Source organism: Streptomyces sp. E11-3 (assembly GCF_046540415.1).
Lineage (GTDB): Bacteria > Actinomycetota > Actinomycetes > Streptomycetales > Streptomycetaceae > Streptomyces.
Genome location: NZ_JAZGRL010000002.1, coordinates 864842 through 920310 on the forward strand (window position 1 = coordinate 864842; position 55469 = coordinate 920310).

52 protein-coding genes, 1 tRNA gene and 3 pseudogenes (1 of these 56 cut by a window edge) are annotated in these 55469 nt (G+C 72.0%); 24 read left to right on the forward strand and 32 right to left on the reverse strand.

The features are described from left to right. Window positions 1–49: 49 nt before the first annotated feature. The 4 genes from mshC to U9R90_RS22735 all read right to left on the reverse strand — a co-directional run bounded on the left by mshC (window position 50) and on the right by U9R90_RS22735 (window position 3581). The gene (gene mshC / locus U9R90_RS22720) at window positions 50–1279 is read right to left on the reverse strand and encodes a cysteine--1-D-myo-inosityl 2-amino-2-deoxy-alpha-D-glucopyranoside ligase (protein WP_411058501.1); all 1230 of its coding nucleotides are present in this window, start codon (window positions 1277–1279) and stop codon (window positions 50–52) included. Between the two features lie 116 nt (window positions 1280–1395). Then, the gene (locus U9R90_RS22725; RefSeq protein WP_411058502.1) at window positions 1396–2223 is read right to left on the reverse strand and encodes an SCO1664 family protein; all 828 of its coding nucleotides are present in this window, start codon (window positions 2221–2223) and stop codon (window positions 1396–1398) included. After that, window positions 2187–2777 carry a DUF3090 domain-containing protein gene (locus U9R90_RS22730; RefSeq protein WP_411058503.1) on the reverse strand — a complete coding sequence of 197 codons (591 nt, stop codon included), beginning with the start codon at window positions 2775–2777 and terminating at the stop codon, window positions 2187–2189. Before U9R90_RS22730 ends, U9R90_RS22725 begins: the two co-directional genes overlap by 37 nt. A gap of 108 nt (window positions 2778–2885) precedes the next feature. After that, window positions 2886–3581, reverse strand: coding sequence for a histidine phosphatase family protein (locus tag U9R90_RS22735; RefSeq protein ID WP_411058504.1), 696 nt, complete (start codon window positions 3579–3581; stop codon window positions 2886–2888). 57 nt (window positions 3582–3638) lie between these two features. Between U9R90_RS22735 and corA the strand changes: the two genes are divergently transcribed. After that, entirely contained in the window at window positions 3639–4631 is a 993-nt protein-coding gene (gene corA / locus U9R90_RS22740) for a magnesium/cobalt transporter CorA (protein ID WP_411058505.1), read from the forward strand. A 17-nt stretch (window positions 4632–4648) separates the two neighbouring features. On the opposite strand, the gene U9R90_RS22745 is transcribed toward corA, so the two are convergent. Next, the gene (locus U9R90_RS22745; protein ID WP_411058506.1) at window positions 4649–5437 is read right to left on the reverse strand and encodes a ferritin-like domain-containing protein; all 789 of its coding nucleotides are present in this window, start codon (window positions 5435–5437) and stop codon (window positions 4649–4651) included. 243 nt (window positions 5438–5680) lie between these two features. Continuing rightward, window positions 5681–6736, reverse strand: coding sequence for an LLM class F420-dependent oxidoreductase (locus tag U9R90_RS22750; protein ID WP_411058507.1), 1056 nt, complete (start codon window positions 6734–6736; stop codon window positions 5681–5683). 130 nt (window positions 6737–6866) lie between these two features. Between U9R90_RS22750 and U9R90_RS22755 the strand changes: the two genes are divergently transcribed. Further along, window positions 6867–7850: an aldo/keto reductase gene (locus U9R90_RS22755; RefSeq protein WP_411058508.1), complete on the forward strand. Its 984-nt coding sequence runs from the start codon at window positions 6867–6869 to the stop codon at window positions 7848–7850. Then, window positions 7847–10423 carry a helix-hairpin-helix domain-containing protein gene (locus tag U9R90_RS22760; RefSeq protein ID WP_411058509.1) on the forward strand — a complete coding sequence of 859 codons (2577 nt, stop codon included), beginning with the start codon at window positions 7847–7849 and terminating at the stop codon, window positions 10421–10423. The genes U9R90_RS22755 and U9R90_RS22760 overlap by 4 nt, the downstream gene beginning before the upstream one ends. 260 nt (window positions 10424–10683) lie before the next feature. On the opposite strand, the gene U9R90_RS22765 is transcribed toward U9R90_RS22760, so the two are convergent. The 3 genes from U9R90_RS22765 to U9R90_RS22775 all read right to left on the reverse strand — a co-directional run bounded on the left by U9R90_RS22765 (window position 10684) and on the right by U9R90_RS22775 (window position 13379). Next, entirely contained in the window at window positions 10684–11469 is a 786-nt protein-coding gene (locus U9R90_RS22765) for a chaplin family protein (RefSeq protein ID WP_411058510.1), read from the reverse strand. A gap of 138 nt (window positions 11470–11607) precedes the next feature. Beyond that, on the reverse strand, window positions 11608–11841 hold the full coding sequence (chpH, locus tag U9R90_RS22770; protein WP_411058511.1) for a chaplin ChpH: 234 nt from the start codon (window positions 11839–11841) through the stop codon (window positions 11608–11610). Window positions 11842–12044: 203 nt separating this feature from the next. Further along, on the reverse strand, window positions 12045–13379 hold the full coding sequence (locus U9R90_RS22775; RefSeq protein ID WP_411058512.1) for a M20/M25/M40 family metallo-hydrolase: 1335 nt from the start codon (window positions 13377–13379) through the stop codon (window positions 12045–12047). Between the two features lie 230 nt (window positions 13380–13609). Here U9R90_RS22775 and U9R90_RS22780 point away from each other — a divergent pair. From U9R90_RS22780 to U9R90_RS22790, 3 genes are all read left to right on the forward strand, one after another. Further along, window positions 13610–13694, forward strand: a tRNA-Leu gene (locus tag U9R90_RS22780). Between the two features lie 166 nt (window positions 13695–13860). Continuing rightward, window positions 13861–14355, forward strand: a complete 495-nt coding sequence (locus U9R90_RS22785; protein WP_411058513.1) for a YchJ family protein — start codon at window positions 13861–13863, stop codon at window positions 14353–14355. Between the two features lie 164 nt (window positions 14356–14519). Beyond that, entirely contained in the window at window positions 14520–15023 is a 504-nt protein-coding gene (locus tag U9R90_RS22790; RefSeq protein ID WP_411058514.1) for a gluconokinase, read from the forward strand. Between the two features lie 19 nt (window positions 15024–15042). Here the strand turns inward: U9R90_RS22790 and U9R90_RS22795 are convergent, their stop codons facing one another. From U9R90_RS22795 to U9R90_RS22810, 4 genes are all read right to left on the reverse strand, one after another. After that, window positions 15043–15708: a cytochrome b/b6 domain-containing protein gene (locus tag U9R90_RS22795; protein ID WP_411058515.1), complete on the reverse strand. Its 666-nt coding sequence runs from the start codon at window positions 15706–15708 to the stop codon at window positions 15043–15045. Beyond that, complete coding sequence (locus U9R90_RS22800; RefSeq protein ID WP_411059774.1) at window positions 15650–16303, reverse strand: molybdopterin-dependent oxidoreductase; 654 nt, start codon at window positions 16301–16303, stop codon at window positions 15650–15652. Before U9R90_RS22800 ends, U9R90_RS22795 begins: the two co-directional genes overlap by 59 nt. Before the next feature lie 142 nt (window positions 16304–16445). Continuing rightward, the gene (locus U9R90_RS22805) at window positions 16446–17993 is read right to left on the reverse strand and encodes an APC family permease (protein ID WP_411058516.1); all 1548 of its coding nucleotides are present in this window, start codon (window positions 17991–17993) and stop codon (window positions 16446–16448) included. Between the two features lie 134 nt (window positions 17994–18127). Next, window positions 18128–19114, reverse strand: coding sequence for a hypothetical protein (locus U9R90_RS22810; RefSeq protein ID WP_411058517.1), 987 nt, complete (start codon window positions 19112–19114; stop codon window positions 18128–18130). Window positions 19115–19255: 141 nt separating this feature from the next. On the opposite strand from U9R90_RS22810, the gene U9R90_RS22815 reads away from it, so the two are divergent. The 7 genes from U9R90_RS22815 (at window position 19256) to U9R90_RS22845 (ending at window position 23857) form a co-directional block, all read left to right on the forward strand. Then, window positions 19256–19714, forward strand: coding sequence for an ASCH domain-containing protein (locus U9R90_RS22815; RefSeq protein WP_411058518.1), 459 nt, complete (start codon window positions 19256–19258; stop codon window positions 19712–19714). Next, the gene (locus U9R90_RS22820) at window positions 19695–20231 is read left to right on the forward strand and encodes an NUDIX hydrolase (protein ID WP_411058519.1); all 537 of its coding nucleotides are present in this window, start codon (window positions 19695–19697) and stop codon (window positions 20229–20231) included. The genes U9R90_RS22815 and U9R90_RS22820 overlap by 20 nt, the downstream gene beginning before the upstream one ends. A gap of 42 nt (window positions 20232–20273) precedes the next feature. Continuing rightward, window positions 20274–20666, forward strand: a complete 393-nt coding sequence (locus tag U9R90_RS22825) for a YidH family protein (RefSeq protein ID WP_411058520.1) — start codon at window positions 20274–20276, stop codon at window positions 20664–20666. Next, window positions 20663–21004 carry a DUF202 domain-containing protein gene (locus tag U9R90_RS22830; protein ID WP_411058521.1) on the forward strand — a complete coding sequence of 114 codons (342 nt, stop codon included), beginning with the start codon at window positions 20663–20665 and terminating at the stop codon, window positions 21002–21004. Before U9R90_RS22825 ends, U9R90_RS22830 begins: the two co-directional genes overlap by 4 nt. Before the next feature lie 107 nt (window positions 21005–21111). After that, window positions 21112–21408 (forward strand): hypothetical protein, encoded by a 297-nt coding sequence (locus U9R90_RS22835; protein ID WP_411058522.1) that lies wholly within the window; start codon window positions 21112–21114, stop codon window positions 21406–21408. A 187-nt stretch (window positions 21409–21595) separates the two neighbouring features. Beyond that, entirely contained in the window at window positions 21596–22618 is a 1023-nt protein-coding gene (locus tag U9R90_RS22840) for a phosphotransferase family protein (RefSeq protein WP_411058523.1), read from the forward strand. A gap of 6 nt (window positions 22619–22624) precedes the next feature. Further along, complete coding sequence (locus U9R90_RS22845) at window positions 22625–23857, forward strand: acyl-CoA dehydrogenase family protein (protein ID WP_411058524.1); 1233 nt, start codon at window positions 22625–22627, stop codon at window positions 23855–23857. Window positions 23858–23867: 10 nt separating this feature from the next. Here U9R90_RS22845 and U9R90_RS22850 read toward each other — a convergent pair whose 3' ends face one another. Together U9R90_RS22850 and U9R90_RS22855 are read right to left on the reverse strand one after the other, a co-directional pair. Further along, window positions 23868–24512, reverse strand: coding sequence for a TetR/AcrR family transcriptional regulator (locus U9R90_RS22850; RefSeq protein WP_411058525.1), 645 nt, complete (start codon window positions 24510–24512; stop codon window positions 23868–23870). 87 nt (window positions 24513–24599) lie between these two features. Continuing rightward, the gene (locus U9R90_RS22855; RefSeq protein WP_411058526.1) at window positions 24600–25364 is read right to left on the reverse strand and encodes an SDR family oxidoreductase; all 765 of its coding nucleotides are present in this window, start codon (window positions 25362–25364) and stop codon (window positions 24600–24602) included. A gap of 222 nt (window positions 25365–25586) precedes the next feature. On the opposite strand from U9R90_RS22855, the gene U9R90_RS22860 reads away from it, so the two are divergent. Together U9R90_RS22860 and U9R90_RS22865 are read left to right on the forward strand one after the other, a co-directional pair. After that, window positions 25587–26915 (forward strand): serine-threonine protein kinase, encoded by a 1329-nt coding sequence (locus U9R90_RS22860; RefSeq protein WP_411058527.1) that lies wholly within the window; start codon window positions 25587–25589, stop codon window positions 26913–26915. A gap of 173 nt (window positions 26916–27088) precedes the next feature. Continuing rightward, window positions 27089–27691, forward strand: coding sequence for a hypothetical protein (locus tag U9R90_RS22865; protein ID WP_411058528.1), 603 nt, complete (start codon window positions 27089–27091; stop codon window positions 27689–27691). Window positions 27692–27765: 74 nt separating this feature from the next. Here the strand turns inward: U9R90_RS22865 and U9R90_RS22870 are convergent, their stop codons facing one another. Together U9R90_RS22870 and soxR are read right to left on the reverse strand one after the other, a co-directional pair. Next, on the reverse strand, window positions 27766–28284 hold the full coding sequence (locus tag U9R90_RS22870) for a hypothetical protein (RefSeq protein WP_411058529.1): 519 nt from the start codon (window positions 28282–28284) through the stop codon (window positions 27766–27768). Window positions 28285–28378: 94 nt separating this feature from the next. After that, window positions 28379–28840, reverse strand: coding sequence for a redox-sensitive transcriptional activator SoxR (soxR, locus tag U9R90_RS22875; RefSeq protein WP_411058530.1), 462 nt, complete (start codon window positions 28838–28840; stop codon window positions 28379–28381). A 90-nt stretch (window positions 28841–28930) separates the two neighbouring features. On the opposite strand from soxR, the gene U9R90_RS22880 reads away from it, so the two are divergent. Then, window positions 28931–29395, forward strand: a complete 465-nt coding sequence (locus tag U9R90_RS22880; RefSeq protein WP_411058531.1) for a MaoC family dehydratase — start codon at window positions 28931–28933, stop codon at window positions 29393–29395. 12 nt (window positions 29396–29407) lie between these two features. Here U9R90_RS22880 and U9R90_RS22885 read toward each other — a convergent pair whose 3' ends face one another. From U9R90_RS22885 to U9R90_RS22895, 3 genes are all read right to left on the reverse strand, one after another. Further along, complete coding sequence (locus U9R90_RS22885) at window positions 29408–30028, reverse strand: TetR/AcrR family transcriptional regulator (protein ID WP_411058532.1); 621 nt, start codon at window positions 30026–30028, stop codon at window positions 29408–29410. A gap of 65 nt (window positions 30029–30093) precedes the next feature. Then, window positions 30094–30381, reverse strand: coding sequence for a YiaA/YiaB family inner membrane protein (locus U9R90_RS22890; protein ID WP_411058534.1), 288 nt, complete (start codon window positions 30379–30381; stop codon window positions 30094–30096). 60 nt (window positions 30382–30441) lie between these two features. Next, window positions 30442–31596: an acyl-CoA dehydrogenase family protein gene (locus U9R90_RS22895; RefSeq protein ID WP_411058535.1), complete on the reverse strand. Its 1155-nt coding sequence runs from the start codon at window positions 31594–31596 to the stop codon at window positions 30442–30444. Window positions 31597–31689: 93 nt separating this feature from the next. On the opposite strand from U9R90_RS22895, the gene U9R90_RS22900 reads away from it, so the two are divergent. Together U9R90_RS22900 and U9R90_RS22905 are read left to right on the forward strand one after the other, a co-directional pair. Beyond that, entirely contained in the window at window positions 31690–32325 is a 636-nt protein-coding gene (locus tag U9R90_RS22900; RefSeq protein ID WP_411058536.1) for a TetR/AcrR family transcriptional regulator, read from the forward strand. Between the two features lie 251 nt (window positions 32326–32576). Further along, window positions 32577–33516, forward strand: a pseudogene (locus tag U9R90_RS22905) (DMT family transporter). Here U9R90_RS22905 and U9R90_RS22910 read toward each other — a convergent pair. The 6 genes from U9R90_RS22910 to U9R90_RS22935 form a co-directional block, all read right to left on the reverse strand. Then, complete coding sequence (locus U9R90_RS22910; protein WP_411058537.1) at window positions 33513–34592, reverse strand: Zn-dependent alcohol dehydrogenase; 1080 nt, start codon at window positions 34590–34592, stop codon at window positions 33513–33515. The pseudogene U9R90_RS22905 and the gene U9R90_RS22910 overlap by 4 nt on opposite strands. 101 nt (window positions 34593–34693) lie before the next feature. After that, window positions 34694–36082 carry an aldehyde dehydrogenase family protein gene (locus U9R90_RS22915; protein ID WP_411058538.1) on the reverse strand — a complete coding sequence of 463 codons (1389 nt, stop codon included), beginning with the start codon at window positions 36080–36082 and terminating at the stop codon, window positions 34694–34696. 46 nt (window positions 36083–36128) lie between these two features. Then, a complete protein-coding gene (locus U9R90_RS22920; protein ID WP_411058539.1) occupies window positions 36129–38477 on the reverse strand; it encodes a molybdopterin oxidoreductase family protein in 2349 nt (782 codons plus the stop codon). A 38-nt stretch (window positions 38478–38515) separates the two neighbouring features. Next, window positions 38516–39079 (reverse strand): TetR family transcriptional regulator, encoded by a 564-nt coding sequence (locus tag U9R90_RS22925; RefSeq protein ID WP_411059775.1) that lies wholly within the window; start codon window positions 39077–39079, stop codon window positions 38516–38518. A gap of 167 nt (window positions 39080–39246) precedes the next feature. Then, window positions 39247–40563 (reverse strand): hypothetical protein, encoded by a 1317-nt coding sequence (locus tag U9R90_RS22930; RefSeq protein WP_411058540.1) that lies wholly within the window; start codon window positions 40561–40563, stop codon window positions 39247–39249. Further along, window positions 40560–41378 (reverse strand): cupredoxin domain-containing protein, encoded by an 819-nt coding sequence (locus U9R90_RS22935; protein ID WP_411058541.1) that lies wholly within the window; start codon window positions 41376–41378, stop codon window positions 40560–40562. The genes U9R90_RS22930 and U9R90_RS22935 overlap by 4 nt, the downstream gene beginning before the upstream one ends. A gap of 36 nt (window positions 41379–41414) precedes the next feature. On the opposite strand from U9R90_RS22935, the pseudogene U9R90_RS22940 reads away from it, so the two are divergent. Continuing rightward, window positions 41415–41507: pseudogene (locus U9R90_RS22940) on the forward strand (pentapeptide repeat-containing protein); the annotation flags it as partial. Between the two features lie 433 nt (window positions 41508–41940). Here the strand turns inward: U9R90_RS22940 and U9R90_RS22945 are convergent. Further along, window positions 41941–44103, reverse strand: a pseudogene (locus U9R90_RS22945) (right-handed parallel beta-helix repeat-containing protein); the annotation flags it as partial. 150 nt (window positions 44104–44253) lie between these two features. On the opposite strand from U9R90_RS22945, the gene hmgA reads away from it, so the two are divergent. Both hmgA and U9R90_RS22955 read left to right on the forward strand, forming a co-directional pair. Then, on the forward strand, window positions 44254–45615 hold the full coding sequence (hmgA, locus tag U9R90_RS22950; RefSeq protein ID WP_411058542.1) for a homogentisate 1,2-dioxygenase: 1362 nt from the start codon (window positions 44254–44256) through the stop codon (window positions 45613–45615). A 12-nt stretch (window positions 45616–45627) separates the two neighbouring features. Beyond that, the gene (locus U9R90_RS22955) at window positions 45628–46377 is read left to right on the forward strand and encodes a GntR family transcriptional regulator (protein ID WP_411058543.1); all 750 of its coding nucleotides are present in this window, start codon (window positions 45628–45630) and stop codon (window positions 46375–46377) included. Here the strand turns inward: U9R90_RS22955 and U9R90_RS22960 are convergent. From U9R90_RS22960 to U9R90_RS22970, 3 genes are all read right to left on the reverse strand, one after another. Then, complete coding sequence (locus tag U9R90_RS22960; RefSeq protein WP_411058544.1) at window positions 46352–47218, reverse strand: class I SAM-dependent methyltransferase; 867 nt, start codon at window positions 47216–47218, stop codon at window positions 46352–46354. The genes U9R90_RS22955 and U9R90_RS22960 overlap by 26 nt on opposite strands. A gap of 94 nt (window positions 47219–47312) precedes the next feature. Next, complete coding sequence (locus U9R90_RS22965) at window positions 47313–48185, reverse strand: alpha/beta fold hydrolase (protein ID WP_411058545.1); 873 nt, start codon at window positions 48183–48185, stop codon at window positions 47313–47315. Between the two features lie 182 nt (window positions 48186–48367). Further along, on the reverse strand, window positions 48368–50023 hold the full coding sequence (locus U9R90_RS22970; protein WP_411058546.1) for a LuxR C-terminal-related transcriptional regulator: 1656 nt from the start codon (window positions 50021–50023) through the stop codon (window positions 48368–48370). A 361-nt stretch (window positions 50024–50384) separates the two neighbouring features. On the opposite strand from U9R90_RS22970, the gene U9R90_RS22975 reads away from it, so the two are divergent. Together U9R90_RS22975 and U9R90_RS22980 are read left to right on the forward strand one after the other, a co-directional pair. Continuing rightward, the gene (locus tag U9R90_RS22975) at window positions 50385–51581 is read left to right on the forward strand and encodes a type ISP restriction/modification enzyme (RefSeq protein ID WP_411059776.1); all 1197 of its coding nucleotides are present in this window, start codon (window positions 50385–50387) and stop codon (window positions 51579–51581) included. A gap of 132 nt (window positions 51582–51713) precedes the next feature. Next, window positions 51714–52904, forward strand: coding sequence for a CaiB/BaiF CoA transferase family protein (locus tag U9R90_RS22980; RefSeq protein WP_411058547.1), 1191 nt, complete (start codon window positions 51714–51716; stop codon window positions 52902–52904). Between the two features lie 181 nt (window positions 52905–53085). Here U9R90_RS22980 and U9R90_RS22985 read toward each other — a convergent pair whose 3' ends face one another. Next, complete coding sequence (locus U9R90_RS22985) at window positions 53086–53355, reverse strand: hypothetical protein (RefSeq protein ID WP_411058548.1); 270 nt, start codon at window positions 53353–53355, stop codon at window positions 53086–53088. A gap of 236 nt (window positions 53356–53591) precedes the next feature. Here U9R90_RS22985 and U9R90_RS22990 point away from each other — a divergent pair, with 236 nt between their 5' ends. Further along, window positions 53592–55367, forward strand: coding sequence for a serine/threonine-protein kinase (locus U9R90_RS22990; RefSeq protein WP_411058549.1), 1776 nt, complete (start codon window positions 53592–53594; stop codon window positions 55365–55367). Here U9R90_RS22990 and U9R90_RS22995 read toward each other — a convergent pair. Next, window positions 55351–55469, reverse strand: partial view of an SGNH/GDSL hydrolase family protein gene (locus U9R90_RS22995; RefSeq protein WP_411058550.1) — the 3' portion only. 697 nt of this gene lie beyond the right edge of the window; only the last 119 of its 816 coding nucleotides appear in the window; its start codon lies off the right edge, out of view; its stop codon occupies window positions 55351–55353. The genes U9R90_RS22990 and U9R90_RS22995 overlap by 17 nt on opposite strands.

Below are 55469 nucleotides of genomic sequence, written 5' to 3' on the forward strand. Positions count from 1 at the left end.
GGGGGGGCGGCCCCCCCCCGGCGGCTCCGGCGCCTCCCGTCATGGCGTCCTACAGGGCGACACCCAGCAGGGCGTCGACGGCGCGCGAGACCACACCGGGCGCCCCCTCCTCCGTACCGCCCGCTGATTCCTGCAGACCGGCCCAGCGGTCGACGGCCGCGAGCGCGGCGGGCGAGTCCAGGTCGTTGGCGAGGGCTGTACGGATCTCCTCCACCAGGGCGTCGGCGGACGGGCCGTCCGGCCGGGAGACCGCGGCCCGCCAGCGCCCGAGCCGCTCCACGGCACCGTTGAGCACCTGGTCCGTCCACTCCCAGTCCGCGCGGTAGTGGTGCGCGAGGAGCGCCAGGCGGATGGCGGCCGGGTCGACGCCGGAGCGGCGCACGGTCGAGACGAAGACCAGGTTGCCCTTGGACTTGGACATCTTCGCGCCGTTCAGGGCGACCATGCCCGCGTGCACATACGACCGGGCGAAGGGGTACTCGCCGGTCAGCGCCTGGGCGTGGGACGCGCCCATCTCGTGGTGCGGGAAGGCCAGGTCGGATCCACCGCCCTGGACGTCGAAGCCCATGCCCAGGTACTCCAGGGCGATGGCGACGCACTCGATGTGCCAGCCCGGCCGGCCGCGGCCCAGGCTGCCGCCGTCCCAGCTCGGCTCGCCCTCGCGGGCGGCCATCCACAGCATCGGGTCGAGCGGGTTCTTCTTGCCCGGGCGCTCCGGGTCGCCGCCGCGCTCGGCGGAGAGCAGCTTCATGGCCTCGGCGTCGAGCCCGGAGACCTCGCCGAAGTGGGTGTCCGACTCCACGGAGAAGTAGATGTCGCCCTCGAGCTCGTAGGCGGCGCCGCTGTCCCGCAGGCGCTCGACCAGGGGGACGATCTTGGGTATCGACTCGACGGCACCGACGTACTGCCTCGGGGGCAGCATCCGCAGCGCGGTCATGTCCTCACGGAAGAGCGCCGTCTCGCGCTCCGCGAGCTCGGTCCAGTCCTCACCGTCGCGCTGGGCGCGTTCCAGCAGCGGATCGTCTACGTCGGTCACGTTCTGCACGTAGTGAACCTGCCGCTTGTTGTCGAGCCACACGCGCTGCACGAGGTCGAACGCGTTGTAGGTCGCCGCATGACCCATGTGGGTGGCGTCGTACGGGGTGATGCCGCAGACGTAGAGGCGGGCGACGGGACCGGGCTCAAGCGTGACGAGTTCACCGGTCGCGGTGTCGTGGATCGTGAGGTCGCGGCCCGTGCCGGGCAGGGCGGGGACCTCGGAGGCTGGCCAGGCATGCATGTCTTGAGCCTAACCGGACGGATGTTCCGGATACGAACCGGACGGGTGACCTTAGCCGATTCGGCACCCTTGCGCGACCGGCTGGGACGTGCTGAGACCCTAGAGGGTGTCTCCCCCTAGACGGGTGGCCAGGGGATCGCGGGCCAGTCGCCTGACGGTGCCGGGTGCCGCCCGCTCGCCAGGAGGGCCGCCACCCGGGCGCGGAGGGCGGCCAGTTCGGTCTGGGTGATCAGTTCGGGCAGGCGTGCGGCGAGAGGGCCCTCGTCCAGGTCGGTGGCGAGGCGGCCGAGCACCTCGACGGCCTCGTCGGTCAGCGGCTCCCCCGCCCAGCCCCACAGCAGCGTGCGCAGTTTGTCCTCGGCGTTGAAGGTGACGCCGTGGTCGATGCCGTACAGCTGTCCGTCGGCGGTCGGCAGCAGGTGGCCGCCCTTGCGGTCGGCGTTGTTGATCACCGCGTCCAGGACGGCGAGCCGCCGCAGCCGGGGGTCGTCGGCGTGCACCAGAAGCGCGGTGCGGCCCTGCTCGACCTCGGCGAAGCCGATGGCCTTCCAGCCGTCCGCCGGTTCCTCGCGGTCCACCAGGGCGAGGAGCTCTGGTGCCGAGTCCTCGGGTGCCGCCTCGATCCACAGCTGGCACATGCCCTCGCCGTACGGTCCGTCCCGCAGCACGGTCGGCGGTACGAGGCTCCAGCCCATCGCCTCGGCGACCTCGTACGCGGCCACCTCGCGCTGGGCGAGGGTGCCGTCGGGGAAGTCCCACAGCGGTCGCTCCCCCGCGACCGGCTTGTAGACGCACGAGGCGCGCTCGCCCTCGTACGCGACCGAGCAGAACAGCACCGCGTTGGAGGCCTCGCGGATCTGGCCGCGCACGGAGAGCTCGCCGTGGGTGAGCAGCTCCACGCTGGTCGTCACGCTCCGCGACGGTATCCGTTCTGGCGCGGGCATACGTGTCCTTCCGGGTCGAGCGGCAGGCTGCACAGCGGACACGGCGGACGCCCGGCGTTCACGACGTCCAGGGCGCGTTTGACGAAGGCCCTCGCCTGGGTGCCGGAGAGGCGCACCCGGAGCATCGGGGGGCCGTTCTCGTCGTCCTGGAGCAGCCGCTCCTCGGCCTCGGCCAGGCCCTCCTCGTCGTCCGCGTCCAGCTCGACCAGGGCCTGCGCCTCGACGATCATGCGCTGTTCGTCGCCGTCCCAGGCCAGCGCCATGGTGCCGACCCGGAACTCCTCCTCGACCGGATTGTCCAGTGGCGCGCTGTCCGTGATCTCGGCGGGCGCCACGGCGGGTACCGGAGCGCTGCCCCCACTGCGCCGTACGACCTCGTCGAGCAGTTCGTCCATGCGCTCGGCGAGCGCGGCGACCTGGGTCTTCTCCAGGGCGACGCTGGTGACCCTGCCTCCGGCCGAGGCCTGGAGGAAGAACGTACGGCGCCCGGGGAGCCCGACCGTACCTGCCACGAAGCGTTCCGGTGGGTCATAGAGGAACACCTGACGGGACACGTCCTGGCCTCTCCCTCGGTATCGACTGACTCTGCGACTGACTCTTGGGCTGACTCTTGGGCTGGTGCCGCGACTGGTGCGACTAGTTCACCCTACTGCGGGCGACGATCACGGTGCTCCCGCACCGCCACCTACGGTCGCGTCCGATGTGCCGGTTCCCGGGTCGCTCGCGCGCGGTACCAGCGAGCCGAAGTCCCCGGTGTCGCTGAGGCGCAGGAGGAAGGGGCGCAGCCGGGTGTAGCGGATCGCGGTGATCGAGCTGGGTTCGACCGAGATCCGTTGGAAGAGGTCCAGATGGAGGCCCAGGGCGTCCGCGACCAGGGACTTGATGACGTCGCCGTGCGAGCACATCAGATACACGGCGTCCGGGCCGTGCTCGCGCTCCACGCGCGCGTTCCAGTCGTGGACCGCCTGGGCCGCGCGGTCGCGCATGGCGGGCATCGACTCGCCGCCGGGGAAGGCGGCCGCCGACGGGTGCTGCTGCACGACCTCCATCAGCGGCTCGTCCATCAGCTCGGCGAGCTTGCGCCCGGCCCAGTCGCCGTAGTCGCACTCGTTGATGCGTTCCTCGGTGTGCAGGGCGAGGCCGGGGCGGGCGGCGAGCAGCGGCGCGAGGGTTTCCTGGCAGCGCTGCAGCGGGCTGCTGACGGCCGCGACCAGCGGGACCGCGGCGAGCCGCTCGGGCAGGGCCGCGGCCTGGGCGCCGCCGAGCTCGTCCAGGCCGACGCCTGGCGTCCGGCCGGCGAGCAGGCCCGCGGTGTTGGCGGTCGACCGCCCATGTCGGACGAGGATCAACGTCGGCATGCCGCCACCCTAGGGCCTGGAGTCAGGGACGTGCGGGCGGGCCCGGATCGGGGAAGAATGCGCGCCGTGATCGTGGACTGCGCCATCTACCGCAACGGCCGCCGTACGCCGGGGCCCGAGGACTTCTCGCGGGCCCTTCAGGAGGCGCGTGCCACGGGTGACGCCTTTCTGTGGATCGGGCTGCATGAGCCGACGCCGGCCGAGTTCGACCGGGTCACCGAGGAGTTCGGGCTGCACCCGCTGGCGGTGGAGGACGCGCTCAAGGCGCATCAGCGGCCCAAGCTCGAGGTCTACGACGACTCGCTGTTCGTGGTGCTCAAGCCGATCGCGTACGACGACTCGGTGGACAGGGTGACCTCGGGCGAGTTGATGGTGTTCATCGGCGACTCCTTCGTGGTGACGGTCAGGCACGGGATCGGCGCCCCGCTCGGCGCCGTACGCAAGCGTCTGGAGGACGATCCCGACGTGCTCAGCCACGGGCCGACCGCGGTGCTGTACGCGGTCAGCGACGCCGTGGTCGACCACTACATAGAAGTCGCGGACGAGCTCCATCTGGATCTGGAGGAGCTTGAGGCGCGGGTCTTCGAGCCGGGTGGCGGCGACACCCGGCACATGGCGGCGCGGATCTACGGCTTCAAGCGGCAGGTACTGGAGTTCCGCCGCGCCACCGTCCCGTTGGCGGCGGTGATGACGCGGCTCTCGGGTGCCGGGGTGCCGTTCGTGCACGCGCGGGCGCAGCCGTTCTTCCGCGACGTCAGCGACCATCTGACGCGTGCCAACGAGAGTGTGGAGGGCCTGGACCGGCTGGTCTCCGACATCCTCTCGGCGCATCTCGCGCAGACGGGCGTACGGCAGAACGACGACATGCGCAAGATCTCGGCGTGGGCCGCGATGGCCGCGGTGCCGACGATGATCGCGGGCATCTACGGCATGAACTTCGACCTGATGCCCGAACTGACGTGGGTGTGGGGCTACCCCGGAGTGCTGGTGCTCATGACGGGCCTGGTGTACGGCCTGTACCGGCAGTTCAAGCGCCGCGGCTGGCTGTAGACCCCGCGGCCGCCCCGCTAGGCGAACTCCGCGGCCGAGGTCGCGGGTCCGCCGAGCGCGTCGCGCCGCTCAGGCATCGTCAGGGACACCATCCGCCGCCAGCCCGCGACGCGCTCGTAGGCGTACATGGCGTGGATACCCGCGGCGAGCACCGCGGCCTTGGGTTTCGACCAGCCCAGGATGCGGCCCATCCGGGCCATCACGGCGAGGCTGACGTCACGGTAGATGCGGATCTCGGCGAGGGCGCAGTCGTGCAGGATGCGCTGGATGGTGCGGCCGTGGCCCTCGCGGGCGAACCGCAGGAGTTCCTCGTGGCAGTAGGCGAGGTGGTTGTCCTCGTCGTTCGAGATCATCGTCACGGCCTTGCCGACCTCGGGGTGGTCGGCGAAGTACTTGCGGAGCATCACCATCTGGTCGGCGGCGCGCTGCTCGGTGACGCGGCTGTGCGACAGGTAGGTGATGATGTCGTGCTCGCTGAGCTTCTCGTCGCGGCGCAGCTGCTCGTGCGCGAGCCCGATGCCGTGCTTCTCCAGCAGGAGTGTGTAGTCGGTGTCCTCGGGGACCTCGACGGGGGTGAGGCCGCGTTTCTTCATCAGGGCGTTGAAGATCCGGCCGTGCTTGTCCTCGTCCGCGCCGTGCCGTACGACTTTCGGGGCGAGTGCGCGCTGGCTGTCGGGAATCAGGGCCGCGATGCGCGCGTTCTCCCAGCCGCCCTGGGTCTCCCCGCTCGCAGCGATCGAACAGAACAGCCGATACGACTCGTCGTTGTCGATGATCTCCTGGAACAGACTCCTGGCCGAGAGCATGACCGCCACCTCCTAGCAGGGACCGCAGCACCTACGAGTGAAGTCCGCTGCGGGCTGTTGGGCAACAGGTACGCCAGACAACTCCGCCGATAGGGGGATCTGGGGTTTAGCGGGAGGCAGTCGGGCCATAGGCGGGCGGCGTGTCCCGTAACCGTCCGGTGCGTGGGGCGTTGTACGGGTGACGGCCGTGGCGGGGAAGACCCCCGAGCCCCCACCACGGCCGCAGAACTTACTCCCAGGGCATTACGCCACTCCGGCGCGCTCCAGGGCTTCGGTGCCCGCGCGGAGCGAGGCGATCCGCTCGTCCAGGGTGAACCCGGCGGGGGCCAGGGTGAGGGTGGTGACACCGGCCGCGGCGTAGGCCCGCATTCCGTCGGCGATGCGGTCCACCGAGCCCAGCAGGGTGGTCTGTTCGATCAGCTTCTGCGGTACGGCGGCGGCCGCGCCCTCCTTGTCGCGGTCCAGGTACTTGTCCTGGATCTCGGCGGCTTCCTTCTCGTAGCCCATGCGCTGGGCCAGCTGGTTGTAGAAGTTCTGCTTGCGGCTGCCCATGCCGCCGACGTAGAGCGCGGTGTACGGACGGAACATGTCGGCCAGCGCCGGGACGTCCTTGTCGGCGCCGAGTGCGAGCGGCACCGTCGGGCAGACGTCGAAGCCCTCCATGGTGAGCCCGGCCTTCTCGCGGCCCGCCTTGAGATGCTTGATCGCGGTGTCCTGGAGGTGCTCGGCGGACGGGAAGATCAGCAGGGCGCCCTCGGCGATCTCGCCGGTCTGCTCAAGGTTCTTCGGGCCGATCGCGGCGATGTAGACGGGGATGTGCTCGCGCGCCGGGTGCACGGTGAGCTTGATCGGCTTGCCGGGGCCACCGGGCAGCGGCAGCGTCCAGTGCTCGCCTTCGTACGACAGCCGCTCCCTGGCCATCGCCTTGCGGACGATCTCGACGTACTCGCGGGTGCGGCCGAGTGGCTTGTCGAACTTCACGCCGTACCAGCCCTCGGATACCTGCGGGCCCGAGACGCCGAGCCCGAGGCGGAAGCGGCCTCCGGAGAGCGAGTCGAGGGTGGCCGCGGTCATCGCGGTCATCGCGGGCTGTCGGGCCGGGATCTGCAGGATCGCCGAGCCGACGTCGATACGTTCCGTCTGCGCGGCGACCCAGGACAGCACCGTGGGGGCGTCCGAGCCGTACGCCTCGGCGGCCCAGCAGACCGCGTAGCCGAGTCTGTCGGCCTCCTTGGCGACGGCGAGATTGTCCGCGTCCATCCCGGCACCCCAGTAGCCGAGGTTGATCCCGAGTCGCATGGGCCGATCCCCTTACTCATCAGTAACGTCAGTGTTGCGGGGACTCTAGCGCGCCGGCGCACGATCCGTCAGGGTTCGGTTGTCCACAGGCCCACCACAGGGTGAACTCCGGCCAGTAATCTCAGCGCCCATGGAGCAGAGGCATCTCGGCCGTACCGGCCTGCGTGTGTCCCGGATCGGACTCGGCACGCTCACCTGGGGACGGGACACCGACGAGCACGACGCCGCCGATCTGTTGAAGGTGTTCTGGGAGGCGGGCGGCACGCTCGTCGACACCGCGGATGTGTACGGCGACGGGCAGGCCGAGTACATGCTCGGACAGCTGATCGAGGATCTGGTCCCGCGCCGTGACCTGGTGATCGCGACCAAGGCGGGCAGTGTCCCGGACCCCGACCGGCGCTTCGACGGCTCCCGCGGGCATCTGCTGGCGGCGCTGGACGCGTCACTTGAGCGGCTCGGCACCGACCACGTCGACCTCTGGCAGCTGCACGCCTTCGACCCGTACACGCCGCTGGAGGAGACGCTCCAGGCGCTGGACCTGGCGGTCAGCAGCGGGCGGGCGCGCTATGTGGGCGTGTCCAACCTCTGCGGCTGGCAGCTGGCCAAGGCGGCGACCTGGCAGCTGGCCGCACCGGGCATACGTACGCGGCTGGCCAGTACGCAGCTGGAGTACTCGCTGCTGCAGCGCGGTGTGGAACGCGAGGTGCTGCCCGCGGCGCTCGACCTGGGTGTCGGACTGCTGCCGTCGTCGCCGCTCGGGCGCGGGGTGCTGACCGGAAAGTACCGGCACGGCACGCCCGCGGACTCCCGTGGCGCCTCCGAGCACCTCGCTCCGTTCGTCGCCCCCTACCTCGACGACGCGGCGAGCCGGATCGTGGACGCGGTCACCACCGCGGCGGACGGGCTGGCCACGACACCGCTGCAGGTCGCCCTGGCGTGGGTCAGGGACCGGCCGGGCGTCGCCGCACCGATCATCGGCGCGCGCAACGCGCTGCAGCTCACGGCGGCATTGTCAGTGGAGACCCTTAGTCTTCCTGACGAGATCTGCCAGGCGCTCGACGACGTGTCAGCGCCCGTGCACCGCTACCCCGACCAGTTCTGGAGCACGCTGTGACTACGGAGTCCGCCGCCGCGGAGGAGACCGGGGCGGCCACGCCCGGCGCGGGGGTGCCCGCAGCGCCGGGCGCGCCCGCGCAGGAGCCCACCGCGGACGGCGCCGAGACCGCGCTGCCCGACGCGCCGGGCGTCGAGCACGCCGACGGGAGCGCGTCGCCCCCGGGCGCCGACGGCGAGGCCGATGCGGGCTCCTCTGCCGCGGACGAGGCCGCCGCGGAGGAGCCCGCCTCGGACGAGGCCTTGGACGTCGACGCCGCCGGACCGACCACCGCCGGGGAGGGCTCGGGCGGAGCCGCCGCGGGCGAAGGTGCCGAGGGCGCGGAGGCCAGTGGGCCCTCTGAGGCTGAGCTTGAGTTGGCCGCGCAGCGGGAGTTGCGGGAGCGGATCGAGCACCGGAAGGCCGAGAAGCAGGGGCCCGTGGAGAGTGGGACCAAGTTGAGTGGGCAGGCGGCCGATCTGCTGGCGGCCGTGCGGGCTGTGGAGAGCGGGGCCAAGCCGGTGGCCGCCGTTTTCCGGGAGCCCGCGCCCGCGCCGCGGCCCGCCGCGCCGGAGCCCGCCCGGCCCGCGTCGCCGGACCGGGTGCGGCCCGCGTCGGAGACCGTCGCCTCGGTGGCGGCCGTACTCACCGAGGGCGGCGCGCCCAGCACCCTCGCCGAGCAGGCCGCCGCCGTACTCGGTGACGGCGCCGATGGCCAACTGCGGGACGACCCCTGGCTGCTGCTCCGGATCGCGGGGGTACGCCCCGAGCAGGCCGACGGCTTCGCGAGGGCCCTGCTGGGCGACGCCTGCGGCCCGGACGACGAGCGCAGGGGCCGGGCGGTCGCGGTCTGGCTGCTCGAACAGGCCGCGCTGGCAGGCCACACCGTCCTCGACGCCTCCGCCCTGCAGGCCGCGCTCGGGCAGCGTGGCGTCCCCGACCCGGACGCCGCGGTGCAGAGCGCGATCGCCGAGGGGGACGTACTCGTCTTCCAGGACGCCGTAGAAGACGCTCCCGCGCCCGCCGAAGACGACGAGGAGCGCCCGGTACAAGTTCGCGTCGGACTGGAACGCTGCGCGCTCGCCGAGGAGAGCCTCGCCGACGGGCTGGCCCGGATCGTCAACTCGTCGGCCAAGGACGACGGTTCCGAGCAGGCCCGCTGGGAGTCCGCCGCGACGTCCCGGGGCTCGGCGGCCGAGCTGCTGCGGGCCGCAGCAGGGCATGGGCTGGTGCTGCACACCGGTGGGGAGGCGGCCAGGTCCGAGCCCGCCACCCTGGTCGCCGCCGCGCGCGAGCTCGGCCTGCGCGTGTGTGCCGCCACGCACAGCGCGGACGGGCGGGACCGGTTCGCCCGGCTGCTCACCGCGGTCGGGACAGAGGGCGAACAGAACGGCACGGCTCCGGGCACGGCCCAGCCTGAGGGCGCGCCCGACGGCACGGGAGCGCGCACGGACCGACCGGAGCGCGCGGCCGACGGCACGGAAGCGGGCGGGGACGGACACGGGCACGGCGGTCCGGACGGCACGAGAGCGGGCAGAGACGGGCACGGGCACGGCGGTCCCGACGACACCGGGGCGCACCCGGACAGGCAGGGCGCCCAGCAGCACGGTACTGGGGCGGGCGGCGGGGAGCGGGACTCGGCCGTGGTCACCGTGTCCGGGCTGCTGTCCGGCGCCGAAGGGCCGGGGCGGGACGCGGAAGGTGCGTTGGCCCTCGATCTCCTGGTGGTTCTGGACGCGCCGCAGTTGGACGTGGAGACCGCCGCGATGCTCGTGGAGTCGCTGCCGGACGGCGCCCGACTCGTGCTCAGCGGCGACCCGGCCGTCTTGTGGTCGGCCGGCGCCGGGCGGGTCTTCGCGGATCTGCTGGCCGCCCGCGTCTGCCCGCAGATCGTCTCCCGCACCCCCGACCCGGGCCCGCTCGGCGAGCTGGTCTCGGGCATCGCGATCGGCGAGCTGAACCAGGTGGCCGCGCCCGACAAGGAGGTCGTGATCGTCCCCGTGCGGGACGCGGGCGAGGCGGTGCACCGCACCGTGCAGCTGGTCGCGGACTCGGTGCCCAGGGCCATCGGCATCGCCGCCGAGCACACCCAGGTGATCACTCCGGGCCACGGCGGCGCGGCGGGCACCCGCGCACTGAACGCCGCCCTGAAGGAGCGCCTCAACCCCGGCCCCGGCCGCTTCGGCGGTTTCGACCCCGGGGACCGCGTCGTGCACACCCCGGCACCCGGCCGTGCGGTGCCGGGGCGCGTGGTCCGCGCGGATGCCGAGGGGCTGCACCTGGACTGCGCGGGCACGCCCGTGGTCGTACCGAAGGAGCGGGTGGAGCAGTCTGTGCGGCACGGCTGGGCGCTCACCGCGCATCAGGCCGTGGGCCAGCGCTGGCCCGCCGTGGTCGTCGTCCTGCCCGGAGACGAGGTGCGGGCGCTGACCAGAGCGTGGGTGTACACGGCCTTCGGGCGCGCGGAGCGCCACCTGTCCGTGGTGCACGGCGTAGACCAGGCGCTGGCTCGGGCCGTGGCGGAGGTCCCGGCCAAGGAGCGCACCACCCGACTGCGAGCCCTGCTGTGTGCCCAGGTCCCGTCGGCGGCATAGCGAGATGACGGGACGGGCGGGATAGGGAGATGACGGGATGGCCGGATAGCGAGATGGCGGGCTAGTCGTACACCGCGCGCTTCGGGGTGGGGGGCCCCCCCCCGGGGCCCGGCCCCCCCCCCCCCCCCCCCCGGGGCGCAGGTCAGCGGCGCTCCTGGTACTCGTTCGCGAGCAGCGCGTCCATGGTCCCGCGGAGGTGGCCGATGAAGTCCTCGNCCCCGCGAAGGCGGGGCCCACTCCGTGGTGTGTCGCTCCAGCGGCTAGGCCGCGCGGCGCGCCCTGCGGTACAGCACGGTGCCCGCGAGCAGCAGTCCCGCGCCCGCGGGAACGGCGAGGCCGACCGGCAGGTCGTTACCGGTCCTGGCGAGCTGCGCGGAGCCCTCGGGCGGGGTGACGATCTGTGTCCCCGGCTCGTTGGGCTCGACCGGCTTGTTCTGCCCCACCGGCTCCACCGGCTTGGCCGGGCCCTCGGGCGCTTCCGGCTTCTTCGGCGTGTCGGGGGTTTCCGGCTTCTTCGGCGGCTCGGGGTCGGGGTTGCCCTCGGGGGGCGCCTCACCTGAGTCGTTGACGCAGTCGTTGCCCGTGGTGCCGTTGCCGAGTCCGCCGACGGTGACGGTGTTCCCGCAGGCGTTTACGGGAACGTCGATGGGCGCCTGGATGACGTTGCCCGAGCCGACACCGGGTGAGCCGCTGCCGCTGCCGTCGGCCTCGGCCCCGCCGCCGGACGGCGCGCTCTGATCCGCGCCGCCGTTGTTCGAGCCGGTGTCGGAGCCGCCCGGGGAACCGTCCGTGGAGCCGCCGCCGGAGCTGTTGGCACAGCTGTTGCCCGCCGTCGGATTGAGCAGCCCGATGACGTTCACGGTGTTCCCGCAGACGTTGATCGGGGCGTGCACCGGGGCTTGAACGGTGTTGCCGGACAGCACACCGGGCGAATCCGAAGACGTGCCGTTCGCACCCGAGTCGGCGTGCGCGTAGCCGCCGCTCACGGCGAGTACGCCGCCCGCGGCCGCCACGGTGATCAGGCCTTTGCGCGTGACCTGTCGCATAGCTTCCTTCCCTGCCTTCCACCTTCCGGAGTACGCACGGACCTGCTGACCCGTGCGCCGAATGCCGATCGGCCCCGGAGTGCATGGCTCGCACTCCGGGGCCGATGAGCTCAGACCCTCATGGGGTGAGGCACAACGTCACTGGTTGACGCAGGTGTTGCCGAAGGCGGGGTTCAGCAGCCCGATCACGGAGACCGTGTTGCCGCAGACGTTCACCGGCACGTGGATGGGAGCCTGGACGACGTTGCCCGAGAGAACGCCGGGAGAGTGCACAGCGGCACCCTGAGCACCCGAGTCGGCGACGGCCATGCCCGCGCCAGCGAGCACCAGACCACCAGTGACAGCCGCAGCAGCAGCGACCTTCTTGATCATTATTCCTCCTAGTTGGCAATGCAGTCCCAGCCGCGGACTGCACACCTTGTAACGAGGAGGGAGTAATCAAGCTACGAGCCTATGAGCGCATTCACTCTTCTCAGTCAGGGCGGCACACGCTAGCGATTACGGACGGGTGTCCGCGGCAGACGTCCCGGCAGGTGTCCGCGGCAGGCGTCCCGGCAGACGCCGCAGCGGACGTCTCAGCAGGCGTCGATGAAGCGGTCGAGCACCCGCGCCCCGAACTTCAGCCCGTCCACCGGCACCCGCTCGTCCACACCGTGGAACATGCCCGCGAAGTCCAGCTCCGGCGGCAGCTTCAGCGGCGCGAAGCCGAAGCAGCGGATACCGAGGTCGTCGAAGGACTTGGCATCGGTGCCACCGGAGAGCATGTACGGCACGGCGCGGGCGATCGGGTCCTCCGCCTTGAGCGCCGACTGGATCGCGTCGACGAGCTTGCCGTCGAAGTCCGTTTCCAGCGCCTTGTCGGCGTGTACGTCCTCGCGCTGGACGCGGGGGCCCAGAATCCGGTCCAGGTCGGCCAGGAACTCCTCCTCGTAGCCGGGCAGAAAACGCCCGTCCACATGGGCGGTGGCCTGCCCGGGGATCACGTTCACCTTGTATCCGGCGCCGAGCATGGTGGGCGCCGCGGAGTTGCGCAGGGTGGCCCCGACCATCTTGGCGATGCCGCCGAGCTTGGCGAGCGTCGCCTCCATGTCCTCGGGGTCGAGCTCGGTGCCGAGCGCGTCCGAGAGCTCGTCGAGGAAGGACCGTACGGTCTTGGTGGGCCGCACCGGCCACTGGTGGCGGCCGAGTCGCCCGACCGCCTCGCAGAGCTCGGTGATCGCGTTGTCGCTGTTGGTCATCGAGCCGTGCCCCGCCGTGCCGTCGACGGTGAGGCGCATCCAGTGCATGCCCTTCTGCGCCGTCTCGATCAGGTACAGCCGCAGCTCCTCGTTGACCGTGAAGGAGAAGCCGCCGACCTCGCCGATCCCCTCGGTGACGCCGTCGAAGAGGTCGGGGTGCTTGTCGACCAGGTGCCGCGCGCCGTACGTACCGCCCGCCTCCTCGTCGGCGAGGAAGGCCAGCACGATGTCCCGCGGGGGCTTGCGGCCGCTGCGCAGCCGGTCGCGTACGACCGCGAGGGTCATCGCGTCCATGTCCTTCATGTCGACCGCGCCCCGGCCCCACACGCAGCCGTCCGCGATCTCGCCGGAGAACGGGTGGTGCGTCCAGTCCTGGGCGTTGGCCGGTACGACGTCGGTGTGCCCGTGGATGAGCAGCGCCGGCCTGGAGGGGTCCTCGCCCTCGATCCGCGCCACCGTCGAGGCGCGCCCCGGGTGCGACTCGATGATCTGCGGCTCAAGGCCGACCTCGGCGAGCTTCTCGGCGACGTACTCGGCGGCCTTGCGCTCGCCGGGACCCGAGTGGTCGCCGTAGTTGCTGGTGTCGATCCGGATCAGGTCGCGGCAGAGGTCCACGACCTCGTCCTGGCCGGTGACGGCCTCGACCTTGTTGGCCCTGCTCGACTCGCTCACGCTGCTTCCTCCCGCAGTTGCCGCTGGTGGTCCCTCCCATCCTCCCGCGCGGACCCCGCACACCCAAGGCCGGGACCGAGCCGTCCCCGCCCGCTGGGACGCGTGATCAGGGAGCTCTGAATGTTTGCTATGGTTTTCCACGTCACCGCGGGAGACCGGGGCCGACAGACACCTAGTCCGGGTGGCGGAATGGCAGACGCGCTAGCTTGAGGTGCTAGTGCCCTCACCTAGTCCGGGTGGCGGAATGGCAGACGCGCTAGCTTGAGGTGCTAGTGCCCTTTATCGGGCGTGGGGGTTCAAGTCCCCCCTCGGACACTTGAGGTGCTAGTGCCCTTTATCGGGCGTGGGGGTTCAAGTCCCCCCTCGGACACATATTTAACGCGGGCCGTGACTTCACAGTCACGGCCCGCGTTTTTCTGTGCCGCCAGCCGCCCGCCGCCCAGGGCTCGGGGAGCTGGCGGCGCTGTGCACAATGGGCCGTATGTCTCGTCGCGCCGCTCGGCCCTCCCGTGCCTCTCGGACCCCTGCCGTGGGGGCCGCCGCACCCTGCCCCTGCGGGCTTTCCGCCTCTTACGGCGAGTGCTGCGGGCGGCTGCACTCCGGAGCGGCGAAGGCCGCCTCACCCGAGGCGCTGATGCGGTCCCGGTACAGCGCGTTCGCCGTCGGAGACGAGGCGTATCTGTCGCGGACGTGGCATCCCAGCACCCGGCCGCCGCGGATCGGCTTGGAGAGCGGGACGCGCTGGGTGGGCCTGGAGATCCTGGCGACCACCGAGGGCACCGCCTTCCACCGTGCGGGGACCGTGACGTTCCGCGCCCGGTACTCCGATCACGGGCGGCCGGGGTCGCTGTACGAGGTGAGCAGGTTCGTACGGCTGGACGGCGGGGACTGGGTCTACGTGGACGGGGACACCCGCGAAACGGACGGGGACACCCGCGAAGCGCACGGGGACACGGGCGAACAACCGCTCGCATAACCCCGCGCACCACCCGTCGCGTAGCCCGTCGCACTGAGTCCCCGCGCATCGCCCGATCGGGCCCAATCGAGGCCAATGGGGCTCGTCCAGGGGGGTTCTCCAGCACCCTGACCGGGTCAGGCATCATGTGGGTGACGTGCGCAAACGCAGAGAGGGTGTTAGTCATGGAGGCCGACCGGGTCGTGGTGGTGATGGGCGTGTCCGGTGCGGGCAAGTCCGCTGTCGGAGAGCTGCTCGCGGCGGAGTTGGACGTCCCGTACGCGGAGGCCGACGGATTCCACCCGGCGGCCAACATCGCCAAGATGGCGTTCGGTACCCCGCTGGACGACGAGGACCGCTGGCCGTGGCTCGACACGATCGGCGAGTGGGCCAAGGAGCAGGCGGGGCACGGCGGGGTGGTGAGCTGCTCGGCACTCAAGCGCGCCTATCGCGACCGGCTGCGGGCGGCGGCGCCCGGTATCGCCTTCGTCCATCTGAGCGGCGACCGTGAGCTGATCACCGGGCGGCAGGCGGCGCGCGAGGACCACTTCATGCCGAGCTCGCTGCTCGACTCGCAGTTCGCGACGCTGGAGCCGCTGGGGTCGGACGAGACCGGGATCACCGTCGATGTGGCCCCGTCCCCGAAGGAGATCGCGGCGCGCGCCGCGGCCGAGTTGCGCAAGCTGTAGCCCGCCGCGGGCAGGGGGTCTACGGCTTCCAGAGCGGGTGCTCCCGCTTCGCCCACTCCCGGTCCACGGTGCCGCTCCGCAGTCCGCGCCGGGCCTCCGGATCACCGATGGCCATACCGACATGCCCGGCGACGACCACCGCCACGGCCAGTGCCAGCCAGTCGTGCACGAAGGTCGCCGAGGTCCGCCAGGCCAGCGGCGCCAGGTCCGTGAACCACATCAGCAGTCCGGTGCCCAGCATGACCAGGACCGCACCGGCGATCCAGCCCGCGTACGACTTCTGGCCGGCGTTGAACTTCCCCGCGGGCCGTCGGCCCTTCCTGCGCATCAGCGCGGCCCACAGCCAGTCCCGGTCGTGCGGGCCGAAGCGGTTCAGCCTGCGCAGGTCGGCGCGGAACGCGCGGGAGACGAGGCCCACCAGGAAGGGCAGCGGCAACAGCAGGCCCGACCACTGGTGGACGGTGACCACCAGGTAGCGGCGGCCCACCAGCTGGGCGAGCTGGGGCACGTACAGGCAGGCCGCCGAGAACAGGCAGAGACCCATCAGCGCGGCGGTGGTGCGGTGGATCCAGCGCTCGGCGCGGGTGAACCGGCGTACGCGGGCGGGCCCTTCGGCGGGCGTGGGGTCAGACGGTCGGGGCGTCGTCGCGGCCGTTGGACCGGCCGACCCAGGCGTCGACGTCATAGCCGCGCTCCTCCCAGTAGCCGGGGCGCACCTTGTCGGTGACGGTGATCCCGGACAGCCATTTGGCGGACTTGTAGAAGTACATGGGCGCGACATACAGCCGCGCCGGGCCGCCGTGTGCGTGGCTGAGCGGCTTGTCCTGCATCCGCAGCGCCACCAGGACGTCCTTGCGGCGGGCCTGCCGTAGCGTGAGGCTCTCGCTGTACGTCCCGTCGAAGCAGGTGAAGTACACGGCTCGGCCTTCTGGACGCACCCCCGCGGCGTCCAGAAGTGCCGAGAGCCGTACGCCTTCGAAGGGCGTCTCGGGGACCCGCCAGCCGGTGACGCACTGGACGTCGCGGACGATCCGGGTCTGCGGCAGCGTGCGCAGCTGGTCGAGGGTGTACGTGGCCGGGCGCTCGACCAGGCCGTCGATCTTCAGCCGGTAGGTGTCCGCATTCTTGCGCGGGACCGAGGCGGCGACCGAGTAGTAGCGGAATCCACCGCCCGCGGGGAGCAGCTCGGTCAGTCCGGTGGGGTCTTTCTGGGCGATGGCCTCGACGCTGCGCTGCAGGAGCGGCGCGGCGCCGAGGCCGACGGCACCGAGGCCGAGCATGCCGAGGACGATCCGGCGGCCGATGGGCTTGCCGGATGCCTCCGCGTCTGCGGTTTCGTCGTACGGGGTGGGGCTCACCCTCCCGAGTTGAGCACCCGCGGCCGCTGAAGGCCAGGGGCCGCGGGGTGACGTCAGACTTCCGTCATACGCGCGTGGTCTCGGACTCGCGCGACTTAGCGGCCTTCTCCAGCTGGAACGCCTCGTTGCCCAGGCCGATCCGGGCGTGCAGCTCGGGCTTCCTGGTGCGCAGCACCGCCCCGTACGCCAGGCCGATCACGGCCGCGGCGGCGATGATGCCGGGCAGCACCCAGCGCAGGGCCGAGCCGGGGCCCGAGTCGACCAGCACCGCGAAGTCCTTGACCGTGTAGACGGCGATGCCCGCCAGCGCGAGCCCGGCGATCGCGGCCGCGACCAGCCGCCAGGCCTGGGCGCGTGCCGCACCGCGCCGGACGAAGAAGGCGATCACGGCCGCGGAAGCGGTGGCCATCAGGGTGATGACGCCGAGCGCGCCCACGTTGCCCATCCAGGTGAACAGCTTCAGCACCGGTGTGGTGGGGTCGCCGACCGGACCGTCGTCGGTGATCACGAAGGCGAGGACGATGACCAGGGAGACCGCGCTCTGCAGCAGCGATCCGGTGCCGGGGGCACCACTGGCGGAGTTGGTCCGGCCGAAGGCGGCGGGCAGCAGGCCCTCGCGGCCCATCGCGAAGGCGTACCGGGCGACGACGTTGTGGAAGCTGAGCAGGGCGGCGAACATGCCGGTGAGGAACAGGACGTGCAGGACGTCGGTGAAGGCTCCGCCGAGCCTGGTCTCGGTGAGGGCGAAGAGCAGGTTGGGGCCCTGTTCCTCCGAGGCGGCGACGATCGAGGAGGGTCCGGCGGCGACGGTCAGCGCCCAGGAGCTGAAGGCCAGGAACAGCGCCGCGAAGCCCACCGCCAGGAACATCACGCGGGAGACGACGACCTGCGGGCGGCTGGTCTCCTCCGCGTACACCGGGGCCTGTTCGAAGCCGACGAACGCGGCGAAGCAGAAGCACAGGGCGGTGCCGAGCCCGGCGCCGGTGAGGGTGTCGGGGTTGAAGGCGTGCAGCGACAGGCCTTCCTTGGCCGGGTCGGCGACGGCGGCGAAGTTGAAGATGACCACCAGGGCGACCTCGATGAGCAGCATGACGCCGAGCACCTTGGCGTTCAGGTCGATCTTCAGCCAGCCGAGTACGCCGACCACGGCGACGGCCACGAGCGCCGGTATCCACCAGGCGAGTTCGATGTCGAGGTAGAGGTCGAAGAGCACAGAGACCTCGAAGCCGAGGATGCCGTAGACACCGACCTGCATGGCGGAGTACGCGACGAGTGCGACCAGCGAGGCGCCGACGCCCGCCGTTCCGCCGAGGCCGCGGGCGATGTAGGCGTAGAAGGCACCGGCGTTGTGGACGTGTCGGCTCATCTCTGCGTATCCCACGCTGAACAGGATCAGGACCACGCCGAGTACCACGAAGAGCAGCGGGGTGCCGACGACCCCCATCACGCCGAATGTTGTGGGCATGACACCCGCAACCACCAAGAGGGGCGCACTGGCGGCCAGCACGGAGAGCAGCAGGCCGATGGTGCCGAGGCGCCCTGCGCGCAGGGCGCTGCCCTGCCCCTTGAAGGTGTTGATGCCCTCGGTCGTACGCGATCTGCCCGTAGACATGGCAGGGTTGTCCTTTCATCGGGTCGGACGTGTCAGGCCGGTCAAGCCATCAGGTCGAGCGGGTCAGGCTGGTCAAGCCATCGGGTCGAGCGGGTCAGGCCGGTCAAGCCGTCAGGTCGAGCGGGTCAGGCAGCTCAGGCGGAGCCGAGTGCGGCGTTGCGGGCGGCGCGGAAGGCCACGTACGGATCGCGGTCCGGGTACGCCCAGGGCTCTCTGGTCCCCTGCGTCCCGATCCGGTGGAAGAGTGCGGCCGCCTCCGCCGCCCGCCCCTCGCAGAACTTGGCGTGGGCGAGGAAGTTGAGGTCGATCCGGTTCCTCGGGTGGGTGCCGCCGCCCCACTCGAGCCACCAGTCGAACGCGGCCTTCATGACTACGCGGGCGCGGCGGCCCGTCCAGTGCCCGGAGGCCACGGGGTCGGCCGGTTCGCTGCCGACCGAGGCGAGCACGCGGTACCGCTCGGCGTGCGCCACCACCGGGAGCACCGCCAACGGCGATCCTGGCGGGGCCTGTTCGGCCGCCCACGAGGCGAAGTCGTACACCTCGTGCAGCGGGTCCTGCCCGGCCCCGGTACGCCGCTCGGCGAGCCGGGCGGCCATCAGGTGGTGGGCGTGGTGATGGCCCGGATGGCGGTGGCGCACCTCGTCGAAGAGCCGCACCACCTCCTCCTCGGTGCCGAGCGTGCGGGCCAGGATGAGCAGGGCGAGCCAGGGCGTGGGGTCGGGCGCGGCCAGCGCGGCGGCGGCGTGGCACGCCTCCTGGGCGCGTTCGGCGCGCTCCTTGCCGCGTAACGCGCGGAAGACGGCCGCAGAGGCGGCCAGCGCGGCGGCGTCCGCGCTCTCCGGCTCCGCGAGCCGCCACTCCTGGGCCCAGGGCCCGGTCGAGAGCGGCTGGCCCAGGACGACGAGACGGTGTCCGCGGCGGTCCCAGTCGTCACCCGTGTCGGCGAGCAGCGAGCGGGCCTCGGTCCAGCGGCCCCGGTCCAGCGCGGTGCGCGCGGCGACCAGCTCGGTGTCGTCGAGTGCGGGGTCAAAGCCCTGTGCGCCCCGTCTCCGGGAACGCCCGAGGGGTGGTGGCGGGGACAGCGGGCTTCCTCCACAGGGCGGCAGGCGGGCGATGATCACGCACAGCAAACCGGTAGTGACAGCTCCGCGTCAAGACCGGTCTGGACCTGTTCAGGTGTCCAACTCCGCTCCCGTTTCCGCCAGTTCACCCTCCCACCTGCACAGACACTCTTCCTGCCGCGCGGCGCGTACGCTGGCGGAATGTCTGACGTCTCGGCTCTGCCACCCTTCGAACTCGCCTTTCCGGGACCGCTGCGCGACAAGCTGGTCGCCGCCGTGCTGTCCGGGGCGAAGACCACGACCACCGGACTGCTGGCCCACTACGAGGCCGAAGGCGAGGCGTTGCCGGTCCCCGGTACGCGGAGTGTCCTGCTCGACTCCGACGGGCGCGGCATCGCCGTGGTGGAGATCGCCGAGGTGCGGACGCTGCCGGTCGCGGACGTCGATCTGCGGCACGCGGTCGACGAGGGCGAGGGGGACCAGACGGTGGCCGAGTGGCGTGCCGCGCACGAGCGGTTCTGGCACAGCCCCGAGTCGCTGGAGGTCCTCGGCGACCCGGCCTTCCGCGTCGGCGACGCCACCCTGGTCGTCACCGAGCGCTTCCGGGTCGTCGAACGGATCGATCCGCCCGCCTGCTTGGATGGCGGGCATGAGCGCTGACGAACTCCTGGACATCGTCGACGAGCGGGACCGGGTCATCGGACAGGCCCCGCGCGGTGCGGCCTACCGCGACCGGCTGCGGCACCGGTGCGTGTTCGTGCTGGCGCGGGACGCCGACGGCCGGGTGTTCGTCCACCGCAGGACCCCGACCAAGCTGGTGTTCCCGTCCCTGTACGACATGTTCGTGGGCGGTGTGGTCGGCGCGGGCGAGTCCTACGACACGGCGGCGCTCCGCGAGGCCGAGGAGGAGCTCGGCGTCACGGGACTGCCGCGGCCACGGCCGCTGTTCAAGTTCCTGTACGACACCGAGGAGCACAGCTGGTGGTCGTACCTCTACGAAGTGCGCTGCACACTCCCGGTGCGGCCGCAGGTGGAGGAGGTCGCCTGGCACACCTTCCTGGACGAGCGGGAGCTGGAACGGCGGCTGGCCGACTGGGAGTGGGTGCCGGACGGGCTCGCGGCGTACCAGCGACTCCAGGCGTTTCGCGCGGGACAGGACCAGCGGGCGGCGGACTGAGCGGCTGCGCCCCGCACGGGCGGCGGAGGTAGGGTCGGAAGGGTGATCGACTTCCTGGCATCGCTCCGGCTGTGGTTCTCCCCACGGCGGATCCGCGAGGAGGGCGAGACTCCTGACTACCGCTTCTCGCTCGCCAATGAACGCACCTTCCTGGCCTGGGTCCGTACGTCCATGGCGCTGGTGGCGGGTGGCTTCGCCGTGGACCAGTTCCTGCCGGACCTGCGGTGGGGCTGGCGGGTCGGCCTCGCGGTCTCGCTGCTGGCGTTCGGTGCCCTGTGCGCGTTGCGCGCGGTCAATCACTGGGTGCGCTGCGAGCTGGCGATGCGGCGCGGCGAGGATCTGCCGGCCTCGCGCTTTCCCGCTCTGCTGAGCCTCGCGGTCGGCCTGGTCGCGCTTCTGATGACGGCGGCCGTGCTCGCCGGGTGGGTCGGGTGACCGACCAGGTGCCCCGGCAGGCGCCCCTGCCGGACCCCGAGCGGGATGCCGGACTACAGCCGGAGCGCACCCGGCTGGCCTGGCGGCGCACCACGCTCACCTGCACCGTGGCCGCGACCCTGGGCGCCAGGGCGTCCCTGCGCCACGGGGGCACCCCGGCCGGTCTGCTCGCCCTGGCGGCCATCCTGCTGACCTGGCTCGCCTTTCTCGCTCTGGCCCACTTCCGCATCACTACGCTCGCCGTCGCCCGCCCGCGCACCCTGAGACGGCGGGAGGCGCTGGCCGCGGTCGGCTGTGCCCTGGCCCTGGCGGCCTTCGCCCTGACGATCGTCAACTAGGCAACGTACGACATAGTCGGACCTCTCTGACCAATCGGGCAGATCCGGCTAGCCTGGAACGGTAAGCCCGCCCCGAGGCCCATCCCGGAATCGCGAAGGTGACCGCCATGACCACCCTCCACCAGGAGCACCCCGCCCACGAGCACGCCCACGGCCCCGCGTGCGGGCACCCGGAGGTGCCGCACGGCGACCACGTCGACTACGCGCACGACGGGCATCTGCACCGGCAGCACTCCGGCCACTGGGACGAGTGCGAGCCGGGCGGGCATGTCGCGCACGAGGCGCACCCGCACCAGCACGGCGAGGGCTGCGGCCATGACGCCGTACCCCACGGGGACCACGTCGACTACCTGCACGAGGGCCATCGGCACGCGGCGCACGACGGGCACTGGGACGACCACTGACCGGCCGCCCACGGCCGCCCGCGACCGCCCGCACCTTCCCCCGGACACCGCCGACTGGCAGGATCTGACCGCCGGTCCCCTGGGTTCGGGGGATCGTCATGTCCCGATCATTTTCGGGCTCCCACTGGACGCCCATACCGACTGGTCGGCATGATGCTCCTCAGAGTCCAACAGGAGGAGCGAACGCATGAGCTCAGACCAGCCCCCGGGCCTCGATCTCGACCGGCTGCGCGGCCACCTCGACCAGGAGCGGCCCGGCCTGGTGCACGGACCGCTCACCGGGCGGCGGATCGAGGGCGGCCGGTCGAACCTCACCTACGCCGTGTCCGACGGCACCTCCCGCTGGGTGGTGCGCAGGCCGCCACTGGGGCACGTACTGGCCACCGCGCACGACATGAAGCGCGAGCACCGGGTGATCGACGCACTGCACCCGACAGCGGTGCCGGTGCCCCGGCCGCTGCTGCTGTGCGAGGACGACGCGGTGCTCGGGGCGCCGTTCTACGTCATGGAGTTCGTGGACGGCACGCCGTACCGCACCTCGCCCGAGCTCGCGGCGATCGGCCCCGAGCGCACCAGGGACGCGGTGCTCGCCCTGGTGGACACGCTGGTCGACCTGCACGCGGTCGACCCCGCCGAGGTCGGCCTCGCGGACTTCGGGCGGCCCGAGGGCTTTCTGGACCGGCAGCTACGGCGCTGGGGCAAGCAGCTGGACGCCTCGCGGGGCCGCGAGCTGGCCGGGATCGACGAGCTGCACGCCGCGCTCGGCCGCGAGCTGCCGCACTCCCCCGCGCCCGCGATCGTGCACGGTGACTACCGACTGGACAACGTCCTGCTGGGCGAGGACGACCGGATCAAGGCGGTACTCGACTGGGAGATGTCCACGCTCGGCGACCCGCTGACCGACCTCGGGCTGCTCGTGATGTACAGCCAGCCGCTGGAGCTGCCCAACTCTCCGATCAGCACGACCAGTTCGGCACCCGGCCACCCGGATCCGCGTGAGCTCGTCGAGCGGTACGCCGCGCTGTCGGGGCGGGATGTCTCGGCCGTCTCCTGGTACACGGCGTTCGCCTGGTTCAAGCTCGCCGTGATCCTTGAGGGCATCCACTACCGCTACACGCTCGGCCAGACGGTCGGCGCCGGTTTCGACCGTATCGGCGAACTGGTCCCCGTCTTCATCGACCACGGCCTGACCACCCTCCAGGAAGGCTGACCCCTCATGGACTTCGCATTCGACGCACGGACCGAGGAACTGCGCACCCGGCTGCTCGCCTTCATGGACGAGCACGTCTACCCGGCGCAGGACGTCGCCGAGCGGCAGCGGGCCGAGCTGGACTCGCCCTGGGACACCCCGCAGATCGTCGAGGACCTCAAGGCCGAGGCCCGCAGGCAGGGCCTGTGGAACCTTTTCTTTGTAGACCAGCACAGCCTTCCCGATGCCGAACACGGCGCCGGGCTCACCAACCTCCAGTACGCCCCGCTCGCCGAGATCACCGGACGCAGCCCGCAACTGGCGCCCACGGCGCTGAACTGCGCCGCCCCGGACACCGGGAACATGGAGGTGCTCGCGCAGTTCGGCAGCGAGCAGCAGCAGAAGCAGTGGCTGGAGCCGTTGCTCGCGGGCGAGATCCGGTCGGCGTTCGCGATGACCGAGCCCGAGGTGGCCTCGTCCGACGCGACGAACATCGAGACGCGGATCGAGCGGTCCGGGGACGAGTACGTCATCACGGGCCGCAAGTGGTACATCTCCGGGGCGATGAACCCGGACTGCAAGATCTTCATCGTGATGGGCAAGACCGACCCGGACGGCTCCGACGTCCGGCGCCAGCAGTCCATGGTGCTGGTCCCGCGCGACACGCCCGGGCTCGAAGTCCGGCGCGCCATGCGGGTGTACGGCTACGAGGACCACTGGCACGGCGGCCACGCCGAGGTGGTCTTCGACCAGGTGCGGGTGCCGGTGACCAACCTGATCGGCGAGGAGGGCGGCGGCTTCGCCATCGCCCAGGCGCGGCTCGGCCCCGGCCGTATCCACCACTGCATGCGGCTGATCGGTATGGCCGAGCGCGCGATCGAGCTGATGTGCCGGCGGGCGGTGTCCCGTACGGCCTTCGGCAAGCCGCTCGCCCAGCAGGGCGCGGTCCAGCAGTGGATCGCCGACGCCCGGGTCGCCGTCGAGCAGCTGCGGCTGCTGGTGCTCAAGACCGCCTGGCTGATGGACACGGTCGGCAACAAGGGCGCGCACACCGAGATCCAGTCCATCAAGATCGCGACCCCGCGCACGGTCGTGGACATCATCGACCGCGCGGTGCAGCTGCACGGCGCGGGCGGCGTGAGCCAGGACTTCCCGCTGGCCGAACTCTGGGCGGGGGCGCGGACGCTGATGCTGGCGGACGGCCCGGACGAAGTCCACCAGCGGTCGTTGGCGCGCCGGGAGCTGAAGAAGTACCTGTGAGCGCCGGTCCTTACGGGCGCAGGGCCCGCAGCAGGAGGTCGGCGAGGTGGTCGGCGACCTCCTGCGGGGAGAGCGGGCCGTCCGGTCGGTACCAGGTCGACAGGTGGTGCACCGAGCCGAAGTGGTAGTCGACCACCAGGTCGGCCGGGGTGGCCCGGGAGAGCACTCCGCTCTCCTGGCCCTCCTCGATCAGGGCGCGGAACCGTTCGTGGTAGCGCCGCCGCTCGGCGCGCACCTGCTTGTTCTTCTCCGGGCTGAGGTGGTGCATGGAGCGGAAGAAGATCGCGGCGTCGTCGAGGTTGTCGATGGTGGTGACCACGACGTCGGCGGCCGCGTCGCGCAGCCGCTTCTCGACCGGCTCGTCCGCCTGGGCGAAGGCGTCCAGGCGCTCCTGCTGGAGGCGCAGCACGCGCGCGTACACCTCGTGCAGCAGGTCCTCCTTGGAGCCGAAGTAGTGGTAGAGGGCGCCCTTGGTGACGCCCGCCGCCTCGACGATCTCCTGTACGGAGGTGCGGTCGTAGCCCTGGTCGGCGAAGAGCCGGGTGGCGGCGGCCAGGAGTCGCTGCGGAACCGTCGTGCCGCCGGGGTCCGTCGTTCTTGGCACTGCCGCCACCTGCCTTTCGTCACTGTTCGCGCTCGTCACCTGCCGAGCCATACGCGGGAGCGCAGTTCCCGCCGGAGGATCTTCCCACGGTGGCCGGAACCAGGCGTCACACGTCCGTGGTCCGCCGCAGGGCGGGGCCTAGCTGCCCGCTTCCCACTTCTGCTGGATCTGGTTCATGCTGCCCAGCCAGCGGTCGGGCTCGCTCGCGCGCGCCCGGTAGTACTCGGCGACCTCGGGGTGCGGCAGGATCAGGAAGCGGTCATCGGCCATGCCCGTGAAGAGCGCGTCGGCGACGTCCTCCGGTTCGATCGCGGTGGGCGCGAGCACCAGCTCCCCGGCCGTGCCCGCGGCGGTCAGCATGTCGGTCCGTACGCCCTGCGGGCAGATCGCGTGCACCTTGAGCCCGCGGTGGCGGTAGGTCAGCGAGAGCCACTCGGCGAAGGCGTACGCGCCGTGCTTGGACACGCTGTACGGTGCGGCGCCGACCATGGTGAGCAGCCCGGCCGCGGAGACCGTGGAGACGAAGCGGCCTTCGCCGCGCTCCAGCCAGCCGGGGAGCAGTGCGCGGGCCGCGCGGACGTGGGCCATGACGTTCACGTCCCAGGCGGCGGCCCAGACCTGTTCGTCGGCGTCCTCGGTGCCGCCCGACGCGAGTCCGGCGTTGGCGCAGTAGACGTCGACCGTGCCGCCGAGCGCGTCCCTGGCCTGCTCGATGATCTCCGACGCGTCGCCGGGCACGGCTGTGCCGCCGAACTCGTCGGCGACCGCCCGCGCCTTGGCGGCGTCCAGGTCGTTGACGACGACGCGGGCCCCTTCCGCAGCGAACCGGCGCGCCAGCGCCGCGCCGATCCCGCCACCGGCCCCGGTGACGACTACTCCCTGGCCCTGCACGCTGTCCACCATCGATCCCCTTCGCCTCGGCCGCCGCTACCCGGCTGCGCGAGCAGACTAACCAGTCGGTATGCCCGGTGGGAAGGGGTGGCCCGACACCACGCGGGACGCGCAAGGTCCGGTGCGCACCGGGACCGCACTCCCGAGAGAGGTTGTGGTCAATCCGGCCGCGAGGTATGGCCACCCCTGGTCAGCGGCGCGATGATGCGCAGCACACTGGCCGGAAAAAGGGGGATGGCCATGGCGGGCTCAGGCGTCACTCCGTACGGGGAACTGACCTTCGACGCGGACGGGGACCCGGACATCCGGCAACGCGACCGCCTCACCGAGCGGGTGCGGGAGCACGACGTCACGGACCTGGTGGTGTTCGCGCACGGCTGGAACAACGACCATTCCATGGCGAGTCGGCTGTACGAGAGGTTCTTCGCCCCGTTCCCCGAGCTGGCGCCCGGCGCCCGGCTCGGGTACGTGGGCGTGCTGTGGCCCTCGATGCGGTTCACCGACGAGCCGATCCCCGACTTCGACGCGGCGGGCGTGGTGGCGGCCGCGGCGGCTTCCGTGGGCCTCGACAGCGACACGCTGCGGGCGCTGAACGAGGTCTTCCCCGACCGTGGACAGGTCATCGAACGGCTGGCCCACCTTCTCGCGGAGCAGCCGGACGACGAGAGCGCCTTCGACGAGTTCGGGCGGCTGGTGCGCCGGCTGACCGAGGACGGGGCGCGGGATGAGGGCGGAGGTCACTTCACCGCGGACCTGGACGAGGAACTGGAGGGCCTGCCCGCGATACTCGCCGACGACACGCTCGCCGTGTGCCGGGCCTTCGCCGATCTGCTCGACGAGTCCGCCGACGCCCAGCTCCCACAGAACGGTGCGGGACTCCGCATCCCGCGGCCCGGGCGCCGGTGGTGGAACGGCGCGCGTGAACTGCTGCGCCAGGGCACCTACTACACGATGAAGCGGCGGGCGGGCACCGTCGGGCAGCGAGGCCTCGGACCCGCCCTCGGCCACCTCGCCCGGCAGGCGCCCGAGGTACGCGTCCACCTCGTCGGGCACAGCTTCGGTGGCCGCCTGGTCTCCTTCGCGCTGCGCGGCCTCCCCGCCGACGTACGCACCGTGACCTCCGTGACCCTCCTCCAAGCGGCCTTCTCGCACTACGCGTTCACCACGAGCCTGCCGCACAAGAAGGGCAGCGGCGGGGTGCTGCGCGGGCAGCAGAAGCGGGTCGCCGGGCCTGTGGTGTGCTGCTACTCCCGGCACGACACGGCGCTGAGGTTGCTGTATCCGCTGGCCTCCCGGATGGCCGGCGACTCGTCGGGGCTGCTGGGCTTCGACCGCAGGTGGGGGGCGATGGGCCACGACGGCATCCAGGCGGTGCCCGGCACCAAACGGCTCACGCTCAAGAACGCGCTGCGCGGCGGGCTCCCGGCGTCGGGCTGTGTGAACGTCGACGCGGCCCAGGTGGTGCGCAGGGGCGGCCCGCCGGCCGGTGCGCACAGCGACATCCTGCACGGGGAGCTGGCGCGGGTGGTGCTGGCAGCGGGCCGGGTGCGGTCGGCCTCCTGAGCGGGTGCTGGCCGAGGGCTGGCCGAGGGCTGGTGGTGGGCTGGTGGTGGGCCTCGTAGGCACGGCTGATGGATGCCATCGAAAATCGGATGGAGCCGATTCGCGAGTCGCTACGTCTATACGCCGACGTCTGTTCGCCGACGCCGAAGTACCAGCGACGGAGGTGCGATGCGATGGCCGGTTTCCGAAGCCTCGCGAGACAGGTGCGGGACCCCCGCAACGACCTGGCGCTGCGGCGGTATTCGCTGCGCAAGTGCCTGGAGCGGTTCGCCCCCTATGGGCACCGGGCGACCTGGGCCCACTTGTGTGCCCGGGCCGGGTTCGGACCCGAGGACCGCTCCCCCGACCCGGCGCGACTGGTGGCCGCGCTCGACGAGCTGGAGGCCGCGCGTGCGGTGTGGCTCGCGTACCAGGAAGAGTTCGCCGAGCGGCGCAGGCAGGAGAAGCACGACGGGTTGCGCAGACCCTCCGACGTGGACTGCTGGCACCGGCGCACCTGGGGCGGCCACGGGGTCGCCTGGTGCGAGGACCCCGGGACGCGTCCCGCCGAACCGCTGGACGAGGTGCTGCGCAGACTGATCGCGGCGCTCGAGCGGGAGCCGGGCACGGTCTGCCCGGTCTGCACGTCCCCGGACATCGTCTGGAAGCAGGATCTGTCGCACGAGCCGTGGTCGGGTCCGCTCTGCACGGGCTGTGGCATCGTCGTGCCGCAGCCCGTTCTCGCGCCCGGGGCCCTGGCGCGGGTCCGCCAGGGGAGGGCGCTTCTGGCGGTGTGAACGAGGCGGGGGTGCGCCGGGCACACCGGGTGTACCGGGTACCGGGTCTTGTACCGCACCCCCGTGCACATGGATCAGGGCGTCAACACGTCCGTGTGGATCGCGAGTTTGAACTGGGCGTGCATCAGCGGAGCCGCGATCTTCGTGTCGCCTCTGCCGCGTGCGGAGATCTTCAGCCCCAGTGGTGTCCCCGGCCTGACGAAGATCTGCCAGACGTACGAGCGGTACTGGCCACCGCCGGTCTCCGTCGAGTCCGTCGTCGCCGTCGAGTCGTAGCCGGTGCTCAGCGAAAGCGGGTCGCGCACGAACCGCCACCGGTACTCGTGCGGCCTTGAGTCGGGCCGCCAGAACATCAGCGCGGACAGCACGCCCCAGCCCTCGTGGCTGGGCCAGATCAGCCCGGAGCGCGGGTCGGGAAACCTTGAGAGCGTGTCGCCGCCGTGGGCCGGGGCGTGCATCTGCCACGGGTCGTAGCTCTCGGCGCTCTCCTCGTACGGGAAGCGCACCAGGTGGTATCCGTCGCTGTCGTACGTGATCTTCTGCGGCCCGAACCGTGTGGCGTCCCACAACAGCGAGCAGACGGCGACTGCCATCGGTCCCTCCTCCTACCTACTTCGGTAGGGAAGCAGTTCTCCGGCTTGTTCGCCAGGGTCGGTCACCAGGTACTTCGTGTGGTGACTCGCCGGTCTAGCTCCGGCGGTCCGACAAGAGCCGCGAGCCCGACTGCTTCTCGCCGAAGACATCGTCCGGGTTGGAGAGCACACAGGTCTCCAACGACAGACAGCCGCAGCCGATGCAGTCCGTCAGATGGTCGCGCAGGCGGCCGAGTTGCTTGATGCGCTCGTCCAGTTCCGAGCGCCAGGTCTCCGAGAGGCGCGCCCAGTCGTCGCGGTTCGGGGTGCGCTCCTCGGGGAGTTCGGCGAGCGCGTCCCGGATCGTGGCCAGCGGGATGCCGACGCGCTGCGCCGCGCGGACGAACGCGACGCGGCGCAGCGCGTCCCGGCCATAGCGGCGCTGGTTGCCCGTGGTGCGGCGACTGCTGATGAGCCCCTTGGACTCGTAGAAGTGCAGGGCGGACACGGCGGCACCGCTGCGCGCGGACAGCTGGCCGACGGTGAGTTCGTGGATCTTCTCTGGAATCTGCGGCACTCCATCGAGCCTACTGGTGCGTTGACAGGGGCACGAGGTCCCCGCATGCTGAGCAAGCGCTTAGAAACGTAGACCCTGGAGGCATGGGACATGGCGGAGCCAAGGATCTTCACGTCGGCGGACGAGCTCGAGGCGGCGGTGGGCGAGCGGCTGGGTACCAGCGACTGGCTGGAGATCGACCAGAAGCGGGTCGATTTGTTCGCCGAGGCCACGGGCGACCACCAGTGGATTCACGTGGACCCCGAGAAGGCCGCCCAGGGGCCCTTCGGTACGACCATCGCGCATGGCTATCTGACGCTGTCGCTGCTGCCCACGCTGGTGCCGCAGATCGTGCGGGTCGAGGGCGTCAGGATGGGCCTCAACTACGGCACCAACAAGGTCCGCTTCCCCTCGCCCGTGCCGGTCGGCTCACGGCTGCGCGCCACGGGCGTCATCAAGGAGGTCGCCCGGACCTCCGACGGCGGGGTGCAGCTGACCACGGCGGTCACCGTTGAGCGCGAGGGCGGCGAGAAGCCCGCCTGTGTCGCGGAGTCGGTGTCCCGCTTCTACTTCTGACGCGCTTCGGTACTACTTCTGTCCGGCTCCGACCATACGGAGCACGAGGTCGGCGTAGAGCGCGCCGACCTCGTCGGGCGTCCGGCGCCCCGCCACGTTGAACCAGCGCGCCACGTCGATACAGAGCGACAGTACGGCCAGCGTGGTGCCGGAGACGTCCGGCACGTCGAACTCCCCCGCCTCGACACCGTCGACCAGGATGCGCCGTACCGCCGCGTCGCACCTGCGCCGCAGCTGGAGGATCTCGGCGCGATGCTCGGTGGCGAGCGCGTCGAGCTCGTACTGCACCACGCGGGCCGTCATGTGGTGCCCGGCATGCCAGATCACGAAGGTGCGTACGGCTTCCACGAGCCGCTCGGCCGCGGTGCCCGTACCGTCGGCGGCCGACTCCAGGATGCGCAGCGCCTTGCCGTGGCCGATCGCGCTGATCCGGTGGAGCAGCTCTTCCTTGGTCTTGTAGTGGATGTAGAGCGCGGCCGGACTCATCCCCGCGCGGCCCGCGATGTCCCGGGTGGTGGTCGCGTGATAGCCGCGCTCGGCGAAGGCCTCGACCGCCGCGACGAGCAGCCGCCTGGCCGCGTCCGGCGTGACCTCGTCCCACGCCGCACCTTCCGTGCGCTCCACCGTGCTCATCGCCACTGACCCCTTCCACCGTGCTGCTGGCAGGAGAGAACCATACCCTGACGGTGAGCAAGCGCTTAGGGGGTCTTGAACGGGTCGTGTTCGGCCAGGATCTTGTCCAGCCTGGCCTGATCCACCCTGCTTACGATCTGCCCGACCTCCTGCCGGTCCCTGATCACCTTGGCGAGAGTGAAGGAGGACGTGACGAGATAGAGCAGGGCGATGCCCAGGAAGGCACGTACCCAGACGTCGACGTCCATATAGAGGACCGCGGCGGTCACCGCTCCCAGCGAGATCATGAAGGAGGCGACGGCCATGCCGTAGTACGCGTTGGTGTCCTGCTGCTTGATGGGTGCGTCTGTCATGGCGTCAGGATCGGGGGCGCGGGGCGCCCGGGGTATCCGCCCTCGTACTCAGGCACGTACTCAGAAGGCCGAAACCCCGGTCAGGGCACGGCCGATGACCAGCTTCTGGATCTGGCTGGTGCCCTCGTAGAGGGTCATCACGCGCGCGTCGCGTAGGAGTTTGCCCACCGGGTACTCGTCGATGTAGCCGTAGCCGCCAAAGACCTGAAGGGCGTTGTTGGCGGCCCGTACCGCGGCCTCCGACGCGAAGAGCTTCGCCTGGGAGGACTGGGTGGCGAAGGGCTGCCCGCGGTCGATCAGGTCGGCGACCCGCCAGGTGAGCAGCCGGGCGGCGTCCACATCCACCGCGATGTCGCTGATCAGCTCCTGGACGAGCTGGTGCCGGGCGATGGGCTTGCCGAACTGCTCGCGCTCGGTCGCGTATGTGACTGCCGCGTCCAGGGCTGCCTGGGCGATGCCGACACAGCCCGCGGCGACCGACATCCGGCCCTTGGCGAGCGCCGACATGGCCACCGAGAAGCCCTTGCCCTCCGGGCCCAGCATCGCGCTCGCGGGCACCCGGATGTCCTCCAGCACCAGCTCGGCGGTGGCCTGGCCGCGCAGGCCGAGCTTGCCGTGCACGGTGCGGCGGCTGAGTCCGGGCGTGTCGGTCGGGATCAGGAAGGCGGAGATGCCCTGGTGTCCTGGCGTGTTGTTGGTGCGCGCGAAGAGCAGCACGACGTCGGCCCAGGTGCCGTTGGTGATGAACATCTTGGTGCCGTTGAGGACGTAGCCACCGCCTCCGTCGGGCACGGCCCTGGTGGTGAGGTTGCCCGCGTCCGACCCTGTGCCCGGTTCGGTGAGGCCGAAGCATCCGATGGACGCGCCCGAGGTGAGGCCGGGCAGCCACTGACTCCGCTGCTCCTCGTCGCCCCAGGCCGCGATCGTCTTGGCGACCAGCCCGAGCGAGACCGAGACGATGCCGCGCACCGAGGAGTCGCCGCGGCCCAGCTCCTCGGTCACCAGGCAGTACGTGAGATGGTCGCCGCCGCTGCCGCCGTACTCCTCGTCGATGGTCAGCCCGAGGAACCCGACCTCGCCGAGTTTCCTCACGATCGACCGGTCCACGCTCTCGGCCCGGTCCCACTCGACGACGTGCGGGGCGATCTCGCGCGCGACGAAGTCCCGCGCGAGCTGCCGGACCGCGGTCTGCTCCTCGGTCAATTCCAGGTTCATCTGCGGCGCTCCTCGTCGCTCGGGCGTGCGCACGTCCACCAGGCTTTAATTAGCACCGCTAGTTTAGCGGTGGCAGGGCCTACTATGAGCCGCATGGCCCGACCGCGCAAGCCCCTCCTCAGCAGAGAACGCATCGTCGTCGCGGCGTGCGCACTGGTCGACGCGGAGGGCCTGGCCGCCGTCTCCACGCGGCGCCTGGCCGCCGAACTCGGGGTCAGCGGGCCGTCGCTCTACAACCACTTCCGTACGAAGGACGAGATCCTGGAGGCGGTCGCGGACTCGGTCAGCGCCCAGGTCGACCTGTCGATGTTCGAGGACGGGCGGCCTTGGCGCACCGCGCTGCACGACTGGGCGCTCTCCTACCGGGCGGCGCTGACCGAGCACCCCAACATCGTGCCCGTGCTCGCGCAGGGGCCCGGCCGCCGGCCCAGCGGGCTGCGGCTCGCGGACGCGGTGTACGGGGCGATGACGGCCGCGGGCTGGCCGGCCGCGCAGGCCACCTCGATCGGCGCGCTGATGCGGTACTTCATCATGGGCTCGGCGCTCGGCTCGTTCGCGGGCGGCTTCGTGGACGACGCGGCCGCGTACGACCCCGCGGACTATCCGCACCTCGGGCAGGCGCATCTGCTGGCGGAGCGTCAGGACACGATCGACGAGCGGGCCTTCGAGACGGGGCTGCGGGCGCTGCTCGACGGGCTTGAGCAGCAGTACCTGGCGCTTGAGGGCTGAGCCGCGGCGTGGGGTCGCCGATATTTCGGTGGGCGCCGAACTGTTGCGCGCCTAGGGTTCCCCGCATGTCCGACACGCCACTGTCCGAAACGCCGCGCACCGCCAACTCCTCGCACATAGCCGACCCTTCGCGTCCTGCCGACGCTTCGCCTCCTACCGACTCGCCTCGCCCTGGCGACTCGCCTCGCCCTGTCGACTCGCCGCCTCCCGCGGACGCGTCGTCGCCCGCCCGCCGGACCGAGCTGCTCGCGCTGGCCGCCGCGGGGGTCACCGTCGTCCTGTGGGCCTCCGCCTTCGTATCCATCCGCAGCGCGGGCGAGGTGTACTCGCCGGGCGCGCTGGCGCTGGGCCGACTGCTCGCCGGGGCGCTCGCCCTCGGGTGCGTACTGCTGCTTCGGCGCGAAGGACTTCCGCCGCGTGCCGCCTGGCCGGGCATCGCCGTCTCGGGGCTGCTGTGGTTCGGGGTGTACATGGTGGTGCTCAACTGGGGTGAGCAGAAGGTCGACGCGGGCACGGCCGCACTGGTCGTCAACGTAGGCCCGCTGGTGATGGCGCTGTTGGCGGGCTGGCTGCTGAAGGAGGGGCTACCGCCCCGGCTGCTGGCCGGAATGGCCGTCTCCTTCGCGGGCGCGGCGGTGGTCGGCCTGTCCATGTCGGGTGAGGGCGACGCGTCGGTGCTCGGCGTCCTGCTCTGCCTGCTGGCCGCGGTGTCGTACGCGGGTGGTGTGGTCGCCCAGAAGCCCGCGCTGCGGCACGCTTCGCCGCTCCAGGTGACCACGTTCGGCTGCCTGATCGGCGCGGTCGCCTGTCTGCCCTTCGCGGGCGCCTTGATGTCCGAGGCCGCGAGTGCCCCGCTGTCCGCGACGCTCAACATGGTGTACCTCGGGGTGTTCCCGACCGCCCTGGCGTTCACCACGTGGGCGTACGCGCTGGCTCGTACGACGGCGGGCCGGATGGGCGCGACGACGTACGCGGTACCGGCGCTGGTGGTGCTGATGTCGTGGCTGGCCCTGGACGAGGTGCCGGGGTGGTTCACGCTGGGCGGCGGGGCGATCTGCCTCGCGGGGCGGCGGGGCGATCTGCCTCGCGGGGGTGGCGGTGTCGCGGTCGCGGGGGCGTACGGACGCGTCGCGGGCCGGTACGGACGCATCGCGGGCCGGTACGGACGTGTCGCCCAGCCGTACGGACTAGAAGATCACCAGCGCTCGTCCGCCCTTGCCCGCGGACATGTTCTCGAACGCGGTGGGGATGCCGTCCAGGCCGATCCGGTCGGTCACCAGCGCGCCGAGGTCGAGGCGGCCGGCCCGGATGTGGTCCGCGAGTACCGGCAGGTCCACCGCCGGGTCGGAGTTGCCGTACACGCAGCCGGTCAGGGTGCGGCCCCAGTGGAAGAGCTCCAGGGCATTGAAGGTGACCTGCTGGTCCTTGCCGCCGATGCCCACGACCGTCGTACGGCCGCCGCGCCGGGTGGACTCCCAGGCGGTACGGATGGTGACGGCACGCCCGACGCACTCGACCGCGACGTCCGCGCCCTGGCCGCCCGTGAGCTTCCTGACCTCCTTTGCGGTGGTGTCGGACGCGACGAGGTAGTCGGTGGCGCCCGCCCCTCGGGCCAACTGCTCCTTCTCCGGCGAGACATCGACGGCGACGATCGTCCGGGCACCCGCGATCCGCGCGGCCTGGAGGGTGGCCAGGCCTACTCCGCCGACGCCGAAGACCACGACCGACTCGCCCGCGCGGACCCGGGCCGAGTGGTGCACCGCGCCGTAGCCGGTCAGGACGGCGCAGCCGAGCAGGGCGGCGTCGGTGAGCGGGACGCCGTCCGGGACCGGGAGTACGCAGTTCGCCGCGACGACGGTCTCCTCGGCGAAGGCGGCGACGTTCAGGCCGGGGTGCAGGTCCGTGCCGTCGGCTCCGCGCGCGTACACCGCCGCGGCCCCGGCGAGCGCGCCCGCGCACAGCCACACTTCGCCGATCCGGCAGTGGTGGCAGCTGCCGCAGGAGGGCGCCCAGTTGAGGACGACCTCGTCGCCGGGGGCGACATGGGTGACGTCGGCGCCCGTCTCCAGGACTGTGCCCGCGCCCTCGTGGCCGAGTACGCAGGGGGTCGGCACCCGCATGGTGCCGTTGGACAGCGACAGGTCGGAGTGGCAGACCCCGGCCGCGGCCAGGCGGACCCGCACCTGGCCGGGCCCGGGTTCCGGCAGTTCGATCTCGGCGATCTCCAGCGGGGAGCCGACGGCGGGCAGGATGGCGGCGCGGACCACGTTGGGGTACTCCCGGATCTTCGGACGACACGGACTGTGGGGTGAACGGACTGTGGGCAAACGGACTGTGGGCGAACGGACTGTGGGATGAGGCGGGTGGGTCAGAACTGGAGGGACTTGGTCTGGAGGTACTCCCCCAGGCCGTGCGGGCCGAGCTCACGCCCGACGCCGGACTGCTTGTACCCGCCGAAGGGGGCGAGCGGGTTGAAGCGGCCGCCGTTGATGTCGACCTGGCCGGTGTCCATGCGGCGCGCGAAGGCGACGGCCTCCGCCTTGTCGCCCGCCCAGACGGCGCCCGCGAGGCCGTACACGGTGCCGTTGGCGATCCGCAGCGCGTCGTCCTCGTCCTCGTACTTCAGCAGGGCCAGTACGGGTCCGAAGATCTCCTCCTGGGCGATCGTCATCTCCGGGGTGACATCGGCGAAGACGGTCGGGCGGACGAAACAGCCCTGCTCGCGCGGGGCTTCGGGGCCGCCCGCGACCAGCCTGGCGCCCTCGGCCACGCCCTGTTCGATATAGCCACGCACGCGTGCCTGCTGCTTGGCGTTGACGACGGGGCCGATGCGGTCGCCGTACTTGCCGGCTGCCGTGGCAGCCAGCTGGACCGCCTCGTCGTACTGGTCGGCGTGCACCAGCATCCGCGTCCAGGCGCTGCAGGTCTGCCCGGAGTTGGACATCACGTTGGCCACGCCGACGTTCACCGCCTTGGCGAGGTCGGCGCTCGGCAGGATGACGTTCGCCGACTTCCCGCCGAGCTCCAGGGCGACCGGCTTGACCGCGGCGCCGGCGATGGCGCCGATCCGCCTGCCGACCGCGGTGGAGCCGGTGAAGGAGACCAGGTCGACGCCGTCGTGCTCGGCGAGGGCCTGGCCGGCGACCGGGCCGAGGCCGGTGACCAGGTTGAACACCCCTGCGGGCAGCCCCGCTTCGTGCACGGCCTCGGCGAAGAGCTGCGCGACGAGCGGGGTGTCCTCGGCGGGCTTGAGGACGACCGTGCACCCGGCGGCGAGTGCGGGTGCCACCTTGGCAACGATCTGGTGCAGCGGGTAGTTCCACGGGGTGATCGCGCCGACCACCCCCACCGGTTCGAGCAGCACGGTGGAGTTGCCGATCTTCCCCTCGAAGGAGTACGAGGCGGCCAGTTCGGCGTACGAACCGGCCACCGCGATCGGCACGCCCGCGTGCACCAGCTGCGAGAACTCCAGCGGTGCGCCGAGTTCGGCGGTGACGGTCTCGGCGATCTCGTCCTTGCGCGCGACCAGGACGTCGCGCAGGGCGCCGAGCCGCGCGGCGCGTTCCGCGGGCGGGGTCGCGGCCCAGGCCGGGAAGGCGGCGCGGGCGGCGCGCACCGCGGCGTCCACATCCGCTGCCGTGCCCGCGGGGACATGCGCGATCACCTGGTCGTCGGCCGGATTCACGACGGTGATCGTGTCCTTGCCTGCGGCCGGCTGCCATGCGCCGTCGATGTACATGCCGTCGTGGGCCTTCATCGCGTTCCTCCCGGGGCCTGCCGTACGGACCCCTAAACTAGCGTTGTTAGTTTTCTGGCGCCAGGGGGTCCCCGGCCGACAGCTGGACAGGGATGCCGTTCAGTACGGCGGTGCCCGACAGCGGGTCGAGTCGGGTGCCGTCGAGGAGCTGGTTGGTGTTGACGCCCGGGGACGCCTCGGCGACGGACAGCCGGGTCCCTGGCCGGTCGTGGCCCCAGCCGTGCGGCAGGCTCACCACGCCGGTCCGTACCGTGTCGGTGATCTCCACCGGTGCCTCGACCTCTCCTCCGTCGCCCTTGACGCGGACCGGCGCGCCCTCCGTGAGGCCGAGTCTGGCGGCGTCCTCGGGGTGGATGTGCAGGGTGCAGCGGTTGGAGCCCCGGTTGAGGCTGGGGACATTGTGCAGCCAGCTGTTGTTGGAGCGCAGATGGCGGCGGCCGACGAGGAGGAAGCCCGTGGGGCGGGCGGTCAGCGCGCCGCGCAGCCGCGGCAGGTCGGCGGCGATGGGCGCGGGCAGCAGCTCGATACGGCCGCTGCGGGTCTTGAGCCGCTGCGGGACGCGGGGCTGCAGCGGTCCGAGGTCGATGCCGTGTGGATGGGCGAGGACCTTGCTCAGGGTGAGGCCGTCAGGGTCCGTACCGAATCCGTCGCCGTAGGGGCCCAGGCGCAGCATCATGTCGAGTCGGCGCTCGGGTCCGCTCTCGCCGGTCAGCTGAGCGGCGAGCTCCTTGGGGTCGCGTCCGTGCACGCGTGCGTGGGGGTCGGCGGTGGCCTTGGCGAGGGAGCTCTCGATGACCATGGTGTCGACGGCGTCCGAGGGCGCCCCGTGCATGCCGGTCGCCGCCAGGATCAGCCGCGCGTGGATCTCGCACTCGTCGAGCGCGCCCTCCCGAAGGGGTACGGCGGCGCGGCTGTAGCGGACCTGGTTGCGCACCGCGAAGGTGTTGAAGGCGAAGTCGAAGTGCGCGCTCTGCGCGGGGGGCGGCGGGGGCAGCACCACACGCGCGTGGCGCGAGGTCTCGTTCAGATAGGGGTCCACGCTGACCATGAAGTCCAGGCCGGCCAGGGCCTGGTCGAGGCGGTTGCCGTCGGGCGCGGAGAGCACCGGGTTACCGGCGATCGCGATCAGCGCGCGAATCCGGCCTTCGCCCGGGGTGTCGATCTCCTCGGCGAGCGCTGCCGCCGGCAGTTCGCCCTTGGCCTCCGGGTGGCCGCTGACCCTGCTGTACCAGCGGCCGAGCGCGAAGCCCTTGCCGGGGCCCGCGGGGCGCGGAGCGCGGTCGGTGGCGGAGAGCGGGAAGAGGGCGCCGCCGGGGCGGTCGAGGTTGCCGGTGAGGGTGTTCAGCACATCGACGAGCCAGCTGGCCAGGGTGCCGAACTCGACGGTGCTGCTGCCGATCCGGCCGTAGACGGCCGCGGTGGGTGCCGCGGCGAGCTCCCGGGCCAGCGTACGGATGACGTCGGCCGGTACGTCGCAGGCCTCGCTGACCGCTTCGGGGGCGAAGTCTCGTACCGCGTCCCGGACTTCGGCCACTCCTTCGACGTGTGGTTCCAGTGCGCCCAGGTCGGTGAGGCCTTCCGCGAAGAGCACGTGTGCCAGGGACGCGAGCAGCAGGGCGTCCGCGCCGGGGCGGATCGCGATGTGCCGGTCGGCGAGCCGTGCGGTGCGGGTGCGGCGCGGGTCGACGACGGTGAGGGTGCCGCCGCGCTTCTTCAGGTCCTTGAGCTTTCCGGGGAAGTCCGGTGCGGTACAGAGGCTGCCGTTGGACTCCAGGGGGTTGGCGCCGAGCAGCAGCAGGTGGTCGGTGTGGTCCAGGTCGGGCACCGGGATGGCGAGTGCGTCGCCGAACAGGAGCCCACTGGAGACATGCTTGGGCATCTGGTCGAGGGTGCTGGCGGTGAACAGGCTCCGGGTCCTGAGGCCGGACAGCAGCACGGGCGGATAGAGCGCCCCCGCCATGGTGTGCACGTTCGGGTTGCCGAGCATCACGCCGACGGCGTTCGGTCCGTACTCCTCGATCAGCGGGCGCAGGCCATCGGCGACGGCGTCGAACGCCTCCTCCCAGCTCGCCTCTTCGAGCTCGCCGCCCGGGCTCCTGCGCACCAGCGGCTTCGTCAGGCGGTCGGGGTCGGCGTCGAGCTCGCCGAACGAGGCGCCTTTGGGGCAGATGAAGCCGTGGCTGAAGACGTCGTCCTGGTCGCCGCGCGCGCCGGTCACCTTGGTGCCCTCGATGGTGAGGGTCAGTCCGCAGGTGGCTTCGCAGAGCGGGCAGATACGCAGGGCGGTGCGGGATGGGGTGCGGGATGCGGCGTGGGGTGTGTCGTGCGTGGACAACGGACCCTCCCGGGGCGGCGGCGGTGGCGGTGGCGGTGGCGCGGGGGCAGCATCGAGCATACCGACCGGTAGGCACGTCGGGGAGCCCTCGCCGCGAGTCAGTCGAATGTACGGGCGAGGTACGCGTGGAGAAGGGTGCGGACCTCGGCGATGAGGTCGGGGTCGCCACCGGGATCGACGCGGAAGGCGCGCTGCAGTACGGCGTCCGCCGCCTCGACGCCGACCAGCACCGTGCGCCTGGCCCGGTCGTCGAGCGGTCGGTCGATGTGGGTGGCGAGCAGCGCGGCGAGCCGGTCGGCGACGAGGTGGTTGGCGTCACCGGACTGCGCGGGGACGCCGAAGTCGACGAGGGTGAAGCCGGGGACGGTGCGCTTCATCGCCACGTACTCCTCGAGCGCCGCGTCGATGGCGGCCCGCCAGTCCCCTCGCGCGAGGTCCGCGATACGGGTGGTGATGCGCTGGGCGTAGAGGTCCAGGTTGCGGTGGGCGAGGGCGTCGGCCATGGCGCGCTTGTTGCCGAAGAACCGGTAGACCGAACCGATGGGGACGTGCGCCCGGTCCGCCACGGCCCGGGTGGTGAGGCCGTCGTAGCCGACCTCGTCGAGCAGGGCCGCGCAGGCGTCGAGTATCCGGGTCAGTCGCTCCGCGCTGCGCTGCTGCACGGGCTCGCGGCGGAGCGGGCCTGGACGGGGCGGGGTCGCGTGCGGCGTGTCCGGGTGCGGGGTGTCCGGGTGCGGCGTGTCGGAGTGCGGCTGGGTCAGGGGCACGGGCTCCATCATGCCGTCGCTGCCTTTCAGGTGCGGGTGAATCCGTTCCGCCCGGTGCGGGGTCAGGCGATCAGCAGCCCAAGGCCACCGAGGGTGTACGTGATCATGAGGGCCAGCAGCGGAAGCTGGCCCGCGACCGCTCGCGCGGGCGGGAAAAGGCGGACGGAGCGGTCGTGCGCGGCGATGACCCCGAGGACGTGGCCGGTGACGATCGCGACGACCTGGAGGGTGGCGAGGCCGCCGGGGCCCAGTGGTGGCTGGGGTGCGAGTGGATTGTCAGTGCCGGATGCCACGATGACTGTGCGTGGTCCTTCCGTGACGAGGAGTGTGAAGTAGTGGGCGGCGAGATAGCCGAGTGCGATCGGGACGAGTGAGTGCGCGAAGGAGGTGAGGGGGTGCGGCAGTTGGCCCGAGATCGCGCGGGTTGCGCCCGCGCACAGGCAGTACAGCCCGGCGACCAGCGCGACGGCGCCGAGCAGTCCGAGGGTTGCCGTGGCGGTGCGGCCCAGCGATGAGGTCTGCAGGGCGTTGATCCAGGAGGGGGAGTCGGAGAAACCGTCGTAGGCGGTGGAGCCGAGCATGACGCAGACGGTGGCGACCAGGCCGGGGACGGGCTCGGTGGCGTCGAGGCCGTGGAGCGGGTTGCGCAGGACGAGGCGTCCGTCCCTGCGGCGGCCGAGTGGGGAGAGCCGGGCCAGCAGTGTGGAGTACGCCTCGAAGGCGTCGCCCCGCGCGAACCACCGGTCGCCGTGGCGGGCGGCCGCGGCGAGCTGGACGGCGGTGTAGGCGGCGAGGAAGGTCAGGAGGGTGGTGGTCGATGCGGGCTCGGGAGCGGCGAGTTCGAGCCAGGTGAAGGCGAGCAGGCCGATGGCGGCGGGCCACAGGCCCAGGCGTGCGGGCAGCGGGCGGCGACCGGCGGCGGGGGCGCGGCCCAGGGCACGGCAGGCGAGGGCGTGCACGGCGCGCAGCGGGTTGAGCAGCCGCCATACAGGGCCGAGCAGCAGGGACGCGGGGACCAGGCCGACCCAGAACAGCACATAGACCGCGCCGGGGGCCGGGTTGCGACCGGTGTCGTCCGGGCCGAAGAGGAGGTGCAGCACGACGAACAGGGCGGCGGCAAGGCCGAGTCCGCGCAGGGCGACGCGGGTGGCGCGGGCGTCGGCGAGGCGCTGGAGCGGGGCGGGCAGCGGCAGGCCCGCGCGGTCGCCGCGGAGGCGGGACGTGGACCAGAGCAGACCGAGCGCGAGGAAGGAGACGAAGAGCGCGGCGAAGGCACCGGCGTAGGCGTAGAAGGGAGAGATCGGCAGGTCGTGCTGGGACCCGACACCGTGGGCGAGCCACCGCGCGGACTGGACGGTGGGGTGCGTCGATTCCGTCACCGGACGGCGAGTTGGGTGAGGACGAGCTTCGAGGCGTGGGTCTCGACCTCGAACAGGCCGGTGCGGTCGGCGGTGAAGGTGAGGGTGGCGGTGTCCCCCGCGCGCAGGGGCGTCTCCTTGTCATAGCCGTGGACGTGCAGGGTGTCTGCGCGGTCGCTGGTGACCTTCAGGCGGACCCGTTGGCCCTTCTTGAGGTCGACCCGGCCCGGTGCGGGGTTGACCTTGCCGTCGGCGACGGTGATCTCGACGGTCCGGTCGGCCTCGTCTCCCTCGGGGTGGTCGTGGTCGCTGCCCGAGGTTCCCGAGGTGCCCGAGTCGGTGAGTTTCGCGGTGGACTCGATCGGCTTGCCGTCCACCGCCCACGGGGTGTGGTCGTCGGCGTACAGGCGGACGGTGAGTTCGTGGGTGCCCTTGGCGACCAGTCGGCCGGGCAGGTGGTGCCAGGCGGCGTAGAGCCGGGCGACCTTGCGGCCGTCGAGGTAGAGGTGGGCGTGGCCCGTGCCGTGCAGGGCCGCACCGCCGACGCTGTCGGGGGTGAACCGGAAGTTCCGTACGGAGAGGTGCAGGTTCCAGCCGTCCTGGGTGTCGGGGCGCACGGTGAGCGCGACCTCGGGCGCGCCTTCCTTGGCGACCTGCCGGTAGCGGTGGCCGCTCTGGTCCCGGGTGTCGAGCAGCTCGCCGACCGGGCCCTCGGCCTCTTCGTGGCTCGTGCCGGGCTTGTGGTGGGTGGTGGGGCGGCCACCGCACCCGGCGGCGGCGCCGATGAGGAGTACGACGACGAGCGGAAGCGCGACCCGACGGGCGAAACGGCCCATCGGGGAGCGGCCCCCAGGGGCTCGACCCCCGGGAGCGTGGCCCCTCGGGGAACAGTCCCCAGGGACTCGGTCCTGCGGGGCGCGGTCCTGCGGGGCGCGGTCCTGCACGGCTCGGACCTGCAGGGCTCGGACCCCTGGGGAGCGGTCGCTCGCGGCTCGGCGCTCCGAGGCGCGCTCCCCCAGGGAGCGGCTCCCAAGGGAGCGGACCCCCGGCGAGCGGTCCTGCGGGGCTCGGGACCCCGGCGAGCAGTCGTTCGCGGCTCGGTGCTCCGGGGCGCGATCCCCCGAGGCGTGCCCCTCCGGGACGCAGTCGTGCGGCAAGCGGCCGCTCGCGGCGCGGCGCTCCGGAGCGCGGCCCCCCAAAGCGCGATCCCCCGAGGCGCGATCCCCCGAGGCGCGGCCCTCCGGGACGCGGTCGTGCGGCAAGCGGCCGCTCGCCGCTCGGCGCTCCGGAGCGCAGCCCCCCAAAGCGCGATCCCCCGAAGCGCGGCCCCCCGAAGCGTGCCCCTCCGGGACGCAGTCGTGCGGCAAGCGGCCGCTCGCGGCGCGGCGCTCCGGAGCGCGGCCCCCCAAAGCGCGATCCCCCGAGGCGCGATCCCCCGAGGCGCGGCCCTCCGGGACGCGGTCGTGCGGCAAGCGGNGCCGGGGTCCCCTCCGGCGTGTGGGGTGGGGGGCCTGGCGCGGGGCGGCTGCCTGTGCCGGTGTCGGTGTCCGGGGTTGCGATGTCGCGGCCCGCCGCGGCGATCACCGCCCACAGCACCCAGACCACGCCCAGGAGTCCGCGGAACCAGGCCGGGCCCAGCGGAATCCAGGGGATCATCAGGACCGCCTTGTCGAAGGCGTCCAGGAGGGTCAGCACGCCGAGTGCGACCGTCGTCCAGCCCAGGACCGGGCGGCCGGACCGGCGCAGGGCAAGGCCGATGCCCGTCCACCAGGCGCCGATGAGCAGCAGGGCGAGCGCCGGGACGTAGGACGCGGCGAGGCTGGTCGTCGCGCCCGCGACGTCCAGCGCGAGCCCGACCGCGCCCACCGCCGAAGCGATGGTCGCGAGCCGGTCGTGGCGGAGCCTGCGCCGCCACAGCACTCCCCCGACCAGGGCGAGCACGACCGCGATACCCAGCGAGAGCTGGACCTCGATCCGCTCGATGCCGCGCGCCCCGTACCAGTCGCAGCCGGCCGGAAGGCGGCGGGCCTGGACGTCGTAGTCGGCGCAGACCAGCAGGTGGGCGAGTTTGGCGGGCTCTCCGGCCAGCCGGTCGGAGCCGCCGGACACCGCGCCGCGCCGACCGCCGCACTCGGGCAGGGCGCGCGGCGACGAGGCCCCCGCGTCCGACTGCCAGCAGTTCCCCTCGCCCTGCCCGTCCCACCAGACGTCGGTGCGGTTGGGGCGCGACTTGCCCTGCTTGTCCTCGCCCAGGTAGTTGCCCGCGTACCGGTTGTGGTGGGAGGTGTCGCCCTGCTTCGACCAGGCCGACTCGCCCCGGATGAAGGCGGGTACGGCACTCAGGAAGAAGGCCGCGCGGTCGTGCCCGTACACCCAGTTCTTCTCGTAGATGTTCCAGTTGCCGCCCGCGGTGATGATGCCGGTGCCCGGCGGCATGGAGATCTGCGGGCAGACCACGCCGCGTTCGTAGCCGCGCTCCACGGGCGGTTTGGCGCAGGTGCCGTCGGCGACGTACCGGTAGTAGTCCTGGTTGTTGTCGTGGATGAGGTTGCGTTCGAACTTGGCGTGGTTCTGGGGCAGTCCGGGGTGTCCGGGGAAAGCGGAGTCCATGGAGGCGCCGCCCATGTTCTGGTCGAACTCGTTGTCGTGGACCCAGACGGAGTCGCCCGCCGTGCCCGAGTAGCCGACCATGTTGTGGTGGCTGCGGCAGCCGGTGATCTCGATCGAGTAGCGCGGAACGTCATAGCCACGGCCGGTGTTGATGTCGGAGGCGCTGCCCGGATAGATGCCGGAGTCGCCGTTGCCGTAGGACTCGCAGTCCTTGTAGAGCCCGTGGTCGCTGGCGAAGGTGAGGAAGCCGTACTCGTCGTTCCAGCGGGTCAGTACGTCGTCGATGACGAAGCCGTCGGCGGCGAGGATGTACAGCGAGTTGAAGGTGGTGCGCTGGGCGGTGAAGTTCCTGAAGTAGATGCCGTCGGCGCTGTCCGCGCGTACGGCGTTCAGCTTCCGGTACTTGGCGTCGATCACGACGTCGGTCCGCTCCGCGCCGGTGCCCTCGATCTGCAGGTCCTTCTTGCCGAGGATCGCGACCAGGTTCTGGTTGTGCGGGCACCGCTTCTGCTGCGCGTACGACAGGACCTGGTAGCCGAGCGCGGACTTCGGCGCCTTCAGGCGTGCGCAGGCGCCCTTCGGCTTGGGCTGCGAGGGCTCCTCCTCGTAGAGCCCGGGCAGGATCGCGATGTTCATGCCCGGTTTGTCGACCGCGTCCACGGCCTCCTGGAGGTGCCGGTAGCCGTCGTCCACGCAGCGCGTGAACAGCTTCAGGTTCCGTTCGCGCAGCTCCTTGGGGAAGCCGGATATCCGGCGTTCGAAGGCGCCCCGGTCGGTCTTGCAGACCAGCAGGTCCGGCTCGCCGCCGCGGTGTTCGGGGACGCTTCCGGAGCCGTCCGGGAAGTCGACGGGCCGCTCTTCGTGCGCCGTGGCCGCCGCGGCGGCGGCCAGGGTGAGGGCGAGGGCCACCACGACGGCAAGGAACCTGCGGGTCCAGCGGGTCCATGACATGCGCGAGAGAGTAGAGGATTGTTCATCTTTTGGAACCCCCCGCGCACAGGGAGTTTTCCGGCCTCGCGCGGCAGCGATCACCGTTGACGGGCACCCCGAGGAATCCTACGGTTGTCCATAGGAATCCTTCGGCACCCAGGAGCGGTCACGATGAGCGGCATCGAGCAGGCGAGGAAGACGGCCCAAGGGCTCGGCGGGCTGTCCGGATTCGGCAACGAGCACAGCTCGGAGGCGGTACCCGGCGCCCTCCCGCTCGGCCGCAACTCGCCCCAGCGCGCCCCACTCGGGCTGTACGCGGAGCAGCTCAGCGGCTCCGCCTTCACCGAGCCCCGCGCGCACAACCGCAGGTCATGGCTCTACCGCATCCGCCCGTCGGCCTCGCACCCGGCGTTCGTACGCACCGACAACGGGGCCCTGCGGACCGCGCCCTTCACCGAGACCGTCCCCGACCCCAACCGGCTGCGCTGGAACCCACTGCCCGAGCCCGCGCCCGGCACCGACTTCCTGGACGGCCTGTGGACCCTCGGCGGCAACGGCGACGCGACCCAGCGCACCGGCATGGCCGTGCACCTCTACCACGCCAACGCCGCCATGGACCGCCGCGTGTTCAGCGACGCGGACGGTGAGCTGCTGATCGTCCCCGAATACGGCGGGCTACTGATCCGCACCGAATTCGGCCTGCTGCACGCCGAGCCCGGCCACATCGCACTGATCCCGCGCGGTGTCCGCTTCCGCGTGGAGCTCCTCCAGGAGAGCGCCCGCGGCTATGTCTGCGAGAACTACGGCGCCCCCTTCCAGCTCCCCGACCTCGGCCCGATCGGCGCCAACGGCCTCGCGAACGCCCGTGACTTCCTGGCGCCCGTCGCCGCGTACGAGGAGGTCGAGGGCCCGGACGCCTCGGTCGAAGTGATCAACAAGTTCTGCGGGAACCTCTGGAAGGCGACGTACGACCACTCCCCGCTGGATGTCGTCGCCTGGCACGGCAACCATCTGCCGTACGTCTACGACCTGCGCCGCTTCAACGTCATCGGCAGCATCAGCTACGACCACCCCGACCCGTCGATCTTCACGGTGCTCACCTCGCCGTCGGACACCCCAGGTCTGGCGGGCGTGGACTTCGTGGTGTTCGCGCCGCGTTGGCTGGTCGGCGAGGACACCTTCCGGCCGCCGTACTTCCATCGCAATGTGATGAGCGAGTACATGGGCCTGATCGAGGGCGCGTACGACGCCAAGGCGGAAGGCTTCGTTCCGGGCGGCGGTTCGCTGCACAACATGATGTCGGCGCACGGCCCCGACCGGGAGACCTTCGACCGGGCCAGCGCCGCCGAGCTCACGCCGCAGAAGGTCGACGACGGCCTGGCGTTCATGTTCGAGACGCGGTGGCCGGTGACCCTCGCCCCGCACGCCGCGACGGCGGACCATCTCCAGCAGGGGTACGACGACGTGTGGCAGGGGCTCCAGCGGCACTGGGGATCTGAGGGATACTCCCCCAGTGATGACAGTCGATCGTAAAACGGAGCAGCCGTGACCGCCTTTGCCCCGGACTCGATCGTCCTTAATCGCAAGTTGCCTCTGTGGTATCAGGTTTCGCAGTCGCTGCGTGCCTCGATACTCGGGCGCCCGCCCGAGGCGCCGCTACGGCTGCCCACCGAGGAACAGCTCGCGCTGCACTACGGCGTCAGTGTGCTCACCATGCGGCAGGCGCTCAAGGAGCTGGAGGACGAGGGCCTGATCAGTCGGCATCGGCGGCGCGGCACCTTCATCGAGCCGAGCGCGCGGCGCGGCAGTCCGGTGCGGCTGCTCGGCTCGGTGGACGCGATCGTGGCCCAGCAGTCCGGTATGTCCACCGAACTGCTCGACCACGGCACGGTCCCGGTGCCGCCCGAGCTCGCCGAGTACTTCCCGGACGCGGGTGGGGTGTCGACGTACCACCGGCTGCGCAGCGACGAGAAGACCGGCGAGCCGACCAACCACGCGCGCAACTACGTACGGCCCGAGGTCGCCGAGCGCATCGACCTCGCCGATCTGGCCCGCTGGCCGATGACCAAGGTGCTGCGCGACGGGGTCGGGGTGCGGATCAGCCGGATCACGGACACGGTCGAGGCGCGCCTCGCCGACCCGGAGACCGCGAGCCTCCTCCAAGTCCCGCTGCTCAGCCCGATCCTGCACTACACCGGCGTCACCTACGACGAGGAGGGCCGGGTCCTGGACGTGGCGCGCATCCACTATCGCGGCGACCGTTTCTCGTTCACCGTGACCCTGGACGCCCACTAGGAACCACGCCGGTGCCGATGTTCAACTCTGTGTGCAGGACGGCACCCTGGCCGCCGCCGGAGCGTTCGCGGAGCATGCCGTCGAGGATCTGAGTGACCTCGGCGGTCTGCGGCCCGGTGAGCCCGGCGATCCACCCGGCGCCGATCGGGTGGCTGCTGCGGACCGCGTCCAGCAGCTGCGCGGCGGAGTCAAAGGACATATCCAGCACCTCCCCGCGCACGGCGACGTCCTCCAGCCCCGCCTCCCGCAGCTTGGCCGTGAACCGGTCCGGGTCGGCGAGCTGGAACGGCAGCGGGGGCGGGTCGGTAGGCAGCGGCACGAAACCCGGTACGGCGGCCCTCAGGGCGCCCGCCGTCCAGGCGATGAACTCCGCCTTCTGCGGCTGGGCGAACGCGGCCACCAGCACGGTGCCGCCGGGCCGGGTGACGCGCTGCATCTCGGCCAGCCCGCGCCGCAGGTCCGGGAAGAGCGAGACGCCGTTGAGCGACACGGACACGTCGAACGTGTTGTCGTCCAGCTCCAGGTGCTCGCCGTCCATGACGAGCGCACGGACCGCTGTCAGGCCCTCCGCACGGGCGCGCCGGGCGAGCCGGTCCACCATCGCCGGTGCGATGTCCACGGCGACGACCTGTGCGCCGCGGCGCGCCGCCGGGAGCGCGAGGGCGCCGCTGCCGGCGGCCACGTCCAGCAGCCGGGTGCCGGGGTCGAGCCGTACGCGCGACAGGATCCGGTCGCCGAACAGGAGGGTGTGCGGCGTGATGTTCCGGTCGAACGCGGGGGCGATGGTGTCCCAGGCAGCGCGGGTCTGTTCGGGTGCCGGGTACTGAGTGGGAGCGGTCATGGCCGTGCTCCTTCCTTGCTCGGTGTCCGCCTTAGCGGACTGGGTGTCCGCCTTAGCGGACTGGGTGTCCGCCTTGCCGGACTGGGTGTCCGCCTTACCGGGAGGCCGGAAGCGCGGTGCGCAGCGCGGCCACGAAGGCGTTCGGGTGTTCGAGGTTGGGGTCGGCGCCGCAGTCCTCGATGATGTGCAGCGGCCAGCCGTACCGTGCCGCGGCCCGCTCGGCGAACCTCAGCCGCGTCTCGGGGTCCTGGCGACCCCAGATCAGCGTGGTGGGGACGGTGATGCCGTCGAGGTCGGCGTCGGAGACGGGCTGCATCGCGAGTGCCTTCATCAAGGCGCGGCCTCGGGCCTTCGCACCAGGTGCGCGGGCCCGGTCCAGGGTGTAGTCGGCGATCCGGTCCCAGCTCTGGCCCATATCGCGGCCCACGCCGTCGAAGTCCACCATGCACCGGCCGAGCATGCGGTCCCGGCTGCGTTCGGTGGAGTGCAGTTGGAAGGCGGCGACCGAAAGGGCGAACCGCGGCGCCGGACGGAAGGGGCCCAGGCCGAAGGCATCGGCGAGGACGAGTCCCGCGAGGCTCTCGGGGTGTGCGGCCGCGAACCGGGCGGCGATCGCACCGCCGATGTTGTGTCCCACCAGGACGGGCGGGGTGGCACAGGTCTCGTCGACGAGTGCCGTGAGCCATTGAACCGCCAGGTCCGCGGTGGGCGGGCGGTCGTCTTCGATGGCGGACTCGCCGTGTCCCGGCAGGTCGGGAACGACCAGCGAGCAGGTGCCCACCAGCTGCGGGACCACCCGGATCCACACGGTGCAGGACTGCCCGACGCCGTGCAGAAGCACCACGGGTGGCCCGCTGCCGCCCTCCAGGGCGGCGGTCGACACACCGGCGAGGTCGCGCCGGTGCTCGGTGAGCGGAATGTCCGCAACCAGCTGCCGCCTGGCGTCTTGTGCGGTGGCTGTGCTCATCACTGCCTCCTCTCCGAGGCCCCCCGGCTCCTTCGGGTACCGGCCTTCGAGTACCGGCTCCCTCGGATATCGCACGAACAGTCTTCGCCCGACGGCGACCGCGCCGCATCGGGCGAATCACGCAGATCCGGCCGGGCGGAAAACATGGGTCGAACCACCCATGCGCGGCAGCTACGACAGCCCTACCGCACGAGGCCGTGCTCGTAGGCGTACGCGGTGGCCGCGGACCGGCTGGAGACGCCCAGCTTGGCGAACATATTGCTCAGATGGCGGGCCACGGTCTTCTCGCTGATCACGAGCGTGGCGGCGACCTCCCGGTTGGTGGCGCCCCCGGCGACGAGCCGCAGCACCTGCGCCTCGCGCGCGGTCAGCCCGCCGGGCAGGGGCGGCTTCGACGACCGGCCGGACAGCCGCTCCACACGGGCGAGTTCCGGGGCGGCGCCGAGCTGCTCGAAGACCGTGCGGGCGGCGTCCAGCTCCAGCTCGGCCGTGTCGTGGTCGCCGAGCAGCGCGCACGCCTGGGCCATCAGGACACCCACCCGCGCCGCCTCGTACGGGATCCGCAGCTCCTGCCACGTCGCCCGGGCGGCGCTCAGCGCCTCCCACGCGCCGGACGCGTCCCGCTCCGCGAGCAGCACCGCACCACGCGCACCCGCCGCGACCGCGCGCAGATACGGCGATCCGAGGTCGTCGGCCGCCTTGCCCAGCTCGTCTGCGGCCTCCCGCGCGCCACCGGTGTCACCGGCGGCCAGCACGATCTCGACGTAGGCGGCGAGAATCCGGGCGCGCCGCACCCGGTCGCCCTCGGCCTGTGCCGCGACCCTGCGGACGGCCGCCTCGGCGTCGGCGGTGCGGCCCTGGGCGAGTCGCACCAGCGCGAGTCCTGGCTGCGGCGGGTGGCCCCAGCGTTCGGCCTGACGGTAGGCCTCCTCGGCGTGGGTGAAGGCGCCGCGCAGCCGGAGCAGTTCGGCCCGCTGGTACTGGGCCATGCCCAGCGCCGGATCGGTGCCGTCCGCCATGTGGGCGCAGGCCTCCCGCACCTCGTCCAGTGCGGCGGACCACGCACCGCGCAGCTGCATGACCTCCGACCGGTGGACAAGGCACTGACCGCGGTAGGGCTTGAGGCCGGGCTGCCCTTCGCACCAGCGGCTGAGGGCCGCCGTCCACTCCGCGGCGCGGTGCACGTCGAATGTCTCCCGGCAGGCGATGATCACCGCACAGTAGACGATGCCCGAGGCGACCGGGGAGACCTCTCCTGCCGTCACGGAGACCATCGCCTCGTCGAGCAGAGCCGTACCGCGCGCGGCGTCTCCCGCGGCGATGAGTGCCTGCCCCTGGCCGAGCCTGGCGAGCGCCGCGAGGTCGGCGTCCCCGAACCGCGTGGCGATGCGCTCGGCCTCGGTCAACGCGGCGCGGGCCCGGTCGAAGTCCCCGGTCCCTAGGGCCTGGACGCCGCCTGGCACCAGCAGATAGCCGCGCTCCACGCAGTCCTCGCCCGACTCGTCCAGGATCCGGGCCGCGCGGGTGAACCAGCCGCCCGCCCGCGCGTGCCCGCCTCGCAGCGCCAGGGTGAGGCCGAGCCAGAAGGCGCACCGCACGGCGCGGCCGGTCACACCCTCCTCGTGGAAGGCGAGGCAGGCCCGCTCCCAGGCGCGGAAGGCCGGTTCCTCGTGCCCGCTCAGATACGCGGCGGTGGCCAGGCATTCGACGTCATCGGCCGTGAGCGGCGCCCGAGCGTCGGCGGCCGACAGCCGGTCGTAGGCCTCGGACCAGCCACGGCGCCGGTACGCATCGCGCCCTTCCGCGAGCACACCACGAGCAGCCGGTCGGTCCGCCATCGCGCGCTCCTCGGGCCAGGGGTGATGTCCTGCCTGCTCCCCGTCCACCCTAGGCCCTGTCTTCAAACTCCCTCCCCCACTCTCGGCTTCGCTCGAGCGGGAGGCCTGTCTTCAAACTCCCTCCCCCACTCTCGGCTTCGCTCGAGCGGGAGGTGCCCTCCTCCGTGCGACGCCTGGCACGCACTCTCGCCGCACGGCCCGCCCTCCGGGCGGACGGCGGGAGTTTGAAGACAGGGCCTAGGCCGGGCGCGGCACCCACGCAGGCCCGGCTCGGCAGCGGCGCAAGGCCCGCGCGGCCCCTTGCCCGCAGGATCAGGGCGGCCGGTCGGCCCTCTGATCACGGTCGTCGTGCGTGAGTACGATGCTGGGCGTGACGCACGACGACGCACCGCTTCTCGCGGACCTCATGCCGTGGTCCGTCGCACCGCTGCGGCTCGGCCGCGCCTGGCCGATGGCGCCGGACGCGGCATCCCTCAGGTCTCGTTGGGACGCCTTCGTCCGCGCCGAAGGAGCCGACCGGGAGGCCCTGCTGCGGCCGAGCAGGTCCCGCACCCTGCACAGCGCGGTCGCCCAGCTGCCGGGACAGCGCTCGGGTACCGGGCGGTTGGCCCGCGCATCCGGGCCCTGCCCCGAACCCGTACGGGTGCTGCACGGACCGTTCGACGAGCAGTGGCTGATCCCCGATCACCGGCTGATCGACGCGGCCCGCCCCGAGCTGTGGCGGGTCGCCGACCCCCACCAGCTGTTCCTGGTCGAACAGGGGTACGTGCCCGGCGCCGGTGGCCCCGCGCTGATCGCGACCGCGCTGCTGCCCGAGGGCCGCTCCCCCGCCGGGCGGCCCGGCCGTATCCGTCCGCTGTACCGCCGTCCGGGTGGCATCGAACCGAACCTGGTGCCGGGGCTGCTGCGGCTGGTCGGCGAGCGGCTCGGCGCGGCCGTCACCGCCGAGCAGCTCCTCACCTGGACGCTGGCCACGGTCCGCCCGACCGCCGCCGGCTGCCGGGTGCCGCTCCCGGCCGACCCGGACATCTGGGCGCACGGCGTGGAGCTGGGCCACCGTCTGCTCTGGCTCCAGCTGCGCACCGGCGAGCGCCCCAAGCTCCCGGGCGGCCGTCGCCCGTACGTCCGTGCGCCGCTCACGGACCGCCCCGGCGAGCTGCTCTACGACCGCGACGAGGAGGCCCTGCTCATCGGCGAGGGCCGAATCTCCCCCGTACCGCCCGAGGCGTGGGACTTCCATGTGAGCGGCGTACGGGTCCTTGAGCTCTGGTTCGAACGGCGTACGACACCGGCCGAGCCCGGCACCCTGGAGGCGCTGCGCCCGGCCGCCTGGCCGCAGGCCTGGACCTCCGAACTCCTTGAGCTGATCACCGTGCTCGCGCTGCTCGCCGAACTCCGGCCACGGCAGGAGGAGTTGGCCGTGGCCGTCGAGGGCGGGATCACGGCGGCGGAGCTGCACCGGGCCGGGGTGCTGCCGCCCCCGGACTCCGCCCTGCGGCCGGCCTCGGTCCTCGATCACCACGAGGAGGGCCCGGACGGGCAGTTCGCCCTGCTGTGAACCACGCGTGACCCCGCGTGACCACGTGTGACCCCGGGTGACCGAGTCCTCGCGGCCGGGCCGGGAGCACGGGGGTGACAGCCGGGAGCACGGGGGTGACAACGGCGGCAGGCCAGGTGAGGATCGTGCACCATGCAGCCACTTCCCCTGGACGGCATCACGGTCGTCGCCGTCGAGCAGGCCGTGTCGGCCCCGTTCGCCACCCGTCAGCTCGCGGACCTCGGAGCCCGGGTGATCAAGGTCGAGCGCCCGGACGGCGGCGACTTCGCCCGCGGCTACGACACCGCGGCGCGCGGCCTGGCCTCGCACTTCGTGTGGGCGAACCGCGGCAAGGAGAGCCTCGCCGTAGATCTCAAGGACCCTCGAGGGCTGGCGGCCGTACAGCGCCTGATCGCGGACGCGGATGTGTTCGTGCAGAACCTCGCACAGGGTGCGGCCGCCCGGCTCGGCCTGGACGCGGCCACGCTGTGCGCCCGCCATCCGCGTCTGGTCGCGGTGGACATATCGGGGTACGGAGCGGGCGGCCCGTACGCCGACAAGCGCGCGTACGACATGCTCGTGCAGTGCGAGGCGGGTCTGGTCTCGGTGACGGGGACACCGGAGCAGCCGGTGAAGGCCGGGATTCCGGCCGCCGACATCGCGGCCGCGATGTACGCGTACTCGGGTGTGCTCGCCGCCCTGCTGCGGCGCGCCACGACCGGTGTCGGCGGGCCGCTGGAGATCTCGATGCTGGAGGCGCTGGCCGAGTGGATGGGGCATCCGCTGCACCATGCGATGCACGGCGGCACAGCCCCGGCGCGCGCCGGTCTGGCGCACGCCGTCATCGCCCCCTACGACGCCTATCCGACGGCGGACGGGGCGCGGGTGCTGCTGTCGGTGCAGAACGACCGGGAGTGGCGGCGGCTGGCCGAACAGGTCATCGGCAGGCCGGAGTTGGCCGACGATCCGGTGTACGCGACGAACGCGGCGCGTACCGCCCACCGCGAACGGACGGACGCGCTGGTCGCGAAGGCGCTGGTGGAGCTGGACGCGGACGAGGCGCTGCGGCGGCTGGAGGGGGCCGGAATCGCCTGTGCCCGCCTGCGGGATGTCCATGAGGTCGCCGCGCATCCGCAGCTGGCGGCCCGAGCGCGCTGGCGGGATGTGGACTCACCGGTCGGGCCGCTGCGGGGCATGCTGCCACCGGTGACGATGCCGGGCACGGTGGAGCCGGCGATGGGGGCGGTGCCCGCGCTGGGCGAGCACACGGGGGCGGTACTGCGGGCCGTGGGGATGACGGAGGCGGAGATCACAGCGATGCGCCGGGACGGTGTGATCGCCTGAAGCGGGAGGGTGTGACCGTCTCAGGAGGGTGGCCGGAACGGGTCACGGCGGATCAGACCTGGTGGGGCGAGCGGCGCCGTACCGACGGGCCGTGCCCCGGCATGATCCGCCGGACACGCCCCAAGGTCGTGGGCCCACGGTCCGCGGGCCCCGACAGCGGTCGCCTTCGCCCTCAGCGGGCTCAGCGACCGCCGAAGAGCGTGCGGCGCAGTCGCCGCAGCGGCGCGAAGAGCGAGACCCGACGCATCCGCGCGCCCCGCCCCGTGCGCTCGTGCGCGACATCACGCGCGGTGAGCTCACGCATCAGCAACGTCGCCTCGACCGTCTCACGCTGCGGGACGGCAGGTCCGCCCAGCACCGAAAGATGACGGTCAAGACGAGAGCTGGTCGCGCTGCTCCCGCAGGTGATCGCAGGGACTCGCGCCCTGCTGCGCACTGTTATCTGTTCCATGTCACTCCCCACCCGTACGAGGGCACCCGGCCCGGGCAGGCTAACCCTATCGCTCCTCAGTGACACTCGTGTATCCCGGCCACCGGATTCACCTCTCCCGCAAGGATGTTGACAATTACTCTCCGAATCCACCTGATTCCAGGTGGAGTTGGACAGTGCTGTCGAGGAGGGAGGCAACCCCGCCCGACCAGGGTACTTTGGTGGGAAATCGCTCCACCGCGGATGGGGGTTCGCCTGTGAGCGACGCACCGGGAAGCACAGGTCAGCACGGCCAGGGAGAGGGCGAGCGGGTGATCGCGGGCCGCTACCGCCTGCTCGGCGCCCTGGGCGCGGGCGGTATGGGCGTCGTATGGCGGGCCCGTGACGAGGTACTGCAGCGCGAGGTCGCCGTCAAGGAGGTCCGTGCTCCGGCCGGAGTGCCGCAGGAGGACGTGGAGCGGCTGTACGCGCGCCTGGAGAACGAGGCCTGGGCCGCCGCCCGGGTCTCGCACGGCTCCGTGATCACGGTCTACGACGTGGCGCTGGAGGGCGGCCGCCCGTGGATCGTGATGGAACTGGTGCGCGGGCTCGCCCTCTCCGACGTCCTGGACGCCGAGGGCCCGATGTCCCCGCAGCGCGCCGCGCGGATCGGCGCCGACGTACTCGCCGCCCTGCGCGCCGCACACGCGGCCGACGTACTGCACCGCGATGTCAAGCCGGGCAACGTCCTGCTCGCCAACGACGGCCGGGTGGTCCTCACCGACTTCGGCATCGCGCTCCTTGAGGGCGGCTCGCATCTGACGATGACCGGCGAGTTGGTCGGCTCACCCGAGTTCCTGGCCCCGGAGCGGGCGCAGGGCCGCACGCCGGGTCCCGAGTCGGACCTGTGGTCGCTGGGCGTCCTGCTGTACGCGGCGGTCGAAGGGAACTCCCCGTTCCGGCGGGACACGCCGTGGTCGACGCTGCACGCGGTCGTCGCGGAGGAACTGCCGTCACCGAGTAGGGCCGGGGCCCTGGCACCGGTCATCGAGGGGCTGCTGCGCAAGGAACCCGCCGAGCGGCTGTCCGCGGCCGACGCCGAGCGTGACCTGAGGAGCGTGGCCGCGGGCGGCACCCCGGTTCCCACGCCGGACACGGTCCTGGACTCCGATCCGCACCGCCAGCCGACGGTCGTCTCACCGTCGCCGTCGCCGTCACCGACGCCGCCGGGGCTCCGGACACGGGCGGAATCCCCGCACTCGGACCCGACCCCGACCCCGGCCCCGGACCCGCGTCCGTCGTCCTCGCGACGCGCCGTGCTGCTGATCGCGGGGCTCGCCGCGCTGCTGCTCGCCATCGGCGGACTGACGTACGGCCTGCTCAACAGCGGGAACGGCGGCGGCTCCAGCAATGGCGGGAGCTCCAACGGCGGGGGCTCCAACGGCGGCGGCGGCTCGGACAGCGGCGGCGACGACGGCGGCTCCAACGGCAGCGGCTCGGACGGCGGTTCCAGCACGAACGGCGGCTCGGACAGCGGCGGCTCAGACACCGGCGGCTCAGACAGCGGTGGCAACAACGGCGGCGGGGACAACGGGGGCGGCAACAACGGCGGCGGCGACGGCGGTACGACTCCCAAGCCCCCGCAGACCGTCGAGGTCACCGTCGCCGCGACCACCGCCGACTACACCGGCCCCTGCCCGCCGCCCCCGGCCCAGGCACCGTCCTTCACCGCGTCGTTCACGGTGGGCCGCACCCCGGCCACCGTCGAGTACCGCTGGGTGACCGCGACCGGCCAGCCATCGGATCCGGGCTGGAAGACCCTCCAGTTCGCCGACGGCGGGGACAAGACCCAGACCGTGAACCACACCGAGCTGGGATACAAGGCGGACGACACCCTGCACAACGAGATCAGCGTGGAGGTACGCAAGCCGGTGTCCACGAAGTCCAACTCCGTGGCATACCAGGTGACCTGCGAAGAGGAGCCCCCGACCAGCGGAGGCTCCTACGCGCCGAACGGCGTTCTCGCGGAGTGGTCGGTCACGCGGCGCGGGTGAGGGTCGGCAGATAGCCGCCCGACTGTCCGGCCGCAGTGGGGTGGTACGACTCGCCGATGTTGCTCCACTTCACGCTGTGCAGCCAGGAGGCACTGGAGCAGA

Bases quoted from the DNA above. Each gene is read 5' to 3' on its own strand.
- mshC (WP_411058501.1), bottom strand. From the start codon at position 1,279: ATGCATGCCTGGCCAGCCTCCGAGGTCCCCGCCCTGCCCGGCACGGGC.
- U9R90_RS22725 (WP_411058502.1), bottom strand. From the start codon at position 2,223: ATGCCCGCGCCAGAACGGATACCGTCGCGGAGCGTGACGACCAGCGTG.
- U9R90_RS22735 (WP_411058504.1), bottom strand. From the start codon at position 3,581: ATGCCGACGTTGATCCTCGTCCGACATGGGCGGTCGACCGCCAACACC.
- corA (WP_411058505.1), top strand. From the start codon at position 3,639: ATGCGCGCCGTGATCGTGGACTGCGCCATCTACCGCAACGGCCGCCGT.
- U9R90_RS22745 (WP_411058506.1), bottom strand. From the start codon at position 5,437: ATGCTCTCGGCCAGGAGTCTGTTCCAGGAGATCATCGACAACGACGAG.
- U9R90_RS22750 (WP_411058507.1), bottom strand. From the start codon at position 6,736: ATGCGACTCGGGATCAACCTCGGCTACTGGGGTGCCGGGATGGACGCG.
- U9R90_RS22755 (WP_411058508.1), top strand. From the start codon at position 6,867: ATGGAGCAGAGGCATCTCGGCCGTACCGGCCTGCGTGTGTCCCGGATC.
- U9R90_RS22765 (WP_411058510.1), bottom strand. From the start codon at position 11,469: ATGCGACAGGTCACGCGCAAAGGCCTGATCACCGTGGCGGCCGCGGGC.
- chpH (WP_411058511.1), bottom strand. From the start codon at position 11,841: ATGATCAAGAAGGTCGCTGCTGCTGCGGCTGTCACTGGTGGTCTGGTG.
- U9R90_RS22785 (WP_411058513.1), top strand. From the start codon at position 13,861: ATGTCTCGTCGCGCCGCTCGGCCCTCCCGTGCCTCTCGGACCCCTGCC.
- U9R90_RS22790 (WP_411058514.1), top strand. From the start codon at position 14,520: ATGGAGGCCGACCGGGTCGTGGTGGTGATGGGCGTGTCCGGTGCGGGC.
- U9R90_RS22795 (WP_411058515.1), bottom strand. From the start codon at position 15,708: ATGACGTCGACGCCTGGGTCGGCCGGTCCAACGGCCGCGACGACGCCC.
- U9R90_RS22800 (WP_411059774.1), bottom strand. From the start codon at position 16,303: ATGCTCGGCCTCGGTGCCGTCGGCCTCGGCGCCGCGCCGCTCCTGCAG.
- U9R90_RS22805 (WP_411058516.1), bottom strand. From the start codon at position 17,993: ATGTCTACGGGCAGATCGCGTACGACCGAGGGCATCAACACCTTCAAG.
- U9R90_RS22815 (WP_411058518.1), top strand. From the start codon at position 19,256: ATGTCTGACGTCTCGGCTCTGCCACCCTTCGAACTCGCCTTTCCGGGA.
- U9R90_RS22820 (WP_411058519.1), top strand. From the start codon at position 19,695: ATGGCGGGCATGAGCGCTGACGAACTCCTGGACATCGTCGACGAGCGG.
- U9R90_RS22835 (WP_411058522.1), top strand. From the start codon at position 21,112: ATGACCACCCTCCACCAGGAGCACCCCGCCCACGAGCACGCCCACGGC.
- U9R90_RS22840 (WP_411058523.1), top strand. From the start codon at position 21,596: ATGAGCTCAGACCAGCCCCCGGGCCTCGATCTCGACCGGCTGCGCGGC.
- U9R90_RS22845 (WP_411058524.1), top strand. From the start codon at position 22,625: ATGGACTTCGCATTCGACGCACGGACCGAGGAACTGCGCACCCGGCTG.
- U9R90_RS22850 (WP_411058525.1), bottom strand. From the start codon at position 24,512: ATGGCTCGGCAGGTGACGAGCGCGAACAGTGACGAAAGGCAGGTGGCG.
- U9R90_RS22855 (WP_411058526.1), bottom strand. From the start codon at position 25,364: ATGGTGGACAGCGTGCAGGGCCAGGGAGTAGTCGTCACCGGGGCCGGT.
- U9R90_RS22860 (WP_411058527.1), top strand. From the start codon at position 25,587: ATGGCCATGGCGGGCTCAGGCGTCACTCCGTACGGGGAACTGACCTTC.
- U9R90_RS22865 (WP_411058528.1), top strand. From the start codon at position 27,089: ATGGCCGGTTTCCGAAGCCTCGCGAGACAGGTGCGGGACCCCCGCAAC.
- U9R90_RS22870 (WP_411058529.1), bottom strand. From the start codon at position 28,284: ATGGCAGTCGCCGTCTGCTCGCTGTTGTGGGACGCCACACGGTTCGGG.
- U9R90_RS22880 (WP_411058531.1), top strand. From the start codon at position 28,931: ATGGCGGAGCCAAGGATCTTCACGTCGGCGGACGAGCTCGAGGCGGCG.
- U9R90_RS22885 (WP_411058532.1), bottom strand. From the start codon at position 30,028: ATGAGCACGGTGGAGCGCACGGAAGGTGCGGCGTGGGACGAGGTCACG.
- U9R90_RS22890 (WP_411058534.1), bottom strand. From the start codon at position 30,381: ATGACAGACGCACCCATCAAGCAGCAGGACACCAACGCGTACTACGGC.
- U9R90_RS22895 (WP_411058535.1), bottom strand. From the start codon at position 31,596: ATGAACCTGGAATTGACCGAGGAGCAGACCGCGGTCCGGCAGCTCGCG.
- U9R90_RS22900 (WP_411058536.1), top strand. From the start codon at position 31,690: ATGGCCCGACCGCGCAAGCCCCTCCTCAGCAGAGAACGCATCGTCGTC.
- U9R90_RS22915 (WP_411058538.1), bottom strand. From the start codon at position 36,082: ATGAAGGCCCACGACGGCATGTACATCGACGGCGCATGGCAGCCGGCC.
- U9R90_RS22920 (WP_411058539.1), bottom strand. From the start codon at position 38,477: ATGCTCGATGCTGCCCCCGCGCCACCGCCACCGCCACCGCCGCCGCCC.
- U9R90_RS22935 (WP_411058541.1), bottom strand. From the start codon at position 41,378: ATGGGCCGTTTCGCCCGTCGGGTCGCGCTTCCGCTCGTCGTCGTACTC.
- hmgA (WP_411058542.1), top strand. From the start codon at position 44,254: ATGAGCGGCATCGAGCAGGCGAGGAAGACGGCCCAAGGGCTCGGCGGG.
- U9R90_RS22960 (WP_411058544.1), bottom strand. From the start codon at position 47,218: ATGACCGCTCCCACTCAGTACCCGGCACCCGAACAGACCCGCGCTGCC.
- U9R90_RS22965 (WP_411058545.1), bottom strand. From the start codon at position 48,185: ATGAGCACAGCCACCGCACAAGACGCCAGGCGGCAGCTGGTTGCGGAC.
- U9R90_RS22970 (WP_411058546.1), bottom strand. From the start codon at position 50,023: ATGGCGGACCGACCGGCTGCTCGTGGTGTGCTCGCGGAAGGGCGCGAT.
- U9R90_RS22975 (WP_411059776.1), top strand. From the start codon at position 50,385: ATGCTGGGCGTGACGCACGACGACGCACCGCTTCTCGCGGACCTCATG.
- U9R90_RS22980 (WP_411058547.1), top strand. From the start codon at position 51,714: ATGCAGCCACTTCCCCTGGACGGCATCACGGTCGTCGCCGTCGAGCAG.
- U9R90_RS22985 (WP_411058548.1), bottom strand. From the start codon at position 53,355: ATGGAACAGATAACAGTGCGCAGCAGGGCGCGAGTCCCTGCGATCACC.